Consider the following 54,559-nt stretch of genomic DNA (forward strand, 5'->3'; position numbering starts at 1 on the left):
CTTTGCTCCGCCTTCGGCGTCGCGGGGCTGTGTCTCTTTGCTCCGCCTTCGGCGTCGCGGGGCTGTGCCTCTTTGCTCCGCCTTCGGCGTCGCGGGGCTGTGCCTCTTTGCTCCGCCTTCGGCGTCGCGGGCTTGGGCGCCTCTGAGTCGGCGCTTTCCCTCGTCTCTCCGTCGCTGCGCTCCTGCGTTCCTCAGTCCAAGCACCGACGCGCCCAAGCCGAAACTCCTCACTCCTGAAGCCGGGTTCCGGTGAATAGGAGGAGGACTAGGGCGCTTAGGGCCAGGAGGGACTGGCCGGTCAGGTTCAGGGGGGTCGTGTCGCCTTCCAGGGACAGCAGGACGAAGCCGCCCCAGACGTAGGTCAGCAGCGCGCCACCGGCCAGGTGGAGCCGGTGTGCCGGGCCCCATCCCGTACGGCGTGACCAGCGGGAGACCGTGACGGCGGAGACGGCCGGCAGACCGGACGCCAGAGCGACCCCCGGCCAGTCCTCCGTCCCGACGAAGAACAGGCCGGATGCGGCGAAGGCCGCGAGACCGACCAGCCACGGGCGGGGAGCGGCGCCGGGAACCGGGGGACGCGGACGGCGGCCGAGGGCGAAGGCCGTACCGGCCAGGAGGACGACCACGACGGCGGCGCCGATCCGCCGTGGGGCGGGGGCGACGAACCCGCCCTCGGCGAGCATGCTCTGGAAGACGACGAGCGAGCCGAGGACGAACAGGACACCGGTGACGGCCAGGCCGGGCAGGCCGAGCCAGAGGACGGTGCCGCGGCGGGGTGTCAGGGCCTCGGCGAGAGCGATCGGCACACCGATGCTCCAGATCACGTGACCGCCGACGAAGCTCAGCGCGTAGTGGGCGCTGACGCCCAGCCACGGGATCGGCGTGACGCTCTGGAAGTCGTGTCCCTCGAACGACGGGTTGAACAGCGACTGGTCGATCAGGCACGCCTCAAGCACGCCGTACGCCGCCGCCAGGAGGATCATCGTGGGCCAGCCACGTCCGGTACGGCGGGCGGCCTCCCTGATCAGGAGGGCGCCGCCGCCGTACATCGGGGCGAGCACGAGCAGGCCGCCGATGTCGGCCACCGGGACGTTGCCGAGCAGGTATTCGGCGACCAGCGGTGCCAGGAGGAACAGTCCGACGGCGGGTGCCAGCCGCCGTGTCACGCCCTCTCGTGTCCGAGGCGCGCCCTGCCGCGTCACGTGGGAATCCCGCGTCACGTCTGGGCCCCGCTTCGCGTGGCGGCGAGCATCAGGCCGCCCAGGGCGGCCAGGGCGAGGTTCGCGAACAGTTCGTAGCCGGTCAGGAAGTCCAGACGTCCGACGATCACCCGGTCGAAGAAGTTGAGGAAGAAGTTCATGAAGGGCTGGACGGCCACCCGGTCGATGGCCCCGCTGACCCCTTCCAGGAGGAAGAACAGCCCCAGGATTCTGGTGAGTTCGCGCATGTCTGAACGCTAGGAATCCCGGGCCACCTCGCGGATCGGTCGTCGGGATGCTCCACGCCGACGGACGTCTCCCCGGCCGGGCCCGGCGCGCGACGAAGGTGTTGGTCCCGGCGACTTTGGTATCGCGGGGGGCCGGGGCGGGGACGGGCGACCCTAGGCTCGTTGGGGATGGACGAATCGACGACCGCACCGAGGCGTGGACCGCACGACTGGCTGGTCGACGCCTGCCTGTTCCTGGTGGCGGTGCTCTCCGGGCTGATCCTGGCCGGGCTGCGCCTCGACACCTCCCCGAGACCGCCCAAGTGGCTGTTCGACCTCGACCAGGTGACCGCCGTGGTCGGCTGCGCCGCGCTGTGGCTGCGCCGTGGCCGGCCGACGGAGCTGGCCGTCGTGCTGATCGTGCTCTCGACGTTCTCCGAGCTGATCACGGGGGCGGTGCTGATCGCGCTGTTCACGGTCGCGGTGCACCGCCCGCCGAGGACCACGATGATCGTCTCCGTGGCGGGCCTGGTCGCAGGCGTCGTCTACGTGCTGCTGCGGCCCGAGCCGGACATGCCCCGGCTGGCGCTGTGGGTCATGGGAGGCGCGATCCAGGGGGCCGTGGTCGGCTGGGGCCTGTACGTCCACCACCGGCGCAAACTCGCCGCCGCGATGCGGGAACGGGCGGCCCGGATGGAGACCGAGGCGCGTCTGCGGGCGGAACAAGCCGGTCAGGAGGCCCGTACGGCGATCGCCAGGGAGATCCACGACGTTCTCGGGCACCGTCTCTCACTGCTGAGCGTGCACGCCGGGGCCCTCGAATACCATCCCGACGCCCCGAGCGAGGAGATCGCCCACGCGGCCAGGGTGATCAGGGAGAGCGCCCACCAGGCGTTGCAGGACCTGCGTGAGGTCATCGGGGTGCTGCGCGCTCCGGTCGGGGAACTGCCCCAGCCGACCTACGCCGACCTCAGGCAGCTGGTCGCCGAGTCCGACCGGGCCGGGATGTGGGTGACCATGGTCGAGGAGCACACCGGGACCGTGCCCGACCGGCTCGGCCGTACCACCTATCGGATCGTGCAGGAGGCGCTGACCAACGTGCGCAGGCACGCGCGGGGGGCGCCGGTGCGGGTGTCGATCGCGGGGGCGCCGGGGGCGGAGCTGGTCGTCGAGATCGTCAACGACGCCGGACCGGCCGGGGCCGCCGGATTTTCTGGAGCCCGGCCGGGGCGGGGGCTGATCGGCCTGGCGGAGCGGGTCGCGCTGGTCGAGGGACGCCTGGAGTACGGTCCCACGACGTCGGGAGGCTGGCGTCTGGGGGCCCGGCTTCCCTGGCCGGAGTGAAGCGGTGCCGACGTCCGGGTGGGGCGAGCCGGGGCGTCCGGGTGGGGCGAGCCGAGGGCGGCCGACGCGGCGGGAGTCTGTGGCGCGGTCCTGCGGGAGGGCGAGTTGGGGTGCTGTGGTGCGGTCCTGCGGGAGGGTCGGGGGAATACCATCACGGGCATGAGCACTCCTTTCACCCCTGATGTGGTCGAGGCGATCAAGCGCCACATGAACGACGACCACGCCGACGACTCGCTGCTGATCTGCCGGGCCCTGGGCGGCCGGCCCGAGGCGACCAGCGCGGTCACGTCGGGGGTGGACGCCGAGGCGATCGAGTTCCTCGCGACGGTCGAGGGGCGGGAGGTCACGGTCAGGGTGCCGTGGAGCACGACGCTGACCGAGCGCGCCCAGGTCCGCACGGAGGTCGTCAGGCTGTACCGGGAGGCGTGCGCCGCCCTCGGAGTCCCGGCCCGCGGCGAGCACTGAGACGCGGGGGAGTCGGAGCCGCTCCTCGGACGGGGCCCTGGGAAGCGCGGGGACGCTCTTCGGGAGCGTCCCGGGGGCTCCTTGGGAGACGCGGGGAGACCGGGAAAGGCTCGGGGACATTGAGAGGCGCCGGGCTTCGGAAGCGGGGGCCGAAGGAACCGGGCCGGAAAAGGGAAGAACCCCGGGTCTGTTCCTCCCGTGGGTGGGAGGGCCAAGGGGACCAAAGGCGGGAGAGCACTCCCACCACCCTGGCGGACCCGGGGTTCCGGTGATTGCCGTGAATTCGCCGAACGTCACCAGACGTCCGGACGGAGTCCGGAAGCTGGGGCGTCCTAGCGGACAGCCACCTCGCTAGCCCTATGATCAACCATCGTTCGGACCACCTCCTTTCAGCGTGCTTGTACGTTATGAAATCTCCGCAGCCAGGGCAAACGATTATTTTCGCCCGGTTGTCCCCGCCCCCTCGAACACGCCCTGACCTCGGAGGAAGGGCCTCGAAGGCGGCGTGCCGCGAACGGTCTCCGTACCGGGTGGGGCGGGTCCGGTGGGACGGAGGCGCCGGGGAGGGCTTCGGTGTCCGGGGGCGGCCCACGGGCGGGCACGCCCTCCCGCGCCCTGACCGCAAATAGATCTCTTTTTCGTCACATGGCCTGATTTATCCCGCTTGGAACGGTCCTTCCTGGCACTCTGGTCGCGCCGCCTCACGATCTTCGTGTCCATCCCCCTCTTTCTATGGAGTCTCCACTCATGCGATCGAAGACGCCTGCCGCGCTCTTGGGCGCCGTTGTCCTTCTGGTGGGTCTGTCGAGCGTCACCACCGCCTCGGCGGCCACCTCGGCCGCCGCTCCGACGACCTTCTGCGTCAACAAGACCACGAAGGTCGTCCGCGCGCTCACGAGGTGCAACCCGAAGACCGAGCGGGTGCTGACCCTCCAGGAGGCCCAGCAGGGCATCGCCTCCCAGGGACCGGCCGGCCCGCGTGGCCCGCAGGGCCCCCAGGGTGAGCGGGGAGTCGCCGGCCCGCAGGGTCCCCAGGGCGAGCGGGGCGCCACCGGTCAGCGGGGCCCCCAGGGCGAGCGGGGCGCCGCAGGTCAGCAGGGGCCGCGAGGCGAGACGGGCAAGACCGGACCCCAGGGTCCCGAGGGCTCGACCGGGCCTCAGGGCCCCGAGGGTCCGGCCGGACCGCAGGGCCCCGCCGGTCAGGGCGGCGGCCTGCCCGAGGTCTACGCCTACAAGGTCGGTCCCGTCTGGACGACCTGCACGCTGCTGGACGGCTACACGATCGCCGCCTACGACTGCAAGGTCACCAGGGCGCCGGGAAGGACCCCGAGGACCGCCGCGTCGCCGAGCTCGTCTCCCTCGGCCTCCTGATCGTCCGGCGGTAGGGGCGACCACCACCGGACATGTTCGAAGGGCCGCCGTCCGTGGGGCGGCGGCCCCTGGTGTTCACGGGACCTCGGAGCCCGTGGGCCCGGACCCGGGGGCCGGGGTCCCGCCAGGTCTCTCCCGTGCCGTGAGACCGGTCCCCTCCGGGGCGGTGGCGGTTGCCCGTCCAACCGGACGTCCGTCGGCCGGTCGTTAGCATGAACCAGGTGATTACCGATCAAGCAGGACGGCGGGGCCGGCTGGCCTGGCTTGACGCCATACGAGGGTTCGCGGCGCTGGCGGTGGTCTTCGAACACGTGCTGTCGCCGCTGCTGCCCGAGATCCGCTTTCCTTTCAAGGAGACCTTCGAGCCCGGGTGGTACGGGGTCATGGTGTTCTTCCTGGTGAGCGGCTACATCGTGCCGGCTTCGCTGGAGCGGCGGGGTGACCTGCGGGCCTTCTGGATCTCCCGGGCCTTCCGGCTCTACCCGATGCTGGGCGTCTGCGCGGTGGGGGTGGCGCTGCTGATCGCCGCGGGATGGGACGGCCTGCACCCCTGGTGGGGGAGCCGTCCCCTGTCGCTGACGCTGGGCCATCTGACGATGCTGCAGGACCTGCTGTACATGCCGAACACGGTCAACGTGATGTGGACGCTCTCCTACGAGATGGCCTTCTACCTGCTGCTGGGTTCGATGTACACCCTCGGGGTGAACCGGGCGAGCCGTACGGCCGCGCTCGGGTTCGCCGTGGCGGCCGTGCTGGGGGCAGGCGTGCTGCCGACCAAGCTGCTCTCGTACGGCGACGGGACGCGGATGCTGACGGTCACACTGACGGTGGTCGCGCTGGTGGTGGTCGGAACGGCCATGACGCTCATGGGGCCCCTCGCGGTGCGGCGGGCGGGCGCCGTCGCGGCCGGGGGCACCGTGCTGGTGCTGCTGGCGGTCAACCAGGAGTATCCCGGCACCTGGCAGGGGCTGCTGATCCTGGCCACGATGTTCTCCGGCACCGTGCTGTACCGGGCGGAACAGGGCGAGATCACCTGGGCGCGGGCCGGTTGGGTGCTCCTGGTTCCGGCGGCCGGGATCTGGCTGACGAGGGACACGCCCGGCCTGTGGCTGGCGCTGGTCGCGGCCTGGCTGACCTTCGCCGTGGGGATGGCGCTGCGCGACCGTGAGCTGCCCCGGGTGCTGCCCTGGCTCGGGCTGGTCAGCTACTCGGTCTATCTGCTCCATCCGCTGCTGTTGAAGGTGGTCCAGATGACCTGGCCGGAGCCACTGGCCGTACCGCTCGGGGCTCGGCTGGTCGCGCTGGTCGGCCTGGTCGGGGTGCTGCTCGGGATCAGTGCGCTGACCTGGCGTTTCGTCGAGGCGCCCGCGCAGCGGCTGGGCAGGCGCCTGGTGAGGGGCTCCTCAACGGCCGTCCCTCCGCGTCCAGCCGAGGACGCGCTCCGTCAGGGCTGAGGGATCCGCACCGCCGTCGAAGGCCGTCGGGACGAGCGCGCGGGCCTGGGCCGCGTCCTCCTTCGCCTCGTCGATCCGGTTCCGGGGCCGGTTCCCGGCCGTCGGACGGTCGAGCCGTACGGTGTCGGGGCAGTCGAGCAGCGCCCAGTGGGCCGGGGTGCTCCAGCGGGTGCCGGGGACCAAGTCCTCGGGGGAGGGGACCGGGGCAGCCTAACCTGCGGGAAACCGTGCGTGGTGGGCGATTTGTTGGTGTTTGTGGCGACCCCAGTAGGGCTGGTCTGCTCGTAGACTCTGTGCATGGCCGAGACGTCATGGCATGAGCAACTGCGGGCGCACGGTTACCGGATCACCCCGCAGCGCCAGCTGGTGCTTGAGGCGGTCAAGGCCCTTGAGCACGCCACCCCGGAGGAGATCTGCGGCAAGGTGCGGGAGACCGCCCGCGGGGTCAACATCTCAACCGTCTACCGCACGCTCGAACTCCTCGAAGAGCTCGGCATGGTCACCCACAACCATCTCGGGCACGGCGCGCCGACCTACCACCTGGCCGAGGACGCCGACCACGTCCACCTGGTCTGCCACGACTGCGGGGAGCTCAACGAGATCCGCCCCGAGCTGGTCGACGACTTCGTGACCAAGCTGGACGAGGAGTTCGGCTTCGCCGTCAACGTGCACCATCTCACGGTCTTCGGCCGCTGCAGGAAGTGTCGCTGAGGCCTCGTAGGCTTGGAGCCATGCGAAGCCCTCTGCTGGACACCCCGGGCGCGGTCGCGGCCGAGGCCCCCGACGCCGGCGTTGCCGGACACTACGGCGACCCGTTCGCCGAGCAGCGCGCCCTCCTCGCCGGAGAGGCGATGGTCGACCGGAGCAACCGTGAGGTCGTCCGGATCTCCGGCCCCGACAGGCTGAGCTGGCTCAACAGCCTGAGCTCGCAGAAACTCGACGACCTCAAACCCGGTCAACCGACCCAGACGCTGTTCCTGGACGCCCAGGGCAGGGTCGAGCACCACCTCACGCTCGTCGACGACGGCGAGGCCGTGTGGGGGCACGTCGAGCCGGGCACCGGGGCCGACCTCGTCGCCTTCCTCGACAAGATGCGCTTCATGCTCAGGGTCGAGGTGGCCGACGTCACGGCCGAATACGCCGTGGTCTCCGTCGCCGACGCCAGCCGCGTCACCCCGCCGGAGGGGACGATCGTCATCGGCGACGACCTGCTCCTGCCGCGTGACCTGCTGGCCGAGCGTCTCGGCGGCATGCGCCCGGCCGGGCTGTGGGCCTACGAGGCGCTGCGCATCGAGGAGCACAGCCCCCGGCTCGGCTTCGAGACCGACCACAAGACCATCCCCCACGAGGTCGGCTGGATCGGTACGGCCCTGCACCTGAGCAAGGGCTGCTACAAGGGTCAGGAGACCGTCGCCCGGGTCCACAACCTCGGGCATCCGCCCCGCCGTCTGGTCTTCCTGCACCTCGACGGCAGCGCCGACATCCTGCCCGGGCACGGCACCCCCGTTCTCAACGGGGGCGAGGAGGTCGGCTTCGTGGGCAGCTCGGCCCGTCACCACGAGCTCGGCCCGATCGCGCTGGCCGTGGTCAAGCGGACCGTCCCGGTCGAGGTCCCCCTTGAGGCGGGCGGGGTCGCGGCCTCCCAGGAGGTCGTCGTGCCGCCAGACGCGGGCCGCAACGTCCAGATCGACCCGGCGCTGCGCCGCCGCATCCGCTGAGCGGACCCGCGCGCCGTGCCCTCGACGGGGTACGGCGCGCGGGCCCGGCGGGAATCAGCCCTTGGTCCAGATGGCGGTGTAGGCGCCGCCCTCGGTGTCGAGCAGAGTGGGCAGGAAGCCCTTGCCCTTCAGCTCGTCGAAGCGCTTCTGGTAACCGCTGGGGGTCATGCCCGTGTACTCGTACCAGGCGGAGCCGGAGTCCTTGACCCAGACGCTCGTGTAGGACTCGTCGGGGCCGACGGTGACCAGCGAGGGCCGTTCGCCCTTCTTGGTCCTGGCGAGGAACTCCGCGTGGTGCTCGTCGAAGGACTTGCCGACGGTGACGGACCAGGACTGCGAGCCCTGCGTCCAGACGGCGGCGTAGCGCGGGTCGTCGGCGGTGCCGTAGGCGTTGGCCGCGGTGAGCACGTAGCCCCGCTTGGCGGCGTCGGCGTTGGCGGCCGTGAACTGGCCGGTGGTGAGGTTGTGCTTGGCGAAGAACTTGCCCGGGACCTTCTCGAAGATCGCGGCGAAGACGGCGTCGTTCCCCGAGCCGGTGGCGCTCACCGAGGTCGGGCGGTACCCCTGGGAGAGGTAGCTGTCGAACCTCTTCTGGTAACCGCTCGCCGACATGCCCTGGATCATCGCCCAGGCCGGGCCGGACCGCTTGACCCAGACGGCGCCGTAACGCGGTGCGGACGCGTCGTCGACCGTGAAGGTGATCGGCCGGTAGCCCTGGCCACGCAGCGTGTTGAAGCGTTCGGTCTGCTGCTGGCCGCTGACGCCGTGGTAGGCGCTGAACGCGGGCGCGGCCTGGGCGCCGGTCTGGGTGCTGACCTGGGCGTTGGCCGCCGATCCGGCGGTGGTGACCAGGGCGGCGGTGGCGACGGACGCGACGGCGATGGACGCGAAGATGCGCATGACCCTCCCCAAGGGTGCGACTTTTCGGGTGTTTCATCACGGATGAACGGATTCATCGCGGACAAGCGGTTACCCTAGCGGATCATCGCGGTCGGTGATCGTGGTATCGGTCAGGGAATCAGACCTCCAGGATCAGGGTGATCGGGCCGTCGTTGGTCAGGGAGACCTTCATGTCGGCGCCGAAGACGCCCGTCTCGACGTGCGCGCCCAACGCGCGGAGCTCGGCGCAGACGGCCTCGACCAGGGGTTCCGCCACCGGTCCCGGGGCCGCCGCGTGCCAGGTCGGACGGCGGCCCTTGCGGGCGTCGCCGTACAGGGTGAACTGGCTGATCACCAGCAGCGGGGCGCCGACGTCGGAGCAGGACTTCTCGCCCGAAAGGACGCGCAGGCCCCAGAGCTTAGCGGCGAGTTTGGCCGCCTGCCGCCGGGTGTCGTCGTGGGTCACTCCGACCAGCACCAGCAGTCCGGGATCGTCGATCGCGCCGACCGTCTCGCCGTCAACCGTCACCGACGCGGAACTCACCCGCTGCACCACCGCACGCATGCGTCCATCATCCCGGTTGTTCCGACCGCGCCGGAAACCGGTGTTTCCGCCCTCCGTAGAATCCACGCGAAGGGAGCTGAGGTGTCTGCTGAGTCGCTGGTCGTGGAGGTCGTCCGTTCCGGGTTCGTGGAGTCCACCCACCGGGCCCGCATGCTGGCCGTCGACGCGGCCGGTTCGCCGGTGCGGGTGCACGGGGCCGTCGACGTCCTGGTTTCCCCGCGTTCCTCGCTGAAGCCGCTGCAGGGGCTCGGCATGGTGCGCGCCGGGCTCGGGCTCGACGGCGAACTGCTCGCCCTGGCGTGCGCCAGTCACACGGGGGAGCCCTTCCACGTCGAGGGGGCCCGCCGCGTCCTGGCCGGGGCGGGACTCGACGAGAGCGCGCTGCGCTGCCCGGCGGACCTGCCGGAGGACGCCGCCTCCCGCGAGCGGGTGCTGCGTTCAGGAGGCGCTCCCTCACCGCTCTACATGAACTGCTCGGGCAAGCACTCGGCGATGCTCGCCACCTGCGCGGCCAACGACTGGCCGCTGGAGACCTACCTGAGCCCGGCGCACCCGCTGCAGAAGGCGCTGCGTGACACGGTCGAGGAACTCACCGGGGAGCGGGTCGCGGCCACCGGGGTCGACGGCTGCGGCGCGCCGCTGTTCTTCGTGTCGATGGTCGGTGTGACCAGGGCCTTCCGCTCCCTCGTGCTGGCCCAGGAGGGCACGCCCGAGCGCCGGATCGCCGACGCCTTCCGCGCGCACCCCGAGTGGACCTCGGGCACGACCAAGCCGGAGGCCCGGCTGATGCGGGCGCTTCCCGGGCTGATGCTCAAGTCGGGCGCCGAGGCGTTCGACGCCTTCGCCTTCGCGGACGGCAGGGCCGGGGCCGTCAAGATCGAGGACGGCGGCTACCGGGCCAGGATGCCCGCCACCGTCGAGGCCCTTCGGGCGCTGGGTTTCGAGGCCGACGTGCTTGAGGAACTGGCCGTCGGCGTGCTGCTCGGCGGTGGCCGCCCGGTCGGCGAGGTACGGCTGCGCCGCTGAGACCCGCGCGGACCGAGGGCCGCGCACGTGGAGCGGGGCGCGCAGGAGTGGGGGACGGGGCCTGACGGGAGCTGGAGGACACGGCTGAGGGCCGGCGAAGCCGTACGGTCAGGGACGGCAGAGCTCCTCGGCGACCAGGCTCGTCCCGATGCCCAGCAGCCAGACGTCCTTGGCGACGCCGATGCCCTCCTGGGAGGGGCGCAGGCTGCCCTCCTGGCGCAGGCTCGGGGTGCGCAGGTAGAGGCCGACCAGCCCGCCGGCGAAGGCGGTCAGCGCCGCGCCCGCGACCAGTGAGGGCACCACCGGGACCAGCAGGGCAGCGCCCACGGCGATCTCGGTCTTCGACAGCAGCCAGACGAACGTCCTGGGGCTCATCTTCTTCAGGAACGGGTAGGCGTTGGCGGCCATCCCGTGGACGGCGGCGGCGCTGCCCTCGTCCCCGGCGGCCATGGACAGCCCGGCGTTCAGGACGTAGGCGCCGGTGGCGAGCCGTACGGGGAGCTGGTGCGGGCGAGCCAAGATCCTCATAAGTGCTCACAAGGGTTGAATGGTCCGGGAATCATGCTCCTTCCCGTTGTTTGTCCGCTTCACCCGGGAGGTGGTTCTTTCTTGACGGTCCTTGACCCGGGCCGGGGCCAGGTCCGGGAACCGGCCGGGCTCAGGCCTCGGTGGCCTCACACCAGTGGCTGAGGCAGTTGCCGAGCCAGCCGTCGCCCTCGCCGTTCTTCATCGCCCGCGCCGCGCCGACGAGATGGCCGTGGCGCGCGTTGAGTTCGAGGACAAGCCGGGGGCTGTTCACCCGCGCGTCCTCGGTCGGCAGCTGCAGCGGCGCGCTGACCCGCAGGTCCCAGTCGTCGGAGGCCGCGACCACGTCCGCCGGGACCATCGGCCCGCCGTCGAGCCCGACCTCGGCGCCGGAGTCGGGCAGCACCCGCAGCAGCAGCGGCACGGACCCCTCCTCGGTGCGCACGTGCCCCTCCCAGAGTCCCTGCGGGACCGCGACCGCCCGTTCGGGCAGGAAGCTCGGCGGCAGGGACGCGGACGGGTGGTCCGGCACCAGCTCCGCCATGACGCGGTTGACGACCGAGGTGCGGACCTCGCCCCCGGTCTGGTTGGCGAGTACGCAGATCGAGAGTTCGAGCTCGGGCACGACCGCGAGCATCGCCGAGACACCGCCCATGCCGCCGCTGTGCGCGACCACCTGGTGCGGCCCGCCGCGTGAGACGAACCAGCCAAGGCCGTAGCCCTGCTCCGCGGTGATCGGCAGCGCGGTGCGGGTGGCCGCGGCCGTCTCCGGCTTCAGCACCCCGGGGCCGCCCGCCTGCAGCAGCCCGAACATCGCCAGGTCGGAGGCGCTCGCCCAGCCGAGGGAGGCGCCGTGGTGGGTGGTGTCGTAGTCGGGGTACGGCCTGCCGTCGGCCGAGTAACGCAGCGCCCGAGGCCGCTCACCCTCGTAGGAGAGGCCGATCTGGCAGGCGTTCAGTCCGAGCGGGGCGAAGACCTGCTCGGCGGTGAAGTCGGCGGCGCTACGGCCGGTCGCCTTCTCCAGGACCGCGTCGAGGACGCCGTATCCGAGGTTGGAGTACTCGAACCGGGACCCGGGCTCGCGGTACAGCGTCGAGTAGTGCTCGACGCCGTGCCGGATCGCGGGCAGCCCGGCGTAGGCGAAGTCGTAGTGCCCGCCGAACCCGGCCCGGTGCTGGAGGACCTGGCGCAGGGTCGGCTCGCTGTAGTCGCGGTATCTGGGCAGGCGGAAGCCGGAGAGATACTTCTCGACCGGGTCGTCGAGGTTCAGCAGCCCCCGGTCGGCGGCGACGCAGACCGCGGTCGCCGTGATCGGCTTGGTCACCGAGGCGATCGAGTAGACGGTCTCCGGGGTGACCGCCACCCCGCGCGCCACATCCGCCAGGCCGTACGCCTCGGCGAAGACCACGCGGTCGCGATGGGCGACCGCGACGGAGACCGAGGCGCAGCCATGGGTGGCGAGCGCCTGCGCGCAGTGCTGGGAGAGTCCCTCAAGCATGATCGAACATCCCTTCCGCCGTGCCGACTCAGACTTTAGGCCCCGCGACCGGTGCGCCGGGCATCGTACCGATGACGACGTTCGCCCCCAGTTCCTCGCAGTCGGCCACTCTCGCCGCCAATCCCGCCCGTTCCATGGTCTCGACGGTCCCGGGAGCCTGCCGCAGGCTCGTCTCCACCAGGAGGTGGCCGCCGGGCGCCAGCCACCGGGGCGCCGTCCGCGCCACCCGCCGCACCACGTCGAGGCCGTCGACGCCGCCGTCGAGCGCCACCATCGGCTCGTGGACACGGGCCTCGGCGGGCAACAGCCTGATCGCCTCGGTCGGCACGTACGGCGGGCTGGCCACCAGCAGGCCGACCCTGCCCCGGAGCCCGGCCGGCAACGGGTCGTACAGGTCGCCCTCGTGGACCCGCCCGCCGACGGCGGCGAGGTTGCGGCGGGCGCACCGCACCGCGGCGGGATCGATGTCCACCGCGTGCAGTTCCACGGCCACGCCGAGGGCCGTACCCGGCGCAGCGCCCGGCACAGTGGTCGGCGCGGTGGCCAGTGCGGCGCCCAGCGCGCCCGAGCCGCAGCACAGGTCGACCACGACGGCCGGTCCGCCCCGGGCCAGGCCGATCGCCTGCCGGACAAGGAACTCGGTACGGCGCCGCGGGACGAAGACCCCGGGATCGACGTCTATCCGCAGGCCGCAGAACTCGGCCCAGCCGAGGACGTGTTCGAGAGGCAGCCCGTGGGCGCGTCGTTCGACCATGAGGGCCAGTTCCTCAGGGGCGCGCGCGGCCGAGACGAGGAGTTCGGCCTCGTCCTCGGCGAAGACACAGCCAGCCGCCCGCAGGGTGGCGGCGACGGTGGAAAGGGAGGCAGCAGGAGACACTAGGAGCCTTTCGGGATGCCGACGGGCGCTCCCTGGGCCACCTGCGTCAGATGGACCGAGCGGTCGTGAGGGAGAGCGCCCGACCTGGTGTGGGAATCGGACTCACCTCCTCGACGCGTTCACCACTGGGGCGGGTAACACTACCCGATCCCCTCGGACAGCGGGCCGTACCCGTGCTCGGCGGAGGCGTCGAACCGCGGTTGGGGTTCGGTCTCGGGCCAGGACGCGGCAGGCGCTACAGCATGTCCAGCAGGACGGGGGCGGCGTTGATCGCGCCGTGAACAGTGAGGATGGGCCACATCAGCCGGTACCGGCTCCACAGGTAGCCGAGGAACAGGCCCAGTACCCCCTGGTGAACGAAGACCGAGGTGAGGTCGGTGAGAAGGTGGCCGGTACCGTGGATGCCGATGTGCCAGGCAGCGAAGGACAGACTCGTCAACACGATGGCGGGCCAGCGGCCGATGACGTGCTCCCATCGGGTCTGGAGCCAACGCCGGTAGAAGACCTCTTCGAGCAGGGCGTTGACGGCGAAGCCCACGATCATGGTGATCAACAGTGCGGCGGGGCCGGAGTCCGCCGCCCAGGCGTTGTCGCCGGGCGGCCGGGCGAACGGTCCGGCGTGGTGGAGGACGAGCCAGGCCGCCACCGGCACCACCGGCCCGTAGCGGCGCCAGGCCTCGATCCGCCCGCGCACCGGTTCTCGACGGGTGGCGCCGTGGCGTGTTAACCGGAATACCAGCACCGGTACGGCCAGCAGCAGAACGAGCTTCAGGATGGTGTGTGCCGGCTCGGCGTCGTAACCGTTGTCCGTCACGATTCGCAGCGCCGCCGCGAACAGTACGGCCGACGCCAGGAGGGCGCCCGCCTGCCGGTGAAGCTCTCGCGGTGCCGGTGCTCCGTCCACCGGGGCCGCCCGGGATGGCAAAGGCGTCAGCCGGGTGAGTGCCAGTCCGACGAGGGCGGGGATCCATACGTGCCACATGGGCCTGGTGCCGGCGTGGTCGGCCGTGTAGCGGATCTCGCCGACGGTGTTCAGCGCCAGCCACAACGCTGATCCGAAGATCACGGCCAGTCCGGCGATCAGCACGCCCAGGCTCGGCGTGCGGTGGTACGGCATTCGCTGCGGCACCTTATTCAGCACACTTGTACTTTATAGTAAACCGTACAACCGTGCGATTATGGGAACATGCCGAAGATCGTCGACCACGAGCAGCGGCGCGACGAGCTCGTCCGCGCCGTATGGGAGGTCATCAGCAGGGAAGGCATCGAGGGCGCCACGGTCCGCAAGGTCGCCGAGGCGGCGGGCGTCTCGGTCGGCGGGCTGCGCCACTATTTCGACAACCAGCGTGGCCTGCTCGTCTTCGCCGCGTACGCGATCGGCAGAAGCGTCACCGCACGTGTCGCCGGACACCTGCACGCGGACCTGCCAGGGCTGGAGCGCGCTCAGCTCATGCTCGAAGAACTTCTTCCGCTGGATGACAACCGCCGCGTCGAAGCCGACGTGTGGCTGGCGTGCCTGGTGCGCTCACGCGTCGAGGAGTCTTTGGCGGAGTCGCGTGGCACCGCCTGGGCGGGCGAACGTCACATCTGCCGTCTTGCGGTCGCCTCCTGCCACGACACACCGTTGCCCGATATCGGGCAGGAGCTCGCCGACGCCGTCCTGGAACGGCAGGCCGTGCGGCTTCACACGTTCATGGATGGTCTGACGTTGCAGACGGTGACCTGCCCGCACAACTTCACCCCGCGAGGCATCCGGGCGATCGTCCGTGAAGAGCTACGTCTGCTGACCGAGGCGTGACGATTTCCGGCCGGAGGTCCGGGGCCGGTGACCTCCACGGCCTGCCGGCCCCGGACCTCCCGGCCGAACGACCGGCGGTCGCGCACGACGACCTTTTTGCACCGCGGACCACGACGCTCCTGACAGCCCCCTCCTTGCCGTCCCCCGAACTCCTGCACGGATGATCAAAGGGGACATGCTTTCCACCCGCACTGCAACCTCACATCCTCCCAGGTCCCAGGCCTGGTCACTCGCCGAGCAGGCCCGCCTCACGGGCGGCGATCGCCGCCTGTACCCGGTTCTCCAGGCCGAGCCGGGTGAGGATGCGGTTGACGCGGCTCTTCACCCCCGTCTCGGAGAGCCCGAGGTCACGGGCGATCCTGGCGTTCGACAGGCCCCTGGCGACCAGCACGAGCACTTCGAGCTCACGCCGGGTCAGCTCACCGAGCGCCCCGGCGCGGAGGGAGGGGGACGGTTCGACCAGCGCGGGCGGCAGCGCGGTGAAGGCACCGATGAGACGGCTGGTCACGCTCGGCGCGAGCATGGCCTCTCCCGAGGAGACCACCCGGATGGCGTCGGCGAGCTGGTCGGGGGAGACGTTCTTCAGGATGAACCCGGCGGCCCCGGCCCGCAGGCAGGCGTGCACGTACTCGTCGAGGTCGAAGGTGGTCAGCACCAGCACCCGGGGGTGCGGCTGTTCGTGCGGCCACCGCCCGACGATGTGCCGGGTCGCCTCGACGCCGGTCATACCGGGCATGCGCACGTCCATCAGCACCACGTCCGGGCGCAGGTCGAGGGCGAGGGCGACGGCCTCCTCGCCGTCCGCGGCCTCCCCGACGACAAGCAGGTCGGCGCGCCGGTCGAGCATGATCCGCAGCGCGGCACGCACCAGCTCCTGGTCGTCGGCGATCAGCACGCGGACGGGGTTCACCCGGCCTCCCCGTAGCGGAAGACGGCCTCGACCAGCCAGCCGCCGTCCTGGTCGCGGGGACCGGCCCGCAGGCTGCCGCCGAACAGCGCGGCCCGCTCACGCATGCCGACCAGCCCGAGCCCGGAACCGGCGAGGGGCCGGTGGCCCGGCGCGGCGGGGCCGTTCTCCACCGTGACGACGAGCTGATCGGCGGCCCGCCGTACGGCGATCCTGACGTCGGTCGCGCCCGCGTGCCGCAGGACGTTGGTGAGCGCCTCCTGGACGACCCGGTAGGCGGAGACCTGCACCGCCGCCGGGACCTCGGGGCCCGGTCCCGTGCTGACCTCGACCCGGCACCCGGCGGCGCGGGCGGTCGTGGCGAGCCGGTCGAGGTGGCGCAGTGACGGCTCCGGGTCGCCGGGACCGGCTGGGGCGTCGTCGGCGAGCAGCCCGAGCAGGCGGCGCATCTCGACCAGGGCGGCGTCGGCGGCCGTGCCGATCCCGGTCACCCCCCGCCGGGCCAGATGGGGGTCCTCCGCCATCACCTCCGCGGTCGCCCGCGCCTGCATGGCGATCGCGCTGACGTGGTGGGCGACCAGGTCGTGCAGGTCACGGGCGATCCTGGCCCGCTCGGCCGTGACCGCCCGCCGGGCGCTGACCTCCTGCTCGGCGCGCAGCCGGGCGGTCAGGTCACGCAGCCGGGCGGCGTCGGCGTGGATGTGCCGCTGGGAGACGCCCAGCAGCCACGGCGCCAGCGACAGACCGGCGATCATGATCATCTCGAAGAGGGTGGGCCGGAACTCGGTGGGGAACGGCAGGCCGAGTGGCGAACGCAGCAGGTCGGGGGCCACCACCGTCACCCCGGCCACGACGACGGCCACGACGCTCGCCGGTGGCCGGGCGTAGCGGGCCACGGCGTAGGCGGCGAACATGACGTACAGGCCGTCCCTGAGTGCGACCATGGGGTCGACCAGCTCGTAGACCACGTAGGTGACGCTCACCGCCACCATGACCGGCCACGGGTGCGTCCTGCGCCAGGCCAGCGGTACGGCCTGCGTGAGCAGCAGGGCCGTCACCAGGACGGCGGTCGCCGGGTCGTCGGGAACGCCCTCGCTCAGCCTGAGCATCAGCGCCGCGACCGTCAGCGCCAGGGCGAACAGGACGTCGGCGATCCGGGGCCTGGCGGCGAGCCACCGTCTCATCCCGTCGATGTGATCCCGCACCGTCGCACCGCCCCCGTCTCCTCCGCCCAAGGGTAGGCGCGGCCGTGACCTGCACGGAGCCGGAGACAACCAAAGTTGCGCCGTCCGGGGCGGATTCCTCCCCAGGGGGCATCGCGGAGCCGGGCCAATGGCCGATGTCCCGGCGGGTTCCGATTTCTAGGGTTGAAATGTGCGCCGGAACATCCCGGTCTGTCACCTTTTAGGAGGATTTATGCGTCCCTTCGGTGCCCCTGTACGACGTGCGGCGTTGCTGGCCGTGGTCGCGGCCCTGGCCACCACGACTGTGGCCTCCCTGGCCTCCCCTGCCGCCGCGGCGAGCCCCACGGACGCTCCGGCGCGGGCCTCGACGTACGGCAAGGCCGACCTGCAACGTGACGTGGACGCCCTGCGCGCGATCGGCACCAGCGGCGTCCAGGCGCGCGTGACCACCTCCGACGGCCGTCAGCTGGTCGCGACGAGCGGGGTCGCCGCACTCGGGAGCAGGCGCCCGGTCCCGGCGAACGGCTACGTCAGGATCGCCAGCACCACCAAGTCGTTCGTGGCCACGGTGGCCCTCCAGCTCGTCGCGGAGGGCAAGCTCTCCCTGGACGACACCGTGGAGAGCAGACTGCCCGGCGTGGTCAAGGGCAACGGCAACGACGGCAACAAGATCACGGTCAGGCAGCTCCTGCAGCACACCAGCGGCATCCACGAGGGCTACCCGGCCCACACCTCCGTCGAGGAGTTCCTCAAGCACCGCGACGAGCCGTTCACCAGCGAGCAGATCGTGGCAGAGGCCGTCAAGCACGCGCCGGACTTCGAGCCGGGCAAGAAGTGGATGTACTCCAACACCGGATACGTGCTGATCAGCATGATCATCGAGAAGGTGACCGGGCGCCCCTGGCACGAGGAGGTCGACCGGCGTATCAGCAGGCCGCTGGGGCTCAGCCGTACGCTGTGGTCGGGCCGTTCCCTCGACGTGCCGAACCCGCACGCCAAGGGCTACCTGGTGCTGCCGCCCCGCAAGCCGGTCGACGCCACCCGGCACTTCGACGGGGACGCCGCCGGTGGCCTGCTGTCCACGACCAGGGACGTCAACCGCTTCTTCATGGCGCTGCTCGGCGGCAGGCTGCTGCCCGCCGAGCAGCTCGCGCAGATGCGGAAGACCGTCGTGGCCCCGCTGTGGCAGCAGACCTGGCCGGGGGCCCGCTACGGCCTGGGCCTCAGCTCCCGTCCGCTGTCCTGCGGCGGGGTCTACTGGCATCACGGCGGCGACGACTACGGGTACAAGACGAGGACGGGCGTCAGCGCGGACGGCAGGCGCAGCGTCACGATCTCGCTGACCACGCAGTTCGGCGACGAGCGTTCCGAGCGCCAGGAGAAGGTCGCGGGCGAGGTCGTCGACCGGGTGCTGTGCAGCCGGTAGTCCCTCTCCGGCCGGGACCCCGTCGCAGGGGATCCCGGCCGGACCGGTGTCTCAGAGGCGACCGAGACGGTCGTACAGGACACGCCACCGGTCGGGGTGGACGTGCGCGACGACCGTCCCCTCCGGGACGCCCGCTGCGGCGAAGGCGGCCCCGACCAGGGCGGCCGGGTGACGCAGCCGCATGGTCGCGTCCAGGGAACCGCCCAGGCCGGTGAAGCCGTAGTCGACGAAGGCCTCGTAACCCGGCAGGTCGGGCGTCTCGGCCCGGCGTTCGATCCGCAGGATCGCCGAGTCGACCGAGGGCACCGGCCGGAACGCCTCCCGGCCGATGTGCCCGAGCATCTCCCAGCGGAACCACGGCCAGGTCCGTACGGTCAGCGCGCTCCAGCGGCCGAAGTCGCCGGTGCGCTTGCGGACGTACTCAAGCTGGGCGACGAGCGTCGCCGAGGTCAGCCCGGGTGCCCCCAGACACCAGTCGACGATCTTCGAGGTGATCGAGTACGGGATGTTCCCGACGACCGCGAACGGCTCACGCGGCGCGCGGGCGGTCAGGAAGTCCCCCCTGACGACCCGGACGCGGGCGTCGTCGCGGGTGCGGACGGTCAGCCTGCCCGCCAGCAGCGGGTCGATCTCGTAGGCGACGACCTGGTCGCAGGTCTCGGCCAGCGCCAGGGTCAGGACGCCCTCGCCCGCCCCCGGCTCGACGACCAGCCCGTGCGCCCCCGCCGCCTCGGCGACGAGCCGTACGGCCTGGCGGTCCACCATGAGGTTCTGCGAGAGGGTGCGCCTGGCCTGGTCGCGGGCGGTCCTGCCGCCCCTGTTCGCGACCTTCTTCTGGGTGTGTGAATGATCTCCGTGTGCGAAAGAACGCGCCACAGTCTTGCCCCTTCGGGTCCGAGATGAAGTGGTCTCGGAAGATCCGGGGCACGCGCGGAGAAGTGAGATTCTCTAGCGGCCCTGGATCGGGCCGCGGCGCATACGGATGTAGTACGAAGGAATACGACACATGCGGCTCACCCTAGGAGAGCCCGGGTGAGCGGCACAAACGGTTTTCCCGCCTCCCAGGAGCAGGGGAGACGGGAAGCGCGCGAGGTGTCTACAGGGAGCGGAACTGCCGGGTCGAGGAGATGGCTCCCGACGTCGTCATGGTGAAGGTCCGCATCGAGTCGGCGAACTTCGACAGGTCCCACTCGGCGGGGCCCTGGTACCAGTACAGGTGGTCGGCCTGCCTGCCGTTGCCGGTGATCGAGGAGACGACACGGGCCCAGCGGTCCACGCTGTCGAAGATCACGGCATAGGGCAGATAACGGGAGAACAGCTCGACCCGCTGGGCGGGAGGGATGTCGCCACCGGCGTCGCCGGAGGCCAGATACTCACGGAAGCCCAGCGTGTGAGCCAGGGCCGCGGCGCCCTTCGCGGTCTTGGCGGGCATGTACTGTCCGCCGACGGCCAGCGCGGCCCCGGCGATGATCACGGCCAGGCCGAGCAGGCCGTACGTGGTGAACCAGGCCAGCGCGACGGTGCCGAGGACGCCGGCGACGGTGAGCAGCACGCCGAGGGTCGTCCAGCGGGTTCGCACGGTGTCCGGGCGCCGGGCGAACCAGCCCTGCGCGACCACGTCCCGGTAGAGGGCGTCGCGGACCTTGCTGAGCTTGGAGGTGAAGGAGCCCTTCAGGTGCGAGAGCGGGATCGCGTCGCGGCCGTCGAAGATCGCGTCGTAGAGGGCGCGCTCGTAGGACTGCAGCGCCTTGAGGTCGGCGTTGGGCATCCGCACCAGGACCCAGTCGGGTGTGTCGTAGGTCTGCCTGGGCTGCTCGTCGATCCTGAGGTAGCCCCGCACCGCGAGGTCGACGATCGTGGCGGTCACGTCGATCACGTCGGCCTGCTCGTCGATGAGCGTGCCGATCTGGCCGGGCCGTACGCCGTCGGGCGGGGAGAAGTGGCCGTTGCTGACCCCGCTGACCGCGCCCGACTCGTGGCCGACCACCCGGGCGTCACGGCCCCGGGTCCAGTACAGCAGGCCGACGCCGCCCAGCAGCAGGACCAGCAGGCCGGCCAGGGCGCCGCCGGTGACCGTGTTCAGGGTGAAGGCGTTGGACAGCTCGAAGCGGCGCTCCAGGATGGGCTCGCCCTTGGTCACGCCGCTCGGGTAGCCGATGACCACCGTGAGGACCTCGTCGACCCCCAGGCCCTGCTGCTCGAACTCGGCCTCGACCCCGGTGTGGTCCGGTGAGGCGGTGGTGCAGCCGATCGCCGAGGTCAGCGCCCCGGCGAAGCAGGACAGGCTCTGCAGCTGCGCGGGGCCGGTCACCTTGGCCTTGGCCAGCTCGACGGGCGCCGACCAGCCGCCCGCGGCGTACCAGCGCAGCTCCTGGACGTCGCCGAGCGGGGTGATGGTCCCCTTGACGTCGTATTCGAACTTGGCGGTTCCCGAGCCCTTCAACGTGATCGTGGAACCGGTCAGGGTGGCGTCGCCCTTGAGGTTGACGACCTGGTAGAGCCGGTCGTTGCCGTCGTCGTAGCGCGTCCGGTCGACCAGCTTCCTCGTCGGCGCGGTGCCGTCGAACGTGACCGTCTCCTTGACGTGCAGTACGCCGTCCTGTCGCAGTTCGATTTCGAGCGCGTCACTCTTGATCTTGCCTGCCGAAGTGGCGGCCTTACCCGGTGACGTGTGCGCCGTACCGGCCGCGAGGGCGGGGGAGGCGCTGAGGGCCAACGCGCAGGTGGCGATCGTGGCCACGCTTCCGACCGCCCGGCACACGTTCGCGGCCGTTCGGTGCAATAGGGATGCCGACATGGCCCGGGAGCCTACCGATAACCACCCACACATGACTGCAGCGACCCTTTCAGGTTTTTCGGACAATCACGTTTATGTGCCGAAATCCGCTAGATTGCCGCCCGGAGATCAGCAGTTCGGAGAGGTGGTCGCATGCGTCCGCGGAGGTCAAGCCCTCTGGCCTTTGGTGTTTTCGGGGTCCTCGCCCTGACCTTCGCGGTGGTCGTCGTGATCGCCGGTCTGGTCAAGGGGAACGAGACAGGGGTTCCGGCCGGGCCGGAGACGGGTCCCGTGGCGACCGGAGGCGGCAGGTCCATGCCGTCCGGCGGCACCGAGGTGGCCCCGCCCGAGGTGAAGCCTCCGTCGCCGATCAAGCTCGGCGACGAGAACGGCGCGGGCGGCACCGCGATCACCCTGGCCTCCGCCCAGTCGGGCACGAGCTTCGACCTGCGTAACATGCGGCGTTCGGACACCACCGCCAGGCTCAAGCGCAACCCCCTGTACGGTGCCGGCGTCATGGGATCGGTCGCCTGCCGCGCTCCGCGGCCCTCGACCCAGCCCGCCGCCATGTACAGCTATCTCAACGCCGTCACCGGCTGCCTGGACCGGGCGTGGGCGGGCAAGTTCGCCCAGGCCCGGGCGACCTTCCTGGCCCCGCGCCGGGTCTACTGGAACCGTCCGGGGCGGGGGCCGTGCGGCACCTACCCGTCGTCCGGGGCCGCCGCCTACTACTGCCCGTCCAACCGCGGCATGTACATCGGCCTGACCCACGTCATCAGGCAGAGCGGCGACGTCGACCCGGCGGAGAACCACGTCCCCTACCTGGCCGTTCTCGCCCACGAATACGGTCATCACGTGCAGTCCATGGCGGGCATCGGCGGAGCCTGGTGGTGGGAGGTCGCCAACCGCTCGAAGAGCGCCCAGGACGCGCACTCCCGCCGCGCGGAGCTCCAGGCCCAGTGCCTGTCCGGGATCTTCGTCCGCGCCGTCCGGACTCCCCTGGCCGTCACCGCCGACCGCTGGCAGTCGCTGCTGCGTACGGACTACGGCCGGGGCGACGACCAGAACGGTCTGGGCAAGCGTGACCACGGCAACGGCGACCACTACGCGGGCTGGCTCAACCAGGGCTGGAAGTACTCCAGGCTCGCCTACTGCAACACCTGGAGCGTGCCCGCCTCCTACGTGAGCTGACCGTGAGCCGACCGTGAGCCGACGCCGGGGGCTTGGGACGATCTCCGGGTCGTCCCTTCCCACACGGATAGAATGCCGACCTGCTCAAGACGATCTCCCCGGACGGTGATTTCGCCGTGCTCGTCTGGGGGATCGACTCTCATATCGGCAGTCCGAATCTCCCCGGAGTGGCATGCGCGGGCCTGTGCGCCGACGTTCCCGAGCATCCGTGCTCGCAGCTTCTGTGGTGATTTTCTGTCTTATTTCGGGATGCGCCAGCGGGGACGCGGCCGGGCCGATCCCGGTCCTCACCCCACCCACCGCGCAGGAGAACCCGCAGAAGGACAGCCCGGTCAGGGCCCCGGTGGTCATGGTGCTCGGCGACAGCTTCACCGCCGGGTCGGGACCGGTCCCCCGCTGGGAGAGCTACGCGGCGCGGGCCGCCCGTACGCTCGGCTGGCAGCTCGTCACGGCGGGCGCCGCGGGGACGGGCTTCGTCAACCCCGGCCGGGTGCGCAGGACGTTCCAGCAGTCCTTCGACGCGGAACTCTCCTGGCGTCCCGCCCCCGACCTGCTGATCCTCTCCGGCGGGCACAACGACCACACCACCCCCGGCAGGGTGTACGGCGCCGCCAGACGCCTGCTCGTGACGGCCAGGACCCGCTGGCCACGGACCAGGGTCGTGGTGATCGGCCCCATCTGGATGGGCAGGGAGCCCCGCTGGGTCCCCGCGGTCAGGGACGCGATCGCGGTCGCCGCCGACGAGGAGGCGACCGTCTTCCTCGACCCGCTCGATCACCCCTGGGGGCGCGGGGCGATCCTGCCCGACGGTGTCCACCCCACCTTCCTGGGGCACAGGAGGCTGGCGAACTGGCTGGTCACGGCACTGCGCGAGCACGGCGCCGAGCCGGACGGCTGAGTTCGGCCAGCGTCGCGGCCACCCCCTCCCGGTAGGACGGGTAACGCGGCTCGAAGCCCGTCTCCGTCAGCGCCGAGACGTCGGCGACGACGTCGAGCGTGAGCGTCCGCACGGCGACCCCGCCCGCGAACGCCGCCGTCAGCCACCTGGGCAGCCTGCGGGGCCTGGCCGCGCCGAGCATCCCGGCCGTCTCGTCGAACAGCTTGCCCAGCGTCGTGACCGTGCCGTCGGTCGCCACGAAGCTCCGCCCCGCGACGCCGGGCAGCCCCGCCACGTGCACCAGCGCCCGAGCGGCGTCCTCCACGTGGATGATCGGCAGCCGGTTGCGCCCCGTCCCGGGAACCGGCATCCGGCCCCTGGCCAGGCCGGGCACGATCATGTCGCCGAACCCCTTGCCGGGGCCGTACACCATGTTCCCCAGGCAGACGTGTACGGCGGGCGTTCCCGACGCCTCGACCATCCGCCGCACCGGCAGCCCCACGTGGGCGAACCCCACCGGGACGGAGCGCGGAGGCGACAGGTGCGAGACCGTACGGCCGGGCCCGGGGGCGAGGTCGTCCATCCCGCTGACCGAGACCAGCAGGGGCCGTTCCCCGGCGGGCAGGGAGAGCAGCGTCCGCAGCACCCCCTCGGTGGTCTCCCTGCGGACGGCGGCGACCCGGTCGATGGCCCGCCTCGTCAGCCGCCCCGGCAGGCTCGGCTGGATGAGGTCGAGGACGGCGTGCGCCCCCCTGGCGGTCTCGGCCCAGGTGGCGGGGTCACCGACGGAGAAGTGGCGGGGTGTGCCGCCCGCCCGCCGTACGCGCTGGGCGGCCTCGTCGTTCCTGACCAGGCCGACGACCTCCCAGCCCGCGATGACGGCCTCGCGGACCGCGGTGCGCCCGATGAAGCCTCCGGCGCCGAGAACGAGCAGTTTCATGATCCCTCCAGGGATGATCTGGTTAGCATTTGCTAACTCGACGGGTGTGAAAAAGGCCCCGGGAGCCGGGGCCGGGTTCTACGGGGTGAGCATGCGGGTGACCAGGGGACGCAGGGCGGCCAGCGCCGCCCCCCTGGGCAGTTCGTCGAAGTGGCGCATCCTGGCGTACTGCGCCACGGTACCGGAGAGCGCGGCCACCAGCAGATCGACCGGGATCTCCGCGGTGACCTCGCCCGAGGCGACCCCGTCGCCGATCAGTCCGCGCAGCAGACCGAGCAGGGACGGCCCGCGCTCCTCGGCGGAGAGCCTGGGCAGGTAGAGCCGGAGGTTGTCCTGTGTGAAGAGCAGGACCTCGGGCTCCTCGTCGAGGAGTTCGCCGAAGGCCCGCATCAGCGCGTCGAGCCGCTCACCGAACGGCCGCCCCGGCGCGGTGGCCGGCGCGGCCCGCTCACCGAGCCGGGTGTAGCACCTGGCGAACAGGTGCAGTGCGAGTTCCTCCTTCGAGGCGAAGAACTTGAACAGCGCGGGATTGCTGTAACCGCTGGCCGCGGCGATGTCGCGCACGGTCGTGCCGTCCACGCCCCGCTCGACGAACAACCGCAGCGCCTCGACCAGCATCCGCCGCTTCGACGGCGGATCCCGGTCGTCCACCAGGAACACCTCGACCCCTGTCACACCACGAAGTTAGCAACTGCTAACCACCTGCCGCCAGGGCCGAAGGTCCCGGACTCATCGGTACGGCAGGGCGGAGGCGGCCGCAGGAGCCGGGGAGGCTGGGGAGGCCGTGGAGGCGGCGGCGCGCGCGGGCGTCGCGGGAAGGGTGACCAGCACCAGGAAGACCGGCAGGAGCGTGGCGAGCCTCGCGCGTCGTGTTCTCATGACCTACCTCGATGGGGGAGTCGCCGACGGCCCCGGGGCCGCCGGAAGGCCGGGTCGCCTTGCGGAGGTGGTGCCGGGGCGCGGACGGAACACGCCAGGGGCCATGAGAGGCGACAGAAGGCTTCACGAACCCCGATAACGGTCAGAATAGGATCCATCACCCTCCGATGGAAGATGGGAGATCCAATCTCGCCTGGTTCGTGACCCTCAGCCCTGGTTGAGCAGCAGCAGGCTGTAGGCGGCGAGGCTGCAACTCTCCACGATCACTCCCTCACGGATCATGCTCTCCACCTCCCGCCGGGGGAACCACCGCTGCCGCAGGTCCTGCTCCTCGACCTCCCGCTCGGCCTGCCCCTGCCGCAACCCGGTCGCCACGAACACGTCGTAGCCCTGGACGGTCATCCCGGGCGCGCAGTGCAGATGCCCGAGGTGGCGCATGGAGGCCGCCGTCAGGCCCGTCTCCTGGCGCAGTTCCTCCCGGGCGAGGTGCTCGGGGTCGGCGGTCGCCAGGTCGGGCATCGTGCCCTGCGGGAACTCCCACGACCTCCGCCCGATCGGATAGCGGTACTGCTCCACCAGGTGGAAGCCGTCGTTCTCCATCGGGATGACCAGCGCGAAGTCCGGCTTGTCGACGTAGGAGTACACCCCCAGAGACCCGTCGGCACGCCGGATCTCGTCATGACGCAACCGCATGTAACGCGTCTCGTGCACCACGGTGCTGGAAAGCCGCTCGATGTCACCCAACCCAAACCTCCAGAACAGCCCACGACGTCTCCCTGATTCTCACCCGATCCGTGTGGGTCTGGAGGAAGTGACCTTCCTGGGTGCCCGGCCGATGCCCCCCGCATCAGACCGGGCACTCTCACCCCCTACCCGCCTGGCCGGGTCACATCCCGGTGGCGGGCCGGTCGGGGGCCAGGACGGACATCACGACGGCGTCGTGCCACCGGCCGTCCCACAGGAGGGCGTCACGGCGCACGCCCTCCTCGACGAAGCCGACCTTGCGGTAGACGTGGGCGGCGCGATCGTTGAAGGCGAAGACCTCAAGCTCGATCCGGTGCAGGTCGGTGGTGGCGAAGGCGTGGTCGAGCACCAGCCGGATCGCCTCGGTGCCGTAGCCCCTGCCGTACACCCGGGGGCCGGACAGGGCGATGCGCAGGTTGCACGAGAGGTTGTGCGCGTCCAGGTCGTTGAGCACGACCTCGCCCACGTAGGCGTCGTTGTCCACGGCGCAGATCGCCAGGTCGAGACGGTCGTCCTGGTCTGCGCGCGTGCGGCACCACAGGTCGATCGCCACGCGGTCCGTGACGCCGTGCGAACCGGTGAGGCGGGTGGTCTCCGGGTCGTTGACCAGCCCCCAGAGGCCGTCGGCGTGCTCGGGGCCGACCGGCCTGAGGGTCACGCGGCTGCCGTACAGGGTGGGTTTCCTCGCGAACAACGTCACCCGAGGTTGTCTACCCGGTCCGTACGACCGGGGGCAACAGGTTTCACCAGGGGCCGTAGGGGCCCTGGTTGCCGCCCTTGCCGATCTCGCTCACCGCGGGCTTCACGTCGGCCAGGTAGATCCCGGAGGCGACGACCGACGCGATGGCGAAGATGTTGAGCTGCCCGAGGCCGATCCCGAAGTAACCGACGGCGGAGGCGAAGGAGAACAGCGCCGCCAGCCCCAGGACGATCAGCCAGAACCTCTTGGACTGCTTGCCGGTCACGGCGAACGCGCGGACGGGGGTGCGCGTCGCGTGGAACAGCGCCCAGGCGGACATGCCGAAGGCGATGATGCTGAGAACCCAGAAGATGAGGTCCAGCCCTACGGAAATCATCGTCGTCACTCCACCGTGCTCGCCCTGCTGACAGCAACCACCCTAATGCCGGAAGTCTTCCCGCGGCGGGCCTCCTTCCGGGCGAACCGGCCGGGGTCTTTTCGTACGGCCCCGCACACCCGGAAACCTCGTACGGCCCCGCACCCGGAAACGGCCCGGGGTCTTCGTACGGCCCCGCACCCGCAGGCCCGTACCGAGAGACCCCGCACCCGGAACCGAGGGGCCGCCCCGGTGCGCCGGGGCGGCCCCTCGTGGGGTTCCAGGGAAGACCCCGAGGTCAGGACTTCGCCGACGAGCCGTTCCTGCTCTTCCTGGCGGGCTTGGCGGCCGTGGAGACCTGCTCAAGCTCGCGGGAGGCCTCGCCGCTCGCCTTGGAGACGACCTTGCGGCCCCGGGAGGCGAACTCCTCGTACAGCCTGGCGGCCCTGTCGCTGACCTGGTCGGCGTAGCCGCGGGCCCGGCCGGGGAACTCCCTGGCGTAGACCTCGGCCCTGTCGGCCAGCTCCCTCGCCTTCTCCGGCAGGTCCTTGGCGGCCTCCCTGGCGGCCTCGCGGATGTCCTCCTGGCGGCCCTGGATGCGCTGCAGGTGCTCGGGCAGTTCGCGGAGCTTCTCGACCGCGTAGTCGCCCGCGCCCGCGACGGCGTAGAACGGCTTGGTCTCGGCCAGTTTCTTCACTTCGGTGGCAAGAGTCATGGATGTTAACCTTCCTTGGATTCCGGTGTGACGTTCTGGCTGTCCACGGGGGCCGCGTAGGGCTTCAACGCGGCGAGATACCCCTCGGGCAGCGGATGCGCGTCGCCCCCTTGGGGCTCCGGTGCGGAAGGCGCGTTCTGGGAGGTCTGCGCTTCCTCATCCGGGGCCCCGACCCGGTTCTCCCGGCGGAACGACTCGTAGATGTCGATCAGCACCTGGCGCTGACGTTCGGTGATGAGATGGTCTGCCCTGATCGCGGCAAGCACGTCGCTGTCCGGCTCGCGCTCCTCGATGAGACCGGCCTGGACGTACAGGGCCTGCGAGGAGATGTGCAGTCCCTTGGCGATCTGGTTGAGGATCTCCGCACTCGGTTTGCGCAGTCCTCGCTCGATCTGGCTGAGATAGGGGTTGGAGACCCCCGCCGCCGCCGCGAGCTGGCGCAGCGAGATCTTCGCGTGGGTGCGCTGCTCCCGGATGTACTCGCCGATCGAGCCGACCTTCGGTAGTGCCATGCCGGCAGTCTACCCCCGATGCTTGCAATTGCAAACGCGGTGGCTAACAGTTGCAAGCGTCAGTGGGGGATCAGCCAGAGCAACGGAGCCGAGGCCGTCAGGGTGACGGAGAAGGCGACGATGGCGTAACGGATCTGCCTGGGAAGGTCGGGGCCGGGGCTGACCAGGCGTTCGACCCGGGCCATCACCGCGGATCCCGCCGTCTCCGAGACGCCGAGGGCGCCCTGCGGGGTCGGGGCGGCGCCCGCCGTACCGAAACGGAGCAGGGCGGTGGCCAGGCGGCGTGGCGAGCAGTAGCGGCGGGCGACGTCGTCGGCGGCCATCTCGACCAGCAGGCCGACCTCGCTCTGCACCCTGCCGACGACCCGTGACCAGGGCAGCGCCCTGTGCAGCGCGGCGAACGGCAGCAGCACCAGGTCGTGGCGCTCGCGGACGTGCGCGGCCTCGTGGGCGAGCACCGCGGTCAGCTCGGCGGGGGACAGCAGCCTGAGTGTCCCCTCGCTGACCACGACCTCGGAGCGCAGGCCGGGGACGCAGTAGGCGGCCGGGCCCGGGTGGTCGACGACCCTGACCCCGGGGACCTCGGGGTCCTCACGGGCGACCAGGGCCAGCAGCGTGCGGTGCCTGCGCCGGGCGCGGAGCGTCTGCGCGCCCGCGGTGAGCAGCACGACGACCAGGATGGTCAGCGCGGTCAGACCGGCGATGAGGGCGAGGATTCTCGGCAGCGTGAAGGACTCGGCGGGGCCGTAGCCCCCGTTCGTCGCCGAGACGACGAAGGCGCCCAGCCCCTGAAGCACGCCCTGCCCGTAGGGTTCGAGGGCGTAGGAGAGAAGCGCTCCCGTCCCGGCCAGACCCCAGGTGACCCCGAGCGCCTGCCACAGGACGATGGCCACGTGCGGGGCGCGGTAGGTCCACCGTGCCCGCGTGAACCGCCAGGCTCCGACCGCGCAGACCAGGGCGAGGGTCGCCAGGGCTGCCGCGGTGATCACTCGTCCTCCAGCTCCGTCAACGCTTTGAGCAGGATCTCGGCCTCGCTGCCCGAGACGGCCTGGGCGAACCGGGTGAGGGCGGCGGACCGGTCTCCGGTCAGGTCCAACGCCTCAAGCATAAGCTCAGCGACGTACGCGTCACGGCTCTCGGCCGGTTCGTAGCGCCAGGCCCGCCCGTCCCGGGTCCGCTGCAGGAACCCTTTGCGGGTCAGCCGGTCGAGCACGGTCATCACCGTGGTCGGCGCGAGGTCGCGATCGGCGATCAGACGCCCTACCTCCCGCGCCGTCACGGGGGATGACTGCGCCCAGATGATGTCCATGATGCTGCGTTCAAGCTCGCCCAGACCCTTCACACAACCAAGCCTAACTCCCGCACCACGAGGGGTAGTACTACGGGTTGTCGAGTGATTTCCGTCACAGCTGAAGAACCATGTAGATCTCGTCGCGGTCGTCCCCGTCGGACAGCCGGATGGCGCCGGGGACCCGGCCGACCTCCGTGTAGCCGAACCGCGCGTAGAAGGCCTCGGTCCCGGTGCCGCCGCGCACCGTCAGGTGCAGCGCCTCGGCCTCCAGACCACGGGCCGCCTCCTCGGCCGCGCGCATGAGCAGCGCGCCGTACCCGCGGCCCTGGTGCTTGGGGTGGACCATCACGCGCAGCACCCAGCGCCAGTGCGCGCGCAGCCGGGATCCGGCGTCGGCCAGGACCAGCCAGCACGCCACCCGCCCGTCCTCGTCGAAACCGGCGAGAAGATGGTCGGGGCCGTCCGCGCCGCAGCGGGCGAAGGTCGGCAGGGCCAGCTCGCGGACCTCGGCGGCGGTGACCGGCGGCACGAAGCCGACCGCCCCGCCCGCGTTGCTCACCTCGGTCCAGCACTCGATCAGTTCGTCGACGAGCTCCCCGGTCAGTTCGGGATCTGTCACGAAACGAGGGGACATGCCGACGACCCTAACCGCCGCTTCGGGGCCCCGGGCGCGCGGGGTCAGCGGTCCAGGGCGGACCAGGGGAGAGTGAGTTCGCCGAGCCGCCAGCGGGCCCGGCCGCCCAGCGGAGGGCACGTCGCGACCGGCCAGGTCCGCGCCAGCGTCCGTGCCGTGGCGATCCACCGCTGGCGGAAGCCGTAGGCCCCCAGGGGGGCGTTGACCGCCCAGGCGTGGTCGAAATCACGCAGGAAGGCGTGGATCGGCTCGCCGGGGACGTTGCGGTGGATCAGCGTCTTGGGCAGCCGCTCGGCCAGGTCGGAGGGGCGTTCGAACCCGCCGAACCGGGCCGAGAAGGTCAGCGTCCTGGGGCCCGTGGCGTCGAGCCCGGCCCACACGGCCCGGTGGCCGACCTCCGAGCAGGTGCCCTCGACGATCACCCCGTCGGGGGCGATCCGCCGGCGGAGCATCGCCCAGTACTCCCACGCCTCGGCCTCGCCGTACTGTCTGAGCACGTTGAAGGCCCTGACCAGGGTCGGCGGCCTGCCCACAGGCAGCTCGAAGCCGCCGAGCACGAAGGACAACCCCTCCCGCCCGTACGGCCTGGCCGCCGCGACCCTGGCCGGGTCGATCTCGACGCCGACGACCTCGACCGAGGGACAGACCCTCCGCAGCCGCGAGAACAGTTCGAGGGTCGTGGTGTGCGAGGCGCCGTAGCCCAGGTCGACCACCAGGGGACGTTCCACCGAGCGCAGCAGGCGGCCGTGCACGGCGACCACCCAGCGGTCGGCCCGCCTGAGCCGGTTGTGGCCCGTCGTGCCCCTGGTGATCTCCCCGATCGGCTTCGGCACGGCTCAGACGCGGTGGATCTTGTGCTGGGCGGCCTGCGCGCGGGGACGGATGACCAGGCGGTCCACGTTCACGTGCGCGGGCCTGGTCACGCACCAGGCGATGGCGTCGGCCACGTCGTCGGCCGTCAGCGGGTCGGGAACGCCCTGGTAGACGCGGTCCGCCGCGGCGGAGTCACCGCGGAAGCGGTTGAGGGAGAACTCCTCGGTGTGCACCATGCCGGGGGCGACCTCGACGACCCTGACCGGTTCGCCGCACAGTTCGAGCCTGAGCACCTCGGTCATCGCGGTCTGCGCGTGCTTGGCCGCGTTGTAGCCGCCACCGCCCTCGTAGGAGACCAGCCCGGCGACCGAGGTCAACATGACCAGCACACCGTCGCCAGAGGCGACCAGCCGGGGCAGCAGGGCCTTGGTGAGCCGCAGCGAGCCGAGCACGTTCGTGTCGTACATCCGCTGCCAGTCGGCCACGTCGCCGTTCGCCACGGTCTCAAGGCCGATCGCCCCGCCCGCGTTGTTGACCAGCACGTCACAGCGCTCCAACGAGGCCGCCAGGGCGTCTACCGACTCCTGGGAGGTGACGTCGAGGGTCACGGCGCGGACGCCGGGCACCTCGGCGGCCAGTTTGTCGAGCCGGTCCCGGCGCCGCGCCGCGGCCACCACGTCGAATCCCTCGGCGGCCAGCCGGCGGGCGGTCGCCTCGCCGATCCCGCTGCTGGCGCCCGTAACCACTGCTGTCCTGTCCATGACCCCCCATCCTGCCAGGACACCGGGCCACGACGGCACCGCCTCCCAAGCCCCCGGGGGGGCGGGAATGACGCGAACTATTGGGTGGTTATATCCCTCTCGGAGGTGGTGCCGGTGATGCGGCGGGGTAGACGACGGGTCAGCCGGGTCGCGACGATCAGCATGCACACGTCCCCGCTTGACCAGCCGGGGACCGGGGACGCGGGCGGCATGAACGTCTACGTCGTCGAAGTGGCCAAACGCCTGGCGGGACTGGGCGTCGAAGTGGAGATCTTCACCAGGCAGACCGCGCGTGACCTGCCTCCGGTCGCCGAGATCGTCCCGGGGGTATCGGTCCGTCACATCACGGCGGGGCCGTACGAGGAACTGGACAAGGGCGACCTGCCCGGCCAGCTCTGCGGCTTCCTGTCCGGCGTGCTGCGCACCGAGGCGATGTACGAGCCGGGCCGCTACGACGTCATCCACTCCCACTACTGGCTGTCCGGGCAGGTGGGCTGGCTGGCCAAGGAGCGCTGGGGCGTCCCCCTGGTGCACACCATGCACACCATGGCCAAGGTGAAGAACCTCCTGCTCGCCGACGACGACAACCCGGAACCCCAGATCCGGGTCGCCGGTGAGCAGCAGGTCGTGGACATCGCCGACCGCCTGGTCGCCAACACCCCCACCGAGGCCAGGGAACTGGTCGAGCTGTACGGCGCCGCCCCCGGCCGCGTCGAGGTCGTCAGCCCCGGGGTGAACCTCACCGTCTTCCAGCCCGCCTCCCAGAGCGCGGCCAGGCACCGCCTCGGGCTGCCCGACGACGCGCACGTGCTGCTCTTCGTCGGCAGGGTGCAGCCGCTCAAGGCCCCCGACGTGCTGCTGCGCGCCGCCGCCCTGATGCTCGCCGAGGACCCGGCCCTCAGGTCGCGGCTGGTCGTCGCCTGCGTCGGCGGCCCCAGCGGCAACGGGCTCGCCCGGCCGTCCTACCTGACCGAGGTGGCCGCCTCGCTGGGCATCTCCGACGTGGTCAGGATCGTGCCGCCCGCTCCGCAGCACGAACTGGCCGACTGGTACCGCGCCGCCGACGTGACCGTGGTCCCCTCGCACAGCGAGTCCTTCGGGCTCGTCGCCCTGGAGTCCCAGGCGTGCGGGACACCGGTCGCCGCCGCCTCGGTCGGCGGGTTGCGCACCGCCGTACGGGACGGGGTCTCCGGGGTGCTCGTCGAGGGGCACGACCCGCACGACTGGGCCAGGGTGCTCAGCCGGTTCGTGCACCAGCCCGCCTGGCGCGACGCCCTGGCCGCGGGGGCGGTGACCCAGGCGGCCTCCTTCGGCTGGTCGGCGACCGCCTCAAGGCTCGCCGACGTCTACGCGCGGGCCATGACGCACCTGAGCGAGGTGCCGGTCGCGGCGGGCTCGTAGGGTGGGCGCATGCGTGAGGTGATCGAGGCGGCGCTGCGGGCCGCCGAGGCGTCCTTCGAGGAGCCCAGGCCGGGCGCCTTCCTGGTACGGCTCCCCGGCCAGCACAAACTCGCGACCATGACCTGGCTCATCGTCGGCGACCACGTCCTGCACGTGGAGGCGTTCTTCTGCCGTCAGCCCGACGAGAACCACGCCGAGTTCTACCGCTGGCTGCTGACCAAGAACGGCTCGACGTACGGCGTGCACTTCGCCCTGGACCCGGTCGGCGACGTCTACCTCGTCGGCCGCGTCCCGCTGGCCGCGGTCTCCGACGAGGAGATCGACCGGGTGCTCGGCTGCGTGCTCACCTACGCCGACGAGGGCTTCGACCGGGCGCTCGAACTCGGCTTCGCCTCCTCCATCCGCAGGGAGTGGGAGTGGCGGGCCAAACGCGGCGAGTCGCTCGCCAACCTCCAGGCCTTCGCCAGGTTCGCCGACCCCGCCCGCTGACCCGCCGTACCGGGGCCGTGCCGGGTGTCTCGCCTGTTGAGCGTCCCCGGGGAGGCGCCGAGGGGCCCCACTAAGCTTGGCCGCATGGCGACATTGGTGCTGCTTCGGCATGGTGAGAGTGAGTGGAACGCTAAGGGCCTGTTCACCGGATGGGTGGACGCCGGGCTCTCCGCCAAGGGCGAGGAGGAGGCACGGCGCGGCGGGCGGCTGCTGAACGACGCGGGGGTGCGGCCGGACGTGGTCCACACCTCGGTGCTGACCCGCGCGATCCAGACGGCCAACTTCGCGCTCGGCGCCGCCGACCTGCTGTGGCTGCCGGTCGTCAGGTCCTGGCGGCTCAACGAGCGTCACTACGGCGCGCTGCAGGGTAAGGACAAGGCACAGACCCGCGCCGAGTTCGGCGACGAGCAGTTCATGCTCTGGCGCCGCTCCTACGACACCCCGCCGCCCCCGATCGCCGACGACGACGAGTTCTCCCAGGCGGGCGACGCCCGGTACGCGCTGCTTCCCGGTGAACTGCTGCCGAAGACCGAGTGCCTCAAGGACGTCGTCGAGCGCATGCTGCCGTACTGGTACGACGCGATCGTGCCCGACCTGGCCTCGGGAAGGACCGTCCTCGTCGTGGCGCACGGCAACTCGCTCAGGGCGCTGGTCAAGCACCTGGACAAGATCGGCGACGACGAGATCGCGGGACTCAACATCCCCACCGGCATCCCGCTCGTCTACGACCTGGACGAGAACTTCACCCCGGTGACCAGGGGAGGCCGCTACCTCGACCCCGATGCCGCGAAGGCGGCGATCGAAGCCGTGGCCAACCAGGGCAGGTAACCCCCGGACAACCTCGGACACGTCGAAGGGGCCCGCCGGTCGGCGGGCCCCTTTCGCGTTGCCTGCGGCCTTGGACGGGCCTGAACGGGGTCTAGGCGAGGTCTGCGAGGTCGGCGGCGTCGGGCGACCGGGTGCCGGTCACCAGGTACACCACGTCGCGGGCGACGCGCACCGCGTGGTCGGCGTAACGCTCGTAGTAACGCCCGATCAACGTCACGTCGATGGCGGGCTCGACGCCGTGCTTCCAGTCGGGGGCCATCAGGACCTTGAACAGCCTGCGGTGCAGTTTGTCCATCGCGTCGTCGTCGTCCTCAAGCTCAAGGGCGGCGTCCACATCGCGGGAGGCGATGCAGCTGCCGGCCTTGGTGACCAGGCGCTCGGCGATCTGGCCCATCTCAACGATCGTGGCGCGAACCTCCGCCGGGATCGCCGACTCGGGGTGCCGCAGCCGCGCCACCTTGGCCACGTGCTCGGCCAGGTCGCCCATCCGTTCGAGGTCGGTACCCATACGCAGCGCCGCGATGACCACCCGCAGGTCGACGGCCACCGGTTGCTGGGTGGCCATCAGGCCGAAGATCGAGGCCTCGATCTCGGAGAAGATCCGGTCGACCTCCTCGTCTTGGGAGATCACGCTCTCGGCGAGTTGAAGATCGGAGTCCAGGAGTGCGGTGGTGGCCCGGGAGATCGCCGACCTCACGAGTCGGGTCATCTCCACCAGCCGGCCCGTGAGGGCGTCGAGCTCATCATGGTAGGCGTCGCGCATGGCCCTCACCGTATGTGTGTAACAGTGAACGAACCTCGACCGTAAAGTGAACTTTGCGGGAAAGGCCTTGGTCATGCCCTCATGAGCTGCCCCAATGGGGAAAGCCCCGCCTACCATCAAGGACGTTGAAGCGGACAGGAGGAGCATGTGAGTGAACTGATGGCGAGTCTGGCCGCCCTGGCCGGGTTCGTCGTGGGGGCGCTGGCCGTGATGGTCGTCCGTCAGAACGTGGGGCGGGGAGCTCCCACGACGTCGGACTCACCCGAGCCCGCCACGCTGCCGCAGGGCGTCGCCTCGGTGCTGGCTGTCCTGCCGTCGTCGGCGGTCGTGCTCGACAAGGAGGACCGGGTGCTGCGGGCCAGTTCCGCCGCGCGGGCGTTCGGCCTGGTGAGGGGCGAGAACCTGATGGCGGCCGAACTGCTCGCGCTGGCCAGGCAGGTGCGCAGGGACGGCGAGATCCGCGAGAGCGAGATCGAGGTCGCCGGCCACAAGTTCGGCCAGGACTCGACGAGCTTCGCCGTACGGGTGGCCCCGCTCGGGTCGCACGGGCAGGTGCTGGTGCTGGCCGAGGACCAGACCGAGCACCGCAGGGTCGAGGCCGTACGGCGTGACTTCGTCGCCAACGTCAGCCACGAGCTCAAGACGCCGGTCGGCGCGCTCTCGCTGCTCGCGGAGACCATCCAGGACGCCGCGGACGACCCCGAGGCCGTCACCCGGTTCGCCGGGCGCATGCAGCACGAGGCCGCCCGGCTCACCTACCTCGTCCAGGACCTCATCACCCTGTCCCGCATCCAGGGGGCCGAACCCATCCCCACCCCGGGCCCCGTCCCCGTGGACGAGGTCGTGCACGAGGCCATCGACCGCTGCAACACCACGGCCGCGGCCAAGGACATCACCCTCGTCGCGGGAGGCGCGGAGGGGCTGCGCATATGGGGCGACGACGACCTCCTCGTCACCGCGCTGCGCAACCTCATCGACAACGCCGTCGCCTACAGTCCCGAGCACACCCGCGTCGTGGTCAGCGCGCGGACCGCCGGGCCGCACAGCGACTCGATCGAGATAAGCGTCAGCGACCAGGGCATCGGCATCCCGGAGAGCGCCCAGGAGCGGATCTTCGAGCGGTTCTTCCGCGTGGACGCCGCCCGTTCACGCGCGACCGGAGGCACGGGCCTGGGCCTGGCCATCGTCAAACACGTCGCCGCCGCCCACAACGGCACGGTGACGGTGTGGAGCAAGGAAGGGTCGGGCTCCACCTTCACACTTCGCCTGCCCGCCTTCGGCGGCGCGGCGGCTGCCGTACCCGGTAACACCACCATCCCCTTGGAGGCCGCGCAGTGACTCGCGTGCTTGTTGTCGAGGACGAGGAGTCCTTCTCGGACGCCCTGTCGTACATGCTGCGCAAGGAGGGCTTCGAGGTCGCGGTCGCGGCCACGGGCCCCGAGGCGCTGGACACCTTCGACCGCAACGGCGCGGACCTGGTGCTGCTCGACCTGATGCTGCCGGGACTGCCCGGCACGGAGGTCTGCCGTTCCCTCCGTCAGCGTTCCAACGTCCCGGTGATCATGCTCACCGCCAAGGACAGTGAGATCGACAAGGTCGTCGGGCTGGAACTCGGCGCCGACGACTACGTGACCAAGCCGTTCTCCTCAAGGGAGCTGGTCGCCCGCATCCGCGCGGTACTGCGCCGCCAGGGCGACGTCGAGGAGCTCGAATCGGCCGTCCTGTCGGCCGGTCCCGTCAGGATGGACGTGGACCGCCACATCGTCGCCGTCCGCGGCGACCAGGTGCAGCTCCCGCTGAAGGAGTTCGAGCTGCTGGAGGTCCTGCTGCGCAACGCGGGCCGGGTGCTCACCAGAGGCCAGCTCATCGACCGCGTCTGGGGCGCCGACTACGTCGGTGACACCAAGACCCTGGACGTACACGTGAAGCGCCTGCGCGCCAAGGTGGAGGCCGACCCCTCCAACCCCCGCTGCATCCTCACCGTACGGGGCCTCGGCTACAAGTTCGACCCCGCCGAGGATTAACCAAAAATTCGGAAAGGGGCGCAACCCGTTTGGGTTGCGCCCCTTTCCGAATTTATCGTTATATTCCCAGGCCTCGAACGCTGAGCGTTTTCCACCCCGTGCTTTACCGGCGCCAAACAGAAGAGTTTCACTCTTGTGCTTTACCGGCCCTCGGCGTGAGGAGTTTCGGCTTGGGCGCGTCGGTGCTTGGACCGAGGAACGCAGGAGCGAAGCGACGGAGTGACGAGGGAAAGCACCGACCCGAGGCGCCCAAGCCCACGACGCCGTCAGGCGGAGCAAAGAGACAGGTTCGGGCGCGCCGGCGCTTGGACCGAGGAACGCAGGAGCGAAGCGACGGAGTGACGAGGGAAAGCGTCGGCTCGAAGCGCCCGAACCCGCGACGCCGAAGGCGTCGCAAAGAGTCAGGGCGCGCTGGTGGCCGGAGCCGTGGGCTCGGCAGGATCGCTGGGGTCCGCGGGTGCGGCGTCGGTCGCGCCGGCCGAGGGACTCGTGCTCGGCGAGGGGCTCGCACTGGCTGAGGGGCTCGCGCCGGCGGTCGAGGCGGGCGCCTGCGGCAGGTCGGCGAACTCGCGGCTGCGGGTGATGACCGGGACCGTCAGGGTGATGACGCCCGCTCTGGCGAACTGCAGCTGCACCGGGATGCTCTCGCCGCCGCTGAGCGGCTTCTTGAGGCCCTCGATCATGATCGTCGGGGTCGGCTTGCCGACGTTGACGCGCTGCTGGACGGGCAGGTTCACCGGGGAGACGACCTTGGCGGTGCCGAAGGCGGGGTCGACGCCGAGGCCCATGAGCTGGTCGGCCTCCTTGGTGGTGTTCAGCAGCGACAGGTAGAGCGGCGTGGCGCCGCCCTCGGCCAGCTTCGAGCCGGAGTCGGGGCCCAGGAAGAACGCCTGGGAGACGGCGATGCCCTTGACCTGGACGCTGAGGGCCTCGGTCGGGGTGTAGGGCATGCTGGTGATCGCGTCCGACCCGGCACCGCAGCCGGCCAGGACCGGGGCGGCTGCGAGGAACGCGGCGGCGGCGATCGCCCAGTGACGGCTGTTGCGGGTCACGGTGCGGGTACTCCTTGTCAAACACGAGGCTATGGCAGAGCCAACCCTATCCGTGGACTTCGCCAGGTTTTCCGCCGACCCGCCCCATCGTGGGGAGGTGTGGTCCGCAGGTCGTGGAGGCCTTTCACAGCGCTGATTCACAGAGTCGAACACTTGTCAAGCCTTAATATGCGGCTTTGACCTGCAGTTATGGTGATTTCACTGTTCCGGGAGGCTGTGGATACGTGGTACTCTTGAGTACAGCGGAAGGGGTACTTGTCACATGACTTTCCAGGTCGGCGACACTGTCGTCTACCCCCACCACGGGGCTGCTCGGATCGAGGCCATCACGACCCGAACCATCAAGGGTGAGGAAAGGACCTACCTGGTTCTCAAGGTCGACAAGGGCGACCTTACCGTCCAGGTGCCGGCTGACAACGCCGAACTCGTCGGTGTTCGCGATGTCGTCGGCCAGGAGGGCCTTGAGCGCGTCTTCGACGTGCTTCGCATGCCTCACACCGAAGAGCCCACCAACTGGTCCCGCCGCTACAAGGCCAACCTGGAGAAGTTGGCGTCCGGTGACGTCAACAAGGTGGCCGAGGTCGTTCGCGACCTGTGGCGGCGTGACAAGGAGCGCGGGCTCTCCGCAGGAGAGAAGCGTATGCTCGCCAAGGCGAGGCAGATCCTGGTAAGCGAGCTCGCGCTCGCCGAGAAGACCAACGAAGACAAGGCCGAGGCCCTGCTCGACGAGGTTCTCAACTCCTGAACACAACATTTCCACGGGTGGGCGTCGGGGTCGACGTCCACCCGTTCGCATCGGGCCGCGAGTTGCACCTCGCGGGACTTCACTGGCCAGGCGAAACCGGTCTGGCCGGGCACTCGGACGGCGACGCCGCGGCTCACGCCGCCTGCGACGCGTTGCTGTCGGCCGCGGGCCTGGGCGACATCGGCGGTCTCTTCGGCACCGCGGATCCTCGCTGGGCGGGCGCCTCCGGCGTCGCCCTCCTTCAGGAGACCGCGAGGCAGGTGCGCGCGGCGGGCTTCGAGATCGGCAACGTGGCCGTCCAGATCGTGGGGAACCGTCCCAAGCTGGCGCCACGCCGTACGGAGGCTGAGAGGGCGCTCAGCGCCGCCGTGGGGGCATCGGTGAGCGTCAGTGCCACCACCACCGACGGCCTCGGGCTGACGGGGCGTGGCGAGGGCGTCGCGGCCATCGCGACCGCGATAGTGGTCAACCACTCTCCGGAGCCGGGCGTCTCCTGATACGGAGCGCGAAAGCGTTCCGGCGGGTGGCGCGTGAAGACCCGTCGCCGCATTCGAGGTGGCCCGTTTACTGGCGCGGTACGGGCCACCTTCTTTTCCGGAATGATCGGCGAATGTCCTGGGTAACCCCTTATTAACCATGTCTCGTCATCGGGGGGAGCCGGACATGATTGGCTCGATCATCGCCGCGATCGTCATTGGTGCCATCATCGGTGCCCTCGCCCGTCTGATAGTTCCCGGGCGGCAGAACCTGTCGATAGGTCTGACGCTCATCGTGGGTATCGTCGCGGCACTCATCGGCACCGCCATCGCGGCGGCGCTCGGACTGACCCACACCAGGGGCATCAACTGGTGGGAGCACATCATCCAGCTCGCGCTCGCGGTGATCGGAGTGCTGCTGGTGGTTCAGATGCAGGCGAGGAAGACGCACTGAGCCGGAATTTTGCCGTTCCCAGGAATATCCGTGACGTAGGGGGTAGCCGATCTCCCGTGAGCGTGAAGGTCACCTCACTGGGAGGTTCACGATATGACCATCGCATCCATTCTCGGGGCCATCGTCATCGGCGCCGTCGTCGGCGCCCTGGGTCGTCTCCTGCTTCCCGGTAGACAGCCGATCGGATGGGTCCTGACCGTCGTGGTCGGCATCGTCGCCGCGCTGATCGGCACAGCCATCGCCCAGGTGCTCGGGGTGGCGACCACGAACGGGATCGACTGGATCGAACTCGTCATGCAGGTCGTCCTCGCCGCCGTAGGCGTCGGCCTGGTCGCGAGCATGAGGCGATCCAGGGTCTGACCCGCGCGGGGACGACACCGTCCGCGTCAACGCGGCCCCCAGACCGGGCCGGCTCCTCCAAGGCCCCGGAGCCGGCCCGATTCGCCTGTTCCCGAAGCTATTCCTGCGGCGGGACGGGAGTGCTGCGCATCCGCCCGGAGGGCGGCGCGGCGCTCTCCTCGCCGGGCACGACCTCCAGGTCGGGCATCGTGGTGTCCAGGTCGTCGTCATCGACGACGGTCGCACGCCGCCTCCTGGCGCCGCCGGGCTCATCCGGTTCGTTGGTCGCCGCGGCCATCGGCTGGGTGTCCTCGCCCGGATCCTCGTCGCCGGGCCGCTCGTCCTCCTCTGTGGCCTTCCCCGTGGCCTTTCCTGTGGTCTCCTCCGGAGCCTTCTCGGAAGCCTTCTCCGGGGCCTGGCCGGGGTGCTCGGCCTCCCAGGTCTCGACCCGCTCGCTGACCCGCCCTCCGGGCTCCTCCTGTACGGCGGAGCGCGGCGGGTGGACGAGCTGGTCGCCGGGGTGAGGCCGTACCAGATCGCCCCAGCGGAGCGGCCTGTCCGGGTCGGCCTCCGCGCGGGGGGCGGGAACCGGATCGGGGGTTTCCGGCGCGGTGGGGACCTCGGGAGTCTCCGGGGCGGCCGTCGGGCCGACGACCGGGTCGGAGGCGGGAGGCGCGGCGGACGGGGTGTGGTGCGGCGCCGGATCAAGAGGGGGAGCGGCCTGCGGGTCGAGCACCACCTCGGAAGGCCGGTGGTGCACCGGCTCCTCGTGCCACCCCGGGTGGTCCCGATGCTCCGGCCGGGCGAGTGGGACGGGGTACTCGGCGGTCGGCAGGTCTCCGTCGGGGAAGGGCACGATGTCGCCGGCACCGCTCTCCGGCGTCGTGTCCACGGCGTTCGCCGCCGCCCGTCTGGCCGCCGCGTGGTTGATCAGCAGCAGCCAGAGCCACAGGGCGAGCAACAGCGCCACCCAGGGGAAGACGGCCACGACCACCGCGGCACGCCGTACGTCGACCGTGGCCCGTACGGCGGTGGCCGTCTCGGCCGCAACCGCGCCCGCGAAGAGCAGGACCAGGACCACGCCCGCCTGCAGCCGGATCGGCCAGCGCGCGCCCCGCAGCAGGGGCAGGGCGATCAGCGCGACGGCCAGCAGCGCGTCGAAGGCGGCGGGATAGAGGTAGGCGAGGTCCGCGGGGGCCTCACCGGTGATCGCGAGGGCCCGCAGGTCCTCGAAGGAGAGCACACACGCCGCCGCGGCGAGCGCGGCGACACCGACACCGACCAGGGCGATCCCGGTACGGCGCAGCGCGACGGCGGTCCTGCTCGGCTGGGCGGGCGGGATCGAGGACGGGCGGGAGGCGGGGCCTGCCGCCGCGGGGGATTTCACGTCCATGGCGCTCCGAGCCTACAGAATCGACACCTGGCATGATCTGTGCATCGAAGCACGACAAGGAGGAAAGTTGTCCGAACTATCCGATGGCGTGCGGGCGCTCTTCGACGCGGCGAACTTCGCCACCGTGACGAGTCTGAACGAGGACGGCAGCCCACAGGCCAGCGTGATCTGGGTGAAGACCGACGGTGACGACATCGTGTTCTCCACGGTCAGGGGGCGGCGCAAGGACCGTAACTTCGCCCGCGACCCCAGGACCGCCGTCGTGGTGATCGACCACGCCAACCCCTACCGCTACGCGGAGGTGCGCGGGAGGGTCACGGTGACGGAGGACCCGACGGGCTCTCTCATCCAGGAGCTGGCGCACAAATACACCGGCAAGGCCTGGGAGGAATCTCGTCCTGACACGCAGCGGCTGATCGTCCGAGTGATCCCGGAAAAGGTGCATCTGCACGGGTGACCGGGGAATGCGTGGGGCGACATTCGCCCTCGTTGCCATAAAAAGTGCCGTCGCTAAGCCCCAACGTCTCGTAACACGGCTTGTGAGGTGAGGTAAGGCGTTAGCCTTTCCTCCGTGAGCCTGCACCTATACGACACCAGCGCACGTACGGTCCGCGAGTTCGTTCCGGTCGAATCCGGCCGGGCGTCGATCTACCTGTGTGGTGCCACCGTGCAGGCTCCTCCGCACATCGGGCACATCCGCTCCGGCGTCAACTTCGACGTGCTGCGCCGGTGGATGATCCGGTCGGGGTACGACGTCACGTTCTGCCGCAACGTCACCGACATCGATGACAAGATCATCAGGGTCGCGGCCGCCGAGGGCGTGCCGTGGTTCGTCATCGCCGAGCGCAACCAGCGCGCCTTCACCTGGGCCTACCAGGTGCTGGGCTGCCTGCCGCCGACCGTCGAGCCCAGGGCGACCGGCCACGTGCCGGAGATGATCGAGCTGATGGAGCGGCTCATCGCCGCCGGCCACGCCTACGCCTCGAACGGAGACGTCTACTTCGACGTCGTCTCCTACGCCGACCGGTACGGCTCGCTGTCCAACCAGCGCCTGGAGAACATGTGGGCGGCCGGTGACACCGACACCGACTCCGCCAAGCGCGACCCGCGCGACTTCGCGCTGTGGAAGGGCGAGAAGCCCGGCGAGCCGACCTGGCCGACCCCCTGGGGGCGCGGCCGTCCCGGCTGGCACCTGGAGTGCTCCGCCATGGCGACCAAGTATCTCGGCCCGACCTTCGACATCCACGGCGGCGGCGTCGACCTGATCTTCCCGCACCACGAGAACGAGCTGACCCAGTCGCAGGCGGCCGGGGACGGCTTCGCCCGCTACTGGATGCACAACGGGATGCTCAAGATCGGCGCGGAGAAGATGAGCAAGTCGCTCGGCAACTCCCTGCTGATCCCCGAGGTGACCAAGAAGGTCCGCCCGGTCGAGCTGCGTTACTACCTGGCCGCCCCGCACTACCGTTCCGCGATCGAATACTCCGAGGAGGCGCTGGCCGAGGCCGCCGCCGCCTACCAGCGCATCGAGGGGTTCGTCACCAGGGCGGCCGAGGTGATCCACGACGTGGACGCCCACGCGCCGCTGCCCCAGGCGTTCGCCGACGCGCTCGACGACGACCTGGGCACCCCGCAGGCGCTGGCGGTCGTGCACGAGGTGGTCAAGGAGGGCAACGTCGCCCTGGCCCAGGGCAACAAGGAGCAGGTGGCCAGGCTCCTGGCCGAGACGCAGAACATGCTCGACGTGCTCGGTCTCGACCCGCGCTCCGAGCAGTGGCGCTCCTCCGGCGACGACTCCGGCCTGCGTACGACCGTGGACGCGCTGGTCAGGGTGGCCCTTGAGCAGCGTCAGGCGGCCAGGGCCCGTAAGGACTTCGTGGCGGCCGACGGCATCCGTGACCAGTTGGCCCAGGCGGGCATCCTCGTCGAGGACACCCCCCAGGGACCGCGCTGGGAACTTTCCCGGTAGACGCAGGCCATACCCTAGACACCATGGCTGCTGGCGGTAGAGGGTCCGGACGACCCGCGAAGAAGAAGAGTCCGACCAAGGGCACGGGCGGTAACAAGCGCCGAAGCCTTGAGGGCAAGGGGGCGACCCCGCCGGCGCACATGAGGCACTGGCACAAGGACAAGGCCAGGGCCGAGCGGGTCGAGCGGGAGGAGCGCACCGGCAGGACCACCTCCCAGCGCCCGCAGACGCGTGCCAGGCGCAGCGAGGACGCCCCCGAGTACATCGGCGGGCGCAACCCCGTCCTGGAGGCGCTACGCGCTGGTGTGCCCGCCTCCGCCATGTATGTCGCCCTGCGCATCGACAACGACGACCGCGTCAAGGAGGCCGTACGGCTCGCCGCCGAGCGGGGCATCGCGCTGCTTGAGGTCGGCAGGGAGAAGCTGGACCGGCTCACCGAAGGCGGCATCCACCAGGGCGTCGCCCTGCAGATCCCGCCGTACGAGTACGCCCACCCCGACGACCTCGTGCGCATCGCCCAGGAGGCCGGGGAGGTGCCGCTGATCGTCGCGCTCGACGGTGTCACCGACCCGCGTAACCTCGGCGCCATCGCCCGTTCGGCCACCGCCTTCGGCGCCCACGGCCTGCTGGTTCCCTCCCGCCGCTCGGCCGGGGTCACCGGAGGGGCCTGGAAGACCTCGGCGGGCACGCTGGCCACCCTGACCGTCGCCCGGGCCTCCAACCTGACCTCCGCCCTGCGGGAGTACCGCGAGGCGGGCCTGTTCGTCGTCGGCCTCGACGGCGAGGGCAGCGTTGACCTGGAGAAGGCCAACCTCCTCGACGGTCCCCTGGTCGTCGTGGTCGGCTCGGAGGGCAAGGGCCTGTCCCGCCTGGTCGCCGAGTCCTGCGACCTGGTGGTGCGCATTCCCATGCACGCCGCCGCCGAGTCGCTCAACGCGGGTGTCGCCGCGGGCATCGCCCTGTACGAGGTGGCCCGCCACCGCCGCCGCTGACCTTTCCCGGCGGGGTGGCGTCCGCCCGTCCTGTACCGCCCCGGCTGTCTCTTGGCCGCCGCAGTCTCGCGGCGGCCCGGCTGTACGGAAATCGGCGTTTCGGGGGCTCCGTCGGTGACGTCCACGGTGCGGGCCGACTACACTCATCAGTTGACCATGCCGACGTAGCTCAATCGGCAGAGCAACAGTCTTGTAAACTGTAGGTCAGGGGTTCGATTCCCCTCGTCGGCTCGTGAAGCAAAGGCCCAGGTCAGGGACATGTCCCTGACCTGGGCCTTTGTCATTTCTGGTTCTTCCCTCGGCCGTGTGTCACCTACGTGCCCCTAGCTCTCGATCTTCGTTTTCCGTCTCACCTGTTCTCGTACGGCTCGGCGAGCTCCGAAGCCGGAGGGAAGCGCCCATGCGACGACCGGTCCAATACAGGAGGATCGTGAACATGGTCCAGGATCCCGACGGTCTTGGCGAGGGGATCACCTGTCGTTCCGGAGTGTCCGGCGCCTTTGACCTGGTACGGATTCTGTGGATCGGCTCGTCCTTCACCGCCGTGTCACGTGTTTGACTTAGTTGCTGCTTCGCCTGTCTCCTTGGCCACGGCCTTTCGACGTCTGCGCTCGGTGAGGACCGCGCCGAAGCCGCTGATCCAACCCAACAGCACCGTGTAGCCGATGACGCTCTGCCAGTTGAAGACTGTGTCCAGGGGCCAAAGGTCGTGGTTGTGGAACCAAAGAGCGAGGAGGCTTGCGAGGAAACCTCCCACGGCTCCTTGCAAGAGGCCACGAAGGCCTACCCGCCATAAGGGTGCCTGCCCGCCCTGCATGTTCAGCCTTTTCTGTCTCCGACAGAGAACCTGCCTTGTAATGATCACGCTACCCAAGCCGGGGTCATACGTGACCTCGGCAGGCCGCGTACCAAGACTTTGTAACCTCAGTCAGGGTTCGGTTCCCTTGTAGTCCCCCAGGTATCCGAGGCTCTTTCTTTTTCCCGAAACCGCCGTGATGGGGAGGCGCGGGGTTACTCGTCCGCGCCGATGAAGGGACCCGCCCACACCGGTTGTGGACCGGGCCGAGTGGAGGAGGCGGGGGTGGCCTGAAGGGTCGTGTGGGCGGAGGTGACGGCGCCCTTACCGAAACACTGGGCGATCGATCGACTACTTTTGGTCATGGCTGGTTATGTTCCGTGAGGTCATCCACCTCACGGAAGGACCATCTCGTGCGCCTGACCCGCCCTCCGTTCACCACCGCCCTGGCCACCGTCGTCGCCGCCACGGCCGTGGTCGTGGTTCCGTCCGGCTCGGCCTGGGCGGCGAAGGGCACGCTGTGGATCAACGGCCGTCGCCACCACAACCCCAGCGGCTGCTACACCGTCATGGGGCGGCTCTCGGCGACCAACCGGACCAACACGGCGGCCATCCTCTACAGAGGAGACAGGTGCAACAGCCGGATACTCGGTGCTCTCGGGCCCGAGCAGCGCAACACGTGGGAGTTCATCGGCAGCGTCTCCATCCAGTAGCCGGGAGTCGGTGACGCGTGCCGTAGCCGCCGTTCGGTCAGCGTGCGGGGGCGGCCCGGCCGGCGGGAACCACACCGGTTCCACTTCCGGAGCCTTCGGCGTATCGGGCGGGCTCGGGGGCGGAGGCTTCGGTCACGCCCGGCCTGGGGAGGGACTCGTCGGGATCGCTCCTTCCTGCCCGACGCGGGATGCCGAGAGGCGCACGGCTCATGCTTCGGATCCGGGGCGGACGATCATCATGATCACGACGACCGCCCAGATCAGGTTGTACAGCCCGGCGAGCATGGACAGTCTGCGCAGTGGTGCGGCCGGGCCGGGGGTGTCGAGTGCCGCACGTTGGCGCGGGACGATCTGGGTGACCAGCAGGCCCGCCGCTCCTGCGGTGAGGACCATCGACAGGATGATCCAGATCTCTCCCGTCCGGCCCTGCACGGCTGCGAGGACGAGACCGGCCACGGGAACGGCGAGAGCGGCCACGGCGTAGCCCCGGGTGATGCGGTGCATCGCGGTCGCGACAGCGGGGCTGCGTTCTCCCTGGTCGGATGGGGCGTCTGGGGGAACGGCCGCGGCGAGAGGCGCGTAGCGGGGGAACAGGCTCGTCGCGACGGCGGAGCCGCCGACGAACACGATGGCGGCCAGGACATGTACCACCAGCAGAACGTCTTCCAGCACGGATGTCTCCCTTCGACCTTCAGGTTGGCTGAAGCCTAGACCATGCTTCAGTCAGCCTGAAAGATGGGGTTCGCAGACGTACGGCGGTCAGGCCGCCGAGGAGGGATCAGCCGGCGGTACGGAAGGCGGCCCGGATGGCCTCGCCCACCCGTCGGCGCGTCGGATCGGAGTCCGGGCCGAACAGGTGCTCGTCCACCTGGTCCGCCGCTTCCTGTGCCGCTCGTAGCAGGCGCGCGCCCTCGGCTGTCACCTCGATGACCGACGCGGAGCCGGCGCGGGCACTGCTGTCGCGCACCAGTCCCGCTCGTTCCAGCGTCTTCACCGCCGTGTGCACGCTCTGCACGGTGATCCCCGACATGCGTGCCAGGTCGCTGAACGACACCCCGGGCACGGCCTTGATGTGCGCCAGCAGCCCCAGCCTGCTCACCGTCAGATCCAACGGCGCCAGAGCCCTGTTCAGCTCCGCCTCGACCTGGTGCGCCAACGTCAGGACCACGATCGAGACGTTGGTCACGGGCGGCGCGGGACGGGAGGTCTCAGACACCGTTCCAGTGTCCCCGGTCGGGCAGGTACTTCGCACGGACATGGGGACACCGCCACCGTGTCGGAACGGCCTGGCCGCGGGCCGTCGTGAGCGAAGGGCCGAGGACACCGGGACTTCCCGATCGAGCCGCGACCCGGCCGAAGGGGAGGGCTCACCGGAACGTCCAGAGGGCGGCGGTGGCGTCGTCGTGGGTTTTGTGGCGGGGCCGGTGCGAGCCGTACGGGTCGTCGTGTTCGGCGGCGCGGACCTGGGCGATCAGTCCTTGCGGGCCGTCGCGGGTGAGGAGGTCGAGGAGCTGTCGCCAGGTGGCCAGGCCGAAGAGGTCGGTCAGGCGGGAGGCGCCGTCGCTGAGCAGGGCCGCGGACCGTACCCGTTCGGCGGGGACGGATCCGGTCAGGGAACGTGCGGCGGCGAGGGGGTCGGCCGAGGCGACCCAGAAGCCGCCCTCACGGTTGCGGTGGCCGCGCATGATCTCGATGTAGCGGCGTAGCGCCTCGGAGTGTTCGGGGGTTCCGTTCGTCAGGGCGTCCAGTTCGGTCCGGTGGAGCACGCCGGTCCGTTCGAGCCGGTCGTCGCTGAGCACGGTCGGCTCCGCCGTACCGGTGTCGATGATGATCACGGAGTCGGCCAGCACCAGCCATTCCAGGGTGTCGTCCGTACGGCGCAGCATCGCGACCGTGGCCGAGGGGGTGCCGGGGTGGGACAGGTCGCAGGTGAAGTCGTGCAGCGAGACGACGGTCTTGATCGACCTGGTGAGCAGTTCGGCCAGGGGAGCGGCGCTCTGGGTCACCTCGGCCAGCAGGGTGGAGCCGAGCGTGCGGGCGTACCAGGCGACCCCGTGTGAGCAGCCGGACTCCATGCCGCTCGGGACGCCCGCCCCGTCCAGGAGAACCACCGCGCCGGAGGTGACCCCGACGAAGTCCTCGTTGGGACGGTCCGGGGAGGCGGGGTCGGTGGCGAGGGTGAGCCGCATGTCCGTCGTCCTCGTGTCGTGGTCGGATGGAGGCGTACTCGACGCCGGATGGCATGCCCGCGAATAGCGGGAAATATGCGGTTTTGGGGTTCGGGGTAGTCGTGAGGCGAACGCCCCGGAACCGGCTGCGGTGGTTCCGGGGTTCGGGGTCAGGTCGCGAGTGCGGTGCGGCGGCCACGGCGGGCCACCTCGCGCTCCAGATACCACTCCACGATCAGCAGCGGGACCGTCCAGCCGAGCCAGCCGGACAGGCCGGAGATCGTCCACGCCATCAGGTCGGGGTCGCCGTGGAAGACGGTGTCCTGCAGCGGGGGCAGGACGATGATCAGAATCGCGGTCCACACCCGGTTGGTGATGATGGAGTAGGTCAGCACGGTGCTGCGCAGCATCCAGCGCCGGTGACCGGCGTACCGGCGGGCGCGGGCGGCGCGCCAGCCCGCCACGGTGAAGGTGAGCCACAGCAGGGCGAGGAGCACGTCGCTGACCGCGAGGAACAGCCCGAACGGGGAGCGCGCCCCGATGACCAGGCCGGTCAGCCCGGCCGGTAACACTCCGGCGAACACGTAGGCCCGTCCGGCGCGCCGGTGCCACACCGGGTGCCGCCTGCGAAACCACGGCCACACCTGGAAGAACGCGGTGACCATGGCGATCGTGGCGAACAGCACGTGTGCCACGAGCAGCGGGTAGTGCAGGCCGAACCCCTCCGGCTGCGGCACCCGGGACTGCGACGGGTCACCGGTCAGGTACGGCGGCAGCGAGAACGCGAGGAACCCGGCCATGACCAGGCCGAGGGGCGCCGTCCAGGGGCGTCTCCACCACGGACGGCGGCGGGCCGGTGCCGGTTGGGGGCTGTCGATCGTCGTGTGCATGACGACTCCAAGGGGGTTGAGTGGGATGCGTATGACATACGCTCATTGCGTACCTTATACGCAATGCGTATGTCCCACGCAAGGCGTATGAGATACGCAAACTGATAGGCTCCTGGAATGCGGGACGACACCGGAAACGAGCTGCCGCACGCGCTGAACGTGCTGTGGGGGCGGGCCAAGCCGAAGGGGCGGGGACGCACGCCCGCGCTCAGCCTGGAGCGGATCGTGGCGGCGGCCGTCGCCCTCGCCGACGAGGAGGGGCTGGCCGCGCTGTCCATGGCCCGGCTCGCCGAACGGCTCGGCTGCGCGCCCATGTCGCTGTACCGGCATGTGGCGGGCAAGGACGACCTGCAGCTGTTCATGCTGGACGCCGCCCCCGGGCCGCCGCCGGAGTTCGACACGGCACCGGCCGACTGGCGCGGCTCACTCACCCGGTGGGCCGTCGAGCTGTTCGGCGTCTACGCGCGGCATCCGTGGATCGTCCAGCTGGTGAACTCCCCGCCTGCCGATCCCGGCCAGCTCGCCTGGCTGGAGGCCGCACTGCGCACCCTCGGCGGCACACCGCTGGACCTGCGGACCCGGATCTCGGTGGTCATGCTGGTGACGCACTACGTGCGTGGCGCGGCCCAGCTCCTGACGTCCATGGCCGCAGAACCGGGGGAGGGGGCCGACGAGGCGTACGCCGTCCTGCTCACCGAGCTGGTCGACCCCGGCCGGTTCCCCGCGCTGGCCGGCGCCGTGCGGGCCGGGGTGTTCGCCCCCAACCCGGGGGCCGGGCCGGACGACGACTTCCGCGCCGGCCTGAACCACCTGCTCGACGGGGTGGGGGTGGCGATCGAACGCGCCGCCCGGAGCTGAGCCGGGTCAGCCGGGGGGAGGGGTCATGGGGCCGGTGATGACGGCGACGAGCACCGTGCCGGGCGGGAAGGCGCCGTCCCCGGTCATCGTGAAGATCGCCCGCATCATCTTGGCCACGTATATCCGGTCCAGGCGCAGGCCGTGCCGGGCGGTGAAGTCGGTGACGAACGCGTCGAGGGCGGCGTCGCTCCTGGCGTAGCCGCCCGAGTGGAAGTCGAGGGCGATCGACCAGTTGCCGGAGGCGTGGCCGTACGCCTCGGTCTGCAGGCGGGTGACCTCCTCGGTGAGGAACCCTCCGCCGCGTAGCACCGAGACGCCGAGCGCCCGCCGTCCGGGCTCCAGACCTGCGGCGATGCCCGCGAGCGTGCCGCCGGTGCCGACCGGGCAGCAGACGACGTCGTACGGCACGGCGATCTCCCCGGGCAGTTCGGCACAGCCGTGTACGGCCTGCGCGTTGCTGCCGCCCTCGGGCAGCAGGTAGAACCGGCCGAACCGTTCCCGCAGCGTCTCGACGACGGGGGCGGTGTGCTTGGCCCGGTAGGTGGTGCGGTCGAGGTAGGTCAGCCGCATCCCGCGCCCGACGGCGAAGGCCAGGACCTCGTTGAGCGGCAGGTGCTCCTCCCCGCGCACGACCCCGACGGTCCGGAACCCGAAGCGGGCACCGGCCGCGGCGACGGCCCGCAGGTGGTTGGAGTAGGCGCCCCCGAAGGTCAGCAGCGTGTCGTGTCCCAGTTCGGCGGCCCGTGTCAGGTTGTATCGGAGCTTGCGCCACTTGTTGCCCGGAAGATCGGGGTGGATGAGATCATCACGTTTGAGGAGCAGCCGTACACCGGCCCCGGCGAGGCGGGGGTCGCACAGCTCGGTGAGGGGCGAGGGAGCCACGGGCGCGACCCCGGAGGCCGTCGGGAGATCGGTTCCGGAGACGGTCGCGGGGGTGATCCCGGAGGAGGCCGTGGGAGGGGGCGGAGGGAGGGACGGCCTTGGGCGGATCACCGCATCAGGATGCCATCTCGTACGGTGCCCTTCCATTCGGAAGGTGAAAGCCGCAATGTAAGCACCAATCAGCACCTATATCCAGATACACCCGTTGATATGGCATTCCTTTGCTCCGCTGTACGCCGTCATCATGGGGGAACCAGCGGCCCGCACCTCGCCGCGGCCGGTTCGTAGCCCACGTGTGAAGAGAGAGACGTATGACCCACTCGTTGAGAACCGGCCTGTCGATCCAGGAGATGCAGGAGGAGGCGCTGCGGCGCGACGCGGAGGATCCCGGCAACCGGGACCTCTTCCTCGTCCCGCCGGCGGAGGGCGGGGACTACCCGGAGAGCGCCTACCTGGCGGGCAACTCGCTCGGCCTGCAGCCGAGGGCGACCAGGACGGAGCTGCTCGCCGACCTGGAGGCCTGGGCGAGACTCGGCGTCGAGGGTCACATGGAGGCCGAGCGCCCCTGGCTGCCCTACCACGAGCTGCTCACCGAGCCCGCCGCCCGTCTGGTCGGCGCGCTGCCCGAGGAGACCGTGGTGATGAACTCGCTGACGGTCAACCTGCACCTGCTGATGGTGTCGTTCTACCGGCCCGGGGGGCGGCGCACCAAGATCGTCATCGAGGACACGGCCTTCCCCTCGGACAGTTACGCGGTGCGCAGCCAGGCCCGTTTCCACGGCCTCGACCCGGAGACCACGGTGGTACGGCTCCGCGACGGGCGGCAGGTCCTCGACTTCCTGGCCCGGGAGGGCGAGACGGTCGCGCTGGTGATGCTCGGCGGGGTGAACTACCTGACCGGCGAGCTGATGGACATCCCCGCGATCACCGCGGCCGGGCATGCGGCCGGGGCGGTCGTGGGCTGGGACCTGGCGCACGCCGCCGGGAACGTTCCGCTGAGCCTGCACGAGTGGGGGCCGGACTTCGCCGCCTGGTGCTCCTACAAGTACCTCAACTCCGGGCCCGGCGCCCTCGGCGGCGTCTTCGTCCACCAGCGGCACCTGGGCGACCCCACGCTGCCGCGCTTCGAGGGCTGGTGGAGCACCGAGCAGGAGACCCGCTTCCAGATGGCCCCGGTCTCCCGGCCGCCCGCGACCGCCGACGCCTGGCAGATCTCCAACCCGCCGATCTACGCCATGGGCCCGGTGCGCACCTCGCTCGAACTGTTCGACCAGGTCGGGATGGCCGAGCTGCGGGCCCGGAGCGTGCGGCTCACCGGATACCTGGAGAGCCTGCTCGACGTGGTCGTCCCCTCCCGGCCGCTCAGCGTGGTCACCCCGCGGGAGCCGGGGCGCCGGGGCTGCCAGCTCTCCCTGCGGATCGGGAGCGGCAGCGCCGCGGAGCTGGCCTGGCGGCTGCGCCGGGAGCACGGGGTCGTCACCGACGCCCGTGAGCCGGACATCGTCCGGATGGCGCCGACCCCGCTCTACTCGACCTACCACGACTGCTGGCGCGCCGCCGTCGCGCTGGCCGACTGTGTCCAGGAGGAGTCGTGACCGTTGCCGTCGTCGGCGCCGGGCTCACCGGCTGCCTGCTCGCCTGCTATCTGGCCCGTCGCGGCCTCGACGTGACCGTCTACGAGCGCCGCCCCGACCCGCGTACCGGTAAGCCGGAGCGCGGCCGGTCGATCAACCTGGCCATCTCCGAGCGCGGCCGGGACGCCCTGCGCAGGATCGGCCTTGAGGAGCGGGTCATGGCCGACGCGCTGCCGATGCGCGGCCGGATGATCCACCCGGTGAGCGGCCCGCTCGACTTCCAGCCCTACAGCCACGACGGCGAGATGGCGATCAACTCGATCAGCCGGGGAGCGCTCAACAACACGCTGCTGGACGCCGCGGAGGCCGCCCCCGGGGTGAAGGTCTTCTTCGGCCACCGGCTGACCGGGCTCGACCCGGCGACCGGGGCGATGACCTTCGAGACGGCCGACGGGCCGGTCGAGACGGTCGCCGACGTCGTGCTCGGCGCGGACGGGGCGGGCTCCGCCGTACGGGGGCAGCTGCTCGCGCACCGGGACATCGAGGAGAGCCTGGACTTCCTCGACTACGGCTACAAGGAGCTGACGATCCCCGCGGTCGACGGGGAGTTCGCGCTGGACCCGGGCGCGCTGCACATCTGGCCGCGCGGCACGTCCATGATGATCGCGCTGCCCAACCCCGACCGGTCCTTCACCTGCACGATGTTCTGGCCGACCGGCGGCACCGGAAGCTTCGCCTCGCTGAGCAGCCCGGCGGCCGTCGAACGCCACTTCCGCGCCAACTACCCGGACGTGGTGCCGCTGGCGCCGACCCTGGTCGACGACTACACGCACAACCCGGTCGGCCTGCTCGGCACGGTCCGCTGCGCGCCCTGGCAGTCGGACGGCAGGGTCGGCCTGATCGGTGACGCGGCGCACGCGATCGTGCCGTTCTACGGCCAGGGAGCCAACTGCGGCTTCGAGGACGTGGTCGTGCTCGACCAGTGTCTCGACGAGACCGGCGGTTCCTGGTCCAGCGCCCTGCCGCTGTTCGAACGGCGGCGCAAGGAGAACGCCGACGCGATCGCCGAGATGGCCCTGGACAACTTCATCGAGATGCGCGACAAGGTCGCCTCTCCGGTGTTCCGGCTGGTCAAGGGGGTCGAGCACCGGCTGGAGCGGGCGCTGCCCGGCCGCTATGTGTCCCGGTACGAGCTGGTCTCCTTCTCCACGGTGCCCTACGCCCAGGTCAGGCGCCGGGTGCGCGCCCAGCAGCGGCTGCTCGCCGGGGCGGCGGCCGTACTGGCCGGGGCGGTCGTCGCGGGCCTGGCCGGGCTCAGGCGCAGGTCGTGAGGCCGTCATGAGGCCGTCGTGAGGTCGTCGTGAGGTCGTCGTGAGCGAGGACAGGTCGGTCCTCGGGAGGCACGCGCCCGGTCCTGACGAGACCGTCGCGTACGGCCCGGCTCCCGACCAGGTGAGCGACCTGTGGCACGGGCCGGGGCCGACGGTCGCGCTGGTCCACGGCGGGTTCTGGCGTCCCGAGTACGACCGGGTCCACCTGCGTCCGATGGCGAACGCGCTGCGCGAGGCGGGCTGGAACGTCGCCGCGGTCGAGTACCGCCGCGAGCCGGGCCGTCCGGACGCGGCGGTCGAGGACGTCCGTGCCGCGCTCGCCGCGCTCGGTCCCGCGTCCGGTCCCATGGTGGTCGCCGGTCACTCGGCAGGCGGCCACCTGGCCCTGCTCGCGAGCCCGGGGGAGGCCGCGGTCCTCGCCCTGGCCCCGGTGGCCGACCTGCGGCTCGCGCACCGGCTCGACCTCGACGAGGGCGCGGTCGCCGACTTCCTCGGCCGTCCGCCGGACGAGCGCCCCGACCTCGATCCGGTACGGCTGCGCCCCGGCGCCGGGCGGGTGACGCTCGTGCACGGCACCGACGACGAGCGCGTGCCCGTCGAGGTCTCCGAGTCCTACGTCGCCGCCCACCCCGAGGCCTCGCTGGTACGGATTCCCGGCGCCGGGCATTTTGTGGTTATTGACCCGGAAAGTGAGGCTTGGCCGGTTGTTCTGAGGGAATTGGCGGCCCTCGCCCGTTAACACGATGGTTTTTTGGTGGTTCTCCGGGTTAC

Annotated in this window: 62 protein-coding genes and 1 tRNA gene; 29 read left to right on the forward strand and 34 right to left on the reverse strand. The window is 70.7% G+C overall.

All coding sequences use genetic code 11. The annotated features are described in order from the left end of the window. Positions 1–227: 227 nt before the first annotated feature. Positions 228–1,166 (reverse strand): AF_0692 family protein, encoded by a 939-nt coding sequence (locus tag ABT340_RS32175; RefSeq protein WP_352014632.1) that lies wholly within the window; start codon positions 1,164–1,166, stop codon positions 228–230. A 50-nt stretch (positions 1,167–1,216) separates the two neighbouring features. Beyond that, entirely contained in the window at positions 1,217–1,447 is a 231-nt protein-coding gene (locus tag ABT340_RS32180) for a hypothetical protein (protein ID WP_352014633.1), read from the reverse strand. 168 nt (positions 1,448–1,615) lie between these two features. Between ABT340_RS32180 and ABT340_RS32185 the strand changes: the two genes are divergently transcribed. From ABT340_RS32185 to ABT340_RS32200, 4 genes are all read left to right on the forward strand, one after another. Continuing rightward, entirely contained in the window at positions 1,616–2,770 is a 1,155-nt protein-coding gene (locus ABT340_RS32185; protein ID WP_352014634.1) for a sensor histidine kinase, read from the forward strand. Positions 2,771–2,929: 159 nt separating this feature from the next. Next, on the forward strand, positions 2,930–3,235 hold the full coding sequence (locus tag ABT340_RS32190; protein WP_352014635.1) for a DUF2470 domain-containing protein: 306 nt from the start codon (positions 2,930–2,932) through the stop codon (positions 3,233–3,235). A gap of 747 nt (positions 3,236–3,982) precedes the next feature. Continuing rightward, positions 3,983–4,606 (forward strand): hypothetical protein, encoded by a 624-nt coding sequence (locus tag ABT340_RS32195; protein ID WP_352014636.1) that lies wholly within the window; start codon positions 3,983–3,985, stop codon positions 4,604–4,606. Between the two features lie 221 nt (positions 4,607–4,827). Then, positions 4,828–6,060, forward strand: coding sequence for an acyltransferase family protein (locus ABT340_RS32200; RefSeq protein WP_352014637.1), 1,233 nt, complete (start codon positions 4,828–4,830; stop codon positions 6,058–6,060). Here the strand turns inward: ABT340_RS32200 and ABT340_RS32205 are convergent. After that, complete coding sequence (locus ABT340_RS32205; RefSeq protein WP_352014638.1) at positions 6,010–6,243, reverse strand: hypothetical protein; 234 nt, start codon at positions 6,241–6,243, stop codon at positions 6,010–6,012. The genes ABT340_RS32200 and ABT340_RS32205 overlap by 51 nt on opposite strands. 114 nt (positions 6,244–6,357) lie before the next feature. Here ABT340_RS32205 and ABT340_RS32210 point away from each other — a divergent pair, with 114 nt between their 5' ends. Next, positions 6,358–6,771 (forward strand): Fur family transcriptional regulator, encoded by a 414-nt coding sequence (locus ABT340_RS32210; RefSeq protein WP_352014639.1) that lies wholly within the window; start codon positions 6,358–6,360, stop codon positions 6,769–6,771. A gap of 20 nt (positions 6,772–6,791) precedes the next feature. Then, positions 6,792–7,778, forward strand: coding sequence for a CAF17-like 4Fe-4S cluster assembly/insertion protein YgfZ (ygfZ, locus tag ABT340_RS32215; protein ID WP_352014640.1), 987 nt, complete (start codon positions 6,792–6,794; stop codon positions 7,776–7,778). A 54-nt stretch (positions 7,779–7,832) separates the two neighbouring features. Here the strand turns inward: ygfZ and ABT340_RS32220 are convergent, their stop codons facing one another. Then, on the reverse strand, positions 7,833–8,678 hold the full coding sequence (locus ABT340_RS32220) for a hypothetical protein (protein WP_352014641.1): 846 nt from the start codon (positions 8,676–8,678) through the stop codon (positions 7,833–7,835). Positions 8,679–8,796: 118 nt separating this feature from the next. Further along, a complete protein-coding gene (gene dtd, locus ABT340_RS32225; RefSeq protein ID WP_352014642.1) occupies positions 8,797–9,222 on the reverse strand; it encodes a D-aminoacyl-tRNA deacylase in 426 nt (141 codons plus the stop codon). Positions 9,223–9,303: 81 nt separating this feature from the next. Here dtd and ABT340_RS32230 point away from each other — a divergent pair, with 81 nt between their 5' ends. Then, positions 9,304–10,248, forward strand: coding sequence for an asparaginase (locus ABT340_RS32230; protein ID WP_352014643.1), 945 nt, complete (start codon positions 9,304–9,306; stop codon positions 10,246–10,248). 108 nt (positions 10,249–10,356) lie between these two features. Here ABT340_RS32230 and ABT340_RS32235 read toward each other — a convergent pair whose 3' ends face one another. From ABT340_RS32235 to ABT340_RS32250, 4 genes are all read right to left on the reverse strand, one after another. Next, entirely contained in the window at positions 10,357–10,776 is a 420-nt protein-coding gene (locus tag ABT340_RS32235; RefSeq protein WP_352014644.1) for a hypothetical protein, read from the reverse strand. Between the two features lie 130 nt (positions 10,777–10,906). Continuing rightward, positions 10,907–12,271: a serine hydrolase domain-containing protein gene (locus ABT340_RS32240; RefSeq protein ID WP_352014645.1), complete on the reverse strand. Its 1,365-nt coding sequence runs from the start codon at positions 12,269–12,271 to the stop codon at positions 10,907–10,909. Between the two features lie 28 nt (positions 12,272–12,299). After that, a complete protein-coding gene (locus ABT340_RS32245; RefSeq protein ID WP_352014646.1) occupies positions 12,300–13,148 on the reverse strand; it encodes a putative protein N(5)-glutamine methyltransferase in 849 nt (282 codons plus the stop codon). A gap of 235 nt (positions 13,149–13,383) precedes the next feature. Next, positions 13,384–14,289: a CPBP family intramembrane glutamic endopeptidase gene (locus tag ABT340_RS32250; protein WP_352014647.1), complete on the reverse strand. Its 906-nt coding sequence runs from the start codon at positions 14,287–14,289 to the stop codon at positions 13,384–13,386. Positions 14,290–14,334: 45 nt separating this feature from the next. Between ABT340_RS32250 and ABT340_RS32255 the strand changes: the two genes are divergently transcribed. Beyond that, positions 14,335–14,946, forward strand: coding sequence for a TetR/AcrR family transcriptional regulator (locus tag ABT340_RS32255; RefSeq protein ID WP_352014648.1), 612 nt, complete (start codon positions 14,335–14,337; stop codon positions 14,944–14,946). 226 nt (positions 14,947–15,172) lie between these two features. On the opposite strand, the gene ABT340_RS32260 is transcribed toward ABT340_RS32255, so the two are convergent. Both ABT340_RS32260 and ABT340_RS32265 read right to left on the reverse strand, forming a co-directional pair. Beyond that, complete coding sequence (locus ABT340_RS32260) at positions 15,173–15,856, reverse strand: response regulator (protein WP_352014649.1); 684 nt, start codon at positions 15,854–15,856, stop codon at positions 15,173–15,175. Next, the gene (locus ABT340_RS32265; RefSeq protein WP_352014650.1) at positions 15,853–17,037 is read right to left on the reverse strand and encodes a sensor histidine kinase; all 1,185 of its coding nucleotides are present in this window, start codon (positions 17,035–17,037) and stop codon (positions 15,853–15,855) included. Before ABT340_RS32265 ends, ABT340_RS32260 begins: the two co-directional genes overlap by 4 nt. A gap of 232 nt (positions 17,038–17,269) precedes the next feature. On the opposite strand from ABT340_RS32265, the gene ABT340_RS32270 reads away from it, so the two are divergent. Beyond that, positions 17,270–18,463 (forward strand): serine hydrolase domain-containing protein, encoded by a 1,194-nt coding sequence (locus tag ABT340_RS32270; RefSeq protein WP_352014651.1) that lies wholly within the window; start codon positions 17,270–17,272, stop codon positions 18,461–18,463. Between the two features lie 51 nt (positions 18,464–18,514). On the opposite strand, the gene erm is transcribed toward ABT340_RS32270, so the two are convergent. Next, positions 18,515–19,228, reverse strand: coding sequence for a 23S ribosomal RNA methyltransferase Erm (erm, locus tag ABT340_RS32275; protein ID WP_386188484.1), 714 nt, complete (start codon positions 19,226–19,228; stop codon positions 18,515–18,517). Positions 19,229–19,559: 331 nt separating this feature from the next. Then, positions 19,560–21,203, reverse strand: a complete 1,644-nt coding sequence (locus ABT340_RS32280; protein ID WP_352014653.1) for a DUF2207 domain-containing protein — start codon at positions 21,201–21,203, stop codon at positions 19,560–19,562. A 189-nt stretch (positions 21,204–21,392) separates the two neighbouring features. On the opposite strand from ABT340_RS32280, the gene ABT340_RS32285 reads away from it, so the two are divergent. Both ABT340_RS32285 and ABT340_RS32290 read left to right on the forward strand, forming a co-directional pair. Continuing rightward, a complete protein-coding gene (locus ABT340_RS32285; RefSeq protein WP_352014654.1) occupies positions 21,393–22,430 on the forward strand; it encodes a neutral zinc metallopeptidase in 1,038 nt (345 codons plus the stop codon). A gap of 208 nt (positions 22,431–22,638) precedes the next feature. After that, positions 22,639–23,328, forward strand: a complete 690-nt coding sequence (locus ABT340_RS32290; RefSeq protein WP_352014655.1) for an SGNH/GDSL hydrolase family protein — start codon at positions 22,639–22,641, stop codon at positions 23,326–23,328. Here the strand turns inward: ABT340_RS32290 and ABT340_RS32295 are convergent. The 13 genes from ABT340_RS32295 to ABT340_RS32355 form a co-directional block, all read right to left on the reverse strand. After that, on the reverse strand, positions 23,288–24,247 hold the full coding sequence (locus tag ABT340_RS32295) for an NAD-dependent epimerase/dehydratase family protein (RefSeq protein ID WP_352014656.1): 960 nt from the start codon (positions 24,245–24,247) through the stop codon (positions 23,288–23,290). The two genes, ABT340_RS32290 and ABT340_RS32295, sit on opposite strands and share 41 nt — an antisense overlap. 78 nt (positions 24,248–24,325) lie before the next feature. Continuing rightward, positions 24,326–24,922, reverse strand: a complete 597-nt coding sequence (locus ABT340_RS32300) for a TetR/AcrR family transcriptional regulator (RefSeq protein WP_352014657.1) — start codon at positions 24,920–24,922, stop codon at positions 24,326–24,328. 54 nt (positions 24,923–24,976) lie between these two features. Next, positions 24,977–25,126 (reverse strand): hypothetical protein, encoded by a 150-nt coding sequence (locus ABT340_RS32305; RefSeq protein WP_352014658.1) that lies wholly within the window; start codon positions 25,124–25,126, stop codon positions 24,977–24,979. A 207-nt stretch (positions 25,127–25,333) separates the two neighbouring features. Beyond that, the gene (locus tag ABT340_RS32310) at positions 25,334–25,870 is read right to left on the reverse strand and encodes an NUDIX domain-containing protein (RefSeq protein ID WP_352014659.1); all 537 of its coding nucleotides are present in this window, start codon (positions 25,868–25,870) and stop codon (positions 25,334–25,336) included. Positions 25,871–26,012: 142 nt separating this feature from the next. Then, positions 26,013–26,570 (reverse strand): GNAT family N-acetyltransferase, encoded by a 558-nt coding sequence (locus tag ABT340_RS32315; RefSeq protein WP_352014660.1) that lies wholly within the window; start codon positions 26,568–26,570, stop codon positions 26,013–26,015. Positions 26,571–26,613: 43 nt separating this feature from the next. After that, positions 26,614–26,946, reverse strand: a complete 333-nt coding sequence (locus ABT340_RS32320) for a DUF2516 family protein (RefSeq protein WP_352014661.1) — start codon at positions 26,944–26,946, stop codon at positions 26,614–26,616. 277 nt (positions 26,947–27,223) lie between these two features. Beyond that, positions 27,224–27,640, reverse strand: coding sequence for a hypothetical protein (locus tag ABT340_RS32325; protein ID WP_352014662.1), 417 nt, complete (start codon positions 27,638–27,640; stop codon positions 27,224–27,226). Between the two features lie 5 nt (positions 27,641–27,645). Beyond that, positions 27,646–28,152: a helix-turn-helix domain-containing protein gene (locus tag ABT340_RS32330; protein ID WP_352014663.1), complete on the reverse strand. Its 507-nt coding sequence runs from the start codon at positions 28,150–28,152 to the stop codon at positions 27,646–27,648. Between the two features lie 59 nt (positions 28,153–28,211). Next, positions 28,212–29,141 carry a M56 family metallopeptidase gene (locus tag ABT340_RS32335; RefSeq protein ID WP_352014664.1) on the reverse strand — a complete coding sequence of 310 codons (930 nt, stop codon included), beginning with the start codon at positions 29,139–29,141 and terminating at the stop codon, positions 28,212–28,214. Continuing rightward, positions 29,138–29,494 carry a BlaI/MecI/CopY family transcriptional regulator gene (locus tag ABT340_RS32340; RefSeq protein WP_184712514.1) on the reverse strand — a complete coding sequence of 119 codons (357 nt, stop codon included), beginning with the start codon at positions 29,492–29,494 and terminating at the stop codon, positions 29,138–29,140. The genes ABT340_RS32335 and ABT340_RS32340 overlap by 4 nt, the downstream gene beginning before the upstream one ends. 61 nt (positions 29,495–29,555) lie before the next feature. Beyond that, positions 29,556–30,077: a GNAT family N-acetyltransferase gene (locus ABT340_RS32345; RefSeq protein ID WP_352014665.1), complete on the reverse strand. Its 522-nt coding sequence runs from the start codon at positions 30,075–30,077 to the stop codon at positions 29,556–29,558. Positions 30,078–30,121: 44 nt separating this feature from the next. Then, positions 30,122–30,910, reverse strand: a complete 789-nt coding sequence (locus ABT340_RS32350) for a class I SAM-dependent methyltransferase (RefSeq protein ID WP_352014666.1) — start codon at positions 30,908–30,910, stop codon at positions 30,122–30,124. A 3-nt stretch (positions 30,911–30,913) separates the two neighbouring features. Beyond that, complete coding sequence (locus ABT340_RS32355; protein WP_352014667.1) at positions 30,914–31,651, reverse strand: SDR family NAD(P)-dependent oxidoreductase; 738 nt, start codon at positions 31,649–31,651, stop codon at positions 30,914–30,916. 117 nt (positions 31,652–31,768) lie between these two features. On the opposite strand from ABT340_RS32355, the gene mshA reads away from it, so the two are divergent. From mshA to ABT340_RS32370, 3 genes are all read left to right on the forward strand, one after another. After that, entirely contained in the window at positions 31,769–33,052 is a 1,284-nt protein-coding gene (gene mshA / locus ABT340_RS32360) for a D-inositol-3-phosphate glycosyltransferase (RefSeq protein WP_352014751.1), read from the forward strand. Between the two features lie 9 nt (positions 33,053–33,061). Then, positions 33,062–33,541 (forward strand): type III secretion system chaperone family protein, encoded by a 480-nt coding sequence (locus tag ABT340_RS32365; RefSeq protein WP_352014668.1) that lies wholly within the window; start codon positions 33,062–33,064, stop codon positions 33,539–33,541. 84 nt (positions 33,542–33,625) lie between these two features. Further along, positions 33,626–34,369, forward strand: coding sequence for a phosphoglyceromutase (locus ABT340_RS32370; RefSeq protein ID WP_352014669.1), 744 nt, complete (start codon positions 33,626–33,628; stop codon positions 34,367–34,369). Positions 34,370–34,460: 91 nt separating this feature from the next. Here the strand turns inward: ABT340_RS32370 and phoU are convergent, their stop codons facing one another. Further along, entirely contained in the window at positions 34,461–35,132 is a 672-nt protein-coding gene (gene phoU / locus ABT340_RS32375; RefSeq protein ID WP_352014670.1) for a phosphate signaling complex protein PhoU, read from the reverse strand. Between the two features lie 159 nt (positions 35,133–35,291). Here phoU and ABT340_RS32380 point away from each other — a divergent pair, with 159 nt between their 5' ends. Together ABT340_RS32380 and ABT340_RS32385 are read left to right on the forward strand one after the other, a co-directional pair. Further along, entirely contained in the window at positions 35,292–36,470 is a 1,179-nt protein-coding gene (locus ABT340_RS32380) for a sensor histidine kinase (protein ID WP_352014752.1), read from the forward strand. Next, entirely contained in the window at positions 36,467–37,156 is a 690-nt protein-coding gene (locus ABT340_RS32385) for a response regulator (protein WP_352014671.1), read from the forward strand. The genes ABT340_RS32380 and ABT340_RS32385 overlap by 4 nt, the downstream gene beginning before the upstream one ends. 401 nt (positions 37,157–37,557) lie before the next feature. On the opposite strand, the gene ABT340_RS32390 is transcribed toward ABT340_RS32385, so the two are convergent. Further along, positions 37,558–38,208 carry a copper chaperone PCu(A)C domain-containing protein gene (locus ABT340_RS32390; protein WP_352014672.1) on the reverse strand — a complete coding sequence of 217 codons (651 nt, stop codon included), beginning with the start codon at positions 38,206–38,208 and terminating at the stop codon, positions 37,558–37,560. Between the two features lie 262 nt (positions 38,209–38,470). On the opposite strand from ABT340_RS32390, the gene ABT340_RS32395 reads away from it, so the two are divergent. The 4 genes from ABT340_RS32395 to ABT340_RS32410 all read left to right on the forward strand — a co-directional run bounded on the left by ABT340_RS32395 (position 38,471) and on the right by ABT340_RS32410 (position 40,243). Further along, positions 38,471–38,953, forward strand: coding sequence for a CarD family transcriptional regulator (locus ABT340_RS32395; protein ID WP_012887713.1), 483 nt, complete (start codon positions 38,471–38,473; stop codon positions 38,951–38,953). 17 nt (positions 38,954–38,970) lie between these two features. Continuing rightward, a complete protein-coding gene (gene ispF, locus ABT340_RS32400; protein WP_352014673.1) occupies positions 38,971–39,450 on the forward strand; it encodes a 2-C-methyl-D-erythritol 2,4-cyclodiphosphate synthase in 480 nt (159 codons plus the stop codon). A gap of 166 nt (positions 39,451–39,616) precedes the next feature. Continuing rightward, positions 39,617–39,883 carry a GlsB/YeaQ/YmgE family stress response membrane protein gene (locus tag ABT340_RS32405; protein ID WP_352014674.1) on the forward strand — a complete coding sequence of 89 codons (267 nt, stop codon included), beginning with the start codon at positions 39,617–39,619 and terminating at the stop codon, positions 39,881–39,883. Positions 39,884–39,976: 93 nt separating this feature from the next. Then, on the forward strand, positions 39,977–40,243 hold the full coding sequence (locus ABT340_RS32410) for a GlsB/YeaQ/YmgE family stress response membrane protein (protein WP_352014675.1): 267 nt from the start codon (positions 39,977–39,979) through the stop codon (positions 40,241–40,243). A 97-nt stretch (positions 40,244–40,340) separates the two neighbouring features. On the opposite strand, the gene ABT340_RS32415 is transcribed toward ABT340_RS32410, so the two are convergent. Then, positions 40,341–41,615 (reverse strand): DUF2637 domain-containing protein, encoded by a 1,275-nt coding sequence (locus tag ABT340_RS32415; RefSeq protein WP_352014676.1) that lies wholly within the window; start codon positions 41,613–41,615, stop codon positions 40,341–40,343. Positions 41,616–41,682: 67 nt separating this feature from the next. On the opposite strand from ABT340_RS32415, the gene ABT340_RS32420 reads away from it, so the two are divergent. The 5 genes from ABT340_RS32420 (at position 41,683) to ABT340_RS32440 (ending at position 46,085) form a co-directional block, all read left to right on the forward strand. Beyond that, complete coding sequence (locus ABT340_RS32420; protein ID WP_352014677.1) at positions 41,683–42,072, forward strand: PPOX class F420-dependent oxidoreductase; 390 nt, start codon at positions 41,683–41,685, stop codon at positions 42,070–42,072. Positions 42,073–42,186: 114 nt separating this feature from the next. Further along, positions 42,187–43,584, forward strand: coding sequence for a cysteine--tRNA ligase (gene cysS, locus ABT340_RS32425; protein ID WP_352014678.1), 1,398 nt, complete (start codon positions 42,187–42,189; stop codon positions 43,582–43,584). Positions 43,585–43,607: 23 nt separating this feature from the next. Beyond that, positions 43,608–44,576 (forward strand): 23S rRNA (guanosine(2251)-2'-O)-methyltransferase RlmB, encoded by a 969-nt coding sequence (gene rlmB / locus ABT340_RS32430; RefSeq protein WP_352014679.1) that lies wholly within the window; start codon positions 43,608–43,610, stop codon positions 44,574–44,576. Between the two features lie 158 nt (positions 44,577–44,734). Beyond that, positions 44,735–44,807, forward strand: a tRNA-Thr gene (locus ABT340_RS32435). 978 nt (positions 44,808–45,785) lie between these two features. After that, positions 45,786–46,085 (forward strand): hypothetical protein, encoded by a 300-nt coding sequence (locus ABT340_RS32440; RefSeq protein ID WP_352014680.1) that lies wholly within the window; start codon positions 45,786–45,788, stop codon positions 46,083–46,085. Positions 46,086–46,292: 207 nt separating this feature from the next. On the opposite strand, the gene ABT340_RS32445 is transcribed toward ABT340_RS32440, so the two are convergent. From ABT340_RS32445 to ABT340_RS32460, 4 genes are all read right to left on the reverse strand, one after another. Continuing rightward, positions 46,293–46,757: a hypothetical protein gene (locus ABT340_RS32445; RefSeq protein ID WP_352014681.1), complete on the reverse strand. Its 465-nt coding sequence runs from the start codon at positions 46,755–46,757 to the stop codon at positions 46,293–46,295. 106 nt (positions 46,758–46,863) lie between these two features. After that, a complete protein-coding gene (locus ABT340_RS32450; protein WP_352014682.1) occupies positions 46,864–47,301 on the reverse strand; it encodes a MarR family winged helix-turn-helix transcriptional regulator in 438 nt (145 codons plus the stop codon). Between the two features lie 151 nt (positions 47,302–47,452). Continuing rightward, complete coding sequence (locus ABT340_RS32455; RefSeq protein ID WP_352014683.1) at positions 47,453–48,274, reverse strand: protein phosphatase 2C domain-containing protein; 822 nt, start codon at positions 48,272–48,274, stop codon at positions 47,453–47,455. Positions 48,275–48,423: 149 nt separating this feature from the next. Next, a complete protein-coding gene (locus ABT340_RS32460; RefSeq protein WP_352014684.1) occupies positions 48,424–49,143 on the reverse strand; it encodes a DUF2306 domain-containing protein in 720 nt (239 codons plus the stop codon). Between the two features lie 117 nt (positions 49,144–49,260). Between ABT340_RS32460 and ABT340_RS32465 the strand changes: the two genes are divergently transcribed. Beyond that, positions 49,261–50,001 carry a TetR/AcrR family transcriptional regulator gene (locus ABT340_RS32465; RefSeq protein ID WP_352014685.1) on the forward strand — a complete coding sequence of 247 codons (741 nt, stop codon included), beginning with the start codon at positions 49,261–49,263 and terminating at the stop codon, positions 49,999–50,001. Between the two features lie 6 nt (positions 50,002–50,007). On the opposite strand, the gene ABT340_RS32470 is transcribed toward ABT340_RS32465, so the two are convergent. After that, on the reverse strand, positions 50,008–50,994 hold the full coding sequence (locus ABT340_RS32470; protein ID WP_352014686.1) for a 1-aminocyclopropane-1-carboxylate deaminase/D-cysteine desulfhydrase: 987 nt from the start codon (positions 50,992–50,994) through the stop codon (positions 50,008–50,010). A 200-nt stretch (positions 50,995–51,194) separates the two neighbouring features. Between ABT340_RS32470 and kynU the strand changes: the two genes are divergently transcribed. The 3 genes from kynU to ABT340_RS32485 are packed head-to-tail and all read left to right on the forward strand — an operon-like array spanning position 51,195 to position 54,527. Continuing rightward, the gene (gene kynU / locus ABT340_RS32475) at positions 51,195–52,478 is read left to right on the forward strand and encodes a kynureninase (RefSeq protein WP_352014687.1); all 1,284 of its coding nucleotides are present in this window, start codon (positions 51,195–51,197) and stop codon (positions 52,476–52,478) included. Continuing rightward, positions 52,475–53,788, forward strand: coding sequence for an FAD-dependent oxidoreductase (locus tag ABT340_RS32480; RefSeq protein ID WP_352014688.1), 1,314 nt, complete (start codon positions 52,475–52,477; stop codon positions 53,786–53,788). Before kynU ends, ABT340_RS32480 begins: the two co-directional genes overlap by 4 nt. 40 nt (positions 53,789–53,828) lie before the next feature. Then, positions 53,829–54,527, forward strand: a complete 699-nt coding sequence (locus ABT340_RS32485) for an alpha/beta hydrolase (RefSeq protein WP_352014689.1) — start codon at positions 53,829–53,831, stop codon at positions 54,525–54,527. Positions 54,528–54,559 lie beyond the last annotated feature (32 nt).

It is taken from the genome of Streptosporangium sp. NPDC000239 (assembly GCF_040300765.1).
GTDB lineage: Bacteria > Actinomycetota > Actinomycetes > Streptosporangiales > Streptosporangiaceae > Streptosporangium.

Bases quoted from the DNA above. Each gene is read 5' to 3' on its own strand.
- ABT340_RS32180 (WP_352014633.1), bottom strand. From the start codon at position 1,447: ATGCGCGAACTCACCAGAATCCTGGGGCTGTTCTTCCTCCTGGAAGGG.
- ABT340_RS32185 (WP_352014634.1), top strand. From the start codon at position 1,616: ATGGACGAATCGACGACCGCACCGAGGCGTGGACCGCACGACTGGCTG.
- ABT340_RS32190 (WP_352014635.1), top strand. From the start codon at position 2,930: ATGAGCACTCCTTTCACCCCTGATGTGGTCGAGGCGATCAAGCGCCAC.
- ABT340_RS32195 (WP_352014636.1), top strand. From the start codon at position 3,983: ATGCGATCGAAGACGCCTGCCGCGCTCTTGGGCGCCGTTGTCCTTCTG.
- ABT340_RS32210 (WP_352014639.1), top strand. From the start codon at position 6,358: ATGGCCGAGACGTCATGGCATGAGCAACTGCGGGCGCACGGTTACCGG.
- ygfZ (WP_352014640.1), top strand. From the start codon at position 6,792: ATGCGAAGCCCTCTGCTGGACACCCCGGGCGCGGTCGCGGCCGAGGCC.
- ABT340_RS32220 (WP_352014641.1), bottom strand. From the start codon at position 8,678: ATGCGCATCTTCGCGTCCATCGCCGTCGCGTCCGTCGCCACCGCCGCC.
- dtd (WP_352014642.1), bottom strand. From the start codon at position 9,222: ATGCGTGCGGTGGTGCAGCGGGTGAGTTCCGCGTCGGTGACGGTTGAC.
- ABT340_RS32235 (WP_352014644.1), bottom strand. From the start codon at position 10,776: ATGAGGATCTTGGCTCGCCCGCACCAGCTCCCCGTACGGCTCGCCACC.
- ABT340_RS32240 (WP_352014645.1), bottom strand. From the start codon at position 12,271: ATGCTTGAGGGACTCTCCCAGCACTGCGCGCAGGCGCTCGCCACCCAT.
- ABT340_RS32255 (WP_352014648.1), top strand. From the start codon at position 14,335: ATGCCGAAGATCGTCGACCACGAGCAGCGGCGCGACGAGCTCGTCCGC.
- ABT340_RS32265 (WP_352014650.1), bottom strand. From the start codon at position 17,037: ATGAGACGGTGGCTCGCCGCCAGGCCCCGGATCGCCGACGTCCTGTTC.
- ABT340_RS32270 (WP_352014651.1), top strand. From the start codon at position 17,270: ATGCGTCCCTTCGGTGCCCCTGTACGACGTGCGGCGTTGCTGGCCGTG.
- erm (WP_386188484.1), bottom strand. From the start codon at position 19,228: ATGGTGGACCGCCAGGCCGTACGGCTCGTCGCCGAGGCGGCGGGGGCG.
- ABT340_RS32285 (WP_352014654.1), top strand. From the start codon at position 21,393: ATGCGTCCGCGGAGGTCAAGCCCTCTGGCCTTTGGTGTTTTCGGGGTC.
- ABT340_RS32295 (WP_352014656.1), bottom strand. From the start codon at position 24,247: ATGAAACTGCTCGTTCTCGGCGCCGGAGGCTTCATCGGGCGCACCGCG.
- ABT340_RS32305 (WP_352014658.1), bottom strand. From the start codon at position 25,126: ATGAGAACACGACGCGCGAGGCTCGCCACGCTCCTGCCGGTCTTCCTG.
- ABT340_RS32320 (WP_352014661.1), bottom strand. From the start codon at position 26,946: ATGATTTCCGTAGGGCTGGACCTCATCTTCTGGGTTCTCAGCATCATC.
- ABT340_RS32325 (WP_352014662.1), bottom strand. From the start codon at position 27,640: ATGACTCTTGCCACCGAAGTGAAGAAACTGGCCGAGACCAAGCCGTTC.
- ABT340_RS32330 (WP_352014663.1), bottom strand. From the start codon at position 28,152: ATGGCACTACCGAAGGTCGGCTCGATCGGCGAGTACATCCGGGAGCAG.
- ABT340_RS32345 (WP_352014665.1), bottom strand. From the start codon at position 30,077: ATGTCCCCTCGTTTCGTGACAGATCCCGAACTGACCGGGGAGCTCGTC.
- ABT340_RS32355 (WP_352014667.1), bottom strand. From the start codon at position 31,651: ATGGACAGGACAGCAGTGGTTACGGGCGCCAGCAGCGGGATCGGCGAG.
- mshA (WP_352014751.1), top strand. From the start codon at position 31,769: ATGCGGCGGGGTAGACGACGGGTCAGCCGGGTCGCGACGATCAGCATG.
- ABT340_RS32365 (WP_352014668.1), top strand. From the start codon at position 33,062: ATGCGTGAGGTGATCGAGGCGGCGCTGCGGGCCGCCGAGGCGTCCTTC.
- ABT340_RS32370 (WP_352014669.1), top strand. From the start codon at position 33,626: ATGGCGACATTGGTGCTGCTTCGGCATGGTGAGAGTGAGTGGAACGCT.
- phoU (WP_352014670.1), bottom strand. From the start codon at position 35,132: ATGCGCGACGCCTACCATGATGAGCTCGACGCCCTCACGGGCCGGCTG.
- ABT340_RS32380 (WP_352014752.1), top strand. From the start codon at position 35,292: ATGGCGAGTCTGGCCGCCCTGGCCGGGTTCGTCGTGGGGGCGCTGGCC.
- ABT340_RS32395 (WP_012887713.1), top strand. From the start codon at position 38,471: ATGACTTTCCAGGTCGGCGACACTGTCGTCTACCCCCACCACGGGGCT.
- ABT340_RS32405 (WP_352014674.1), top strand. From the start codon at position 39,617: ATGATTGGCTCGATCATCGCCGCGATCGTCATTGGTGCCATCATCGGT.
- ABT340_RS32410 (WP_352014675.1), top strand. From the start codon at position 39,977: ATGACCATCGCATCCATTCTCGGGGCCATCGTCATCGGCGCCGTCGTC.
- ABT340_RS32415 (WP_352014676.1), bottom strand. From the start codon at position 41,615: ATGGACGTGAAATCCCCCGCGGCGGCAGGCCCCGCCTCCCGCCCGTCC.
- rlmB (WP_352014679.1), top strand. From the start codon at position 43,608: ATGGCTGCTGGCGGTAGAGGGTCCGGACGACCCGCGAAGAAGAAGAGT.
- ABT340_RS32455 (WP_352014683.1), bottom strand. From the start codon at position 48,274: ATGCGGCTCACCCTCGCCACCGACCCCGCCTCCCCGGACCGTCCCAAC.
- ABT340_RS32460 (WP_352014684.1), bottom strand. From the start codon at position 49,143: ATGCACACGACGATCGACAGCCCCCAACCGGCACCGGCCCGCCGCCGT.
- ABT340_RS32465 (WP_352014685.1), top strand. From the start codon at position 49,261: ATGCGGGACGACACCGGAAACGAGCTGCCGCACGCGCTGAACGTGCTG.
- kynU (WP_352014687.1), top strand. From the start codon at position 51,195: ATGACCCACTCGTTGAGAACCGGCCTGTCGATCCAGGAGATGCAGGAG.